We start from the raw sequence: 49,369 nt of genomic DNA, 5'->3' as shown, positions 1-49,369 counted from the left end.
TGAAACACCAAAGCAGCGCAGTCCCGTGTGAATCGTGGGATTGCGCTGCTTTTTTGAAATTCTATGAATAATCCAGGTTGATGGGTTTCGCTTGAGGGCGAGTCCCAGCAAGCAGAAAAGCTGCAGCGCCTAACGCAACTTTTCATCAAGACGATCACTGTCTGTCGATGGTGGTCGTTTTGTTTTGCCTAAAAATAGTGCGATTGCTTCGTTGACAAATGTAGACCAGGTGCTATACTGATTCTCGAGGTTTACAAACGTAAACGTAAGGAGAAACGATGATGGATACGAAAATCGACGAAATTACCCCAAGCGAATGGGATCTCATGCGCATTGTCTGGACCAAGGGCAGCGTGCAGACCGGCGAGCTGATTACCTTGCTCCAGCGCAAGCGCGACTGGTCCGATTCGACCATTAAGACGCTGCTGGGGCGGCTGGTCAAAAAGGGCCTGCTGGCCACTACGAAGGACGGTCGCAAGTTCGTCTATCACGCCACTGTTGAGGAAACAACGGCGATGGACGAAACCGTGTCCGAGTTGTTCAACCACCTTTGTGCGATGAAGAAGGGCACGACGCTGGCGCACCTGCTGGCGCAGACCCCGCTGACGAAAAGTGACATTGCGCAGCTGCAGACAATTCTGGCGGCCAAGGCGCAGGACGCCCCGGCAACCGTGCCGTGTGATTGCCTGCCCCCAGACCCGGCTGAAACTGAAGCCGACGCCGATTGCCAATGCTAGGAGGAACTTTATATGAGTGACGAAACGAACCACGAGATGTCCCAGGACCACCAGATGAAAAAACCGGTGGCTAGCCAGGCTAGCCATGAGACTATGCCTGGCATGAAAATGGTCAGCGGCAGCGATGCAATGAAAATGGTCAGCAACGATGACCCGAACATGGGCGGCATGGACATGGATGACATGGATATGGATATGCCAGGCATGGGCCACATGAATATGGGCGCCTTCAAGCAGAAATTCTGGCTGTCGCTGGTCGCAGCGATTCCAGTGTTCGTGCTGTCCCCATTCATGGGCTTGCACCTGCCGTTCCAGTTCACTTTTCCGGGCTCCGACTGGCTGGTGCTCGCGCTGTCGACGTTCCTGTTCTTCTACGGCGGGCAGCCGTTTCTGAGTGGCGCTAAGGGCGAGCTCAAGGACAAGGCGCCGGCGATGATGACCCTCATCGCAATGGGCATCAGCGTTGCTTACCTTTATAGTGTGTACGCCTTCGTGATGAACCACTTCGTGAGCCCAGGCGCGCACACGATGGACTTCTTCTGGGAGCTCGCCAGCCTGATCGTCATCATGCTGCTGGGTCACTGGATCGAAATGAACGCGGTGATGAACGCGGGCGACGTGATGTCGAAAATGGCGGCCCTGCTGCCAGGCTCAGCGCATATGCTGCAGGCGGACGGGACCACGGCTGACATCGCGCTGGCCAAGTTGCAAGAAGGCGCTTCGGTGCTCGTGCAGGCCGGGGAAAAGATTCCGGCTGACGGGATTGTTAAGGCCGGCACTAGCGCGGTCAACGAGGCGCTGGTCACTGGTGAGGCCAAGGCCATTGAAAAACACGTCGGTGATCAGGTCATCGGCGGCGCGGTCAATGGTAATGGGACGCTCACTGTCCAAGTCACAGGAACTGGCGAATCCGGCTACCTGGCGCAGGTCGCCAAGCTGGTGGCCGACGCACAGGCCGACAAGTCGCGCGCCGAAACCATGGCAGACGTCGTGTCGCGCTACCTGTTTTACGCGGCCCTACTGATTGGGCTGATTGCGTTCTTCGTTTGGACCGGGATCGCCGGCCTGGATACGGGGCTCAACCGGCTGGTAACAGTGCTGGTCATCGCCTGCCCGCACGCGCTGGGCTTGGCGATTCCGCTGGTCGTGGCGCGCTCGACGAGCCTGGCCGCTGGCCGGGGTCTGCTGGTTCGCAACCGCCAGGCGCTGGAAACTGCAGGCAAAATCGACACCATGCTGATGGACAAAACCGGCACGTTGACCGAAGGCACCTTCAAGGTCAACGCGGTGAAGTCCTTCACTGACAGCACAGACGAGAACACTGTACTGGGATTGTTCGCGGCCCTCGAAGCCGGCTCCAGCCACCCGCTGGCCACCGGCATTCTAGCTGAAGCCCAGGCACGGAAGGTCAAGACGCCGGCGGCCGAGAATGTGCAGACGCTGCAAGGCGTCGGGCTGCAAGGCACGGTCGACGGCACCGAATATGCCATCGTTACCGCCAACTACTTGAGCGAGCACAGTATCGGCTACGACCTGGACGCGTTTGACAAGCTTGCCTCAGCCGGCAACTCGATTTCATTTTTGCTGGCGGGTCAGACGGTACTTGGCCTGATCGCGCAAGGGGATGAGATCAAGCCGGATGCACAGGCACTGATCGACGGGCTGCGCGCGCAAGGCATTGAACCGGTGATGCTGACCGGGGACAACCAGGCGGCCGCCGCTGTCGTGGCACACCGGCTGGGCGATATTCAGGTTCACGCCGAGCTGAAGCCGGAGGACAAGGCCAAAATCGTGCGGCAGTATCAAAGCCAGGGTCACAGGGTCGCGATGGTCGGCGACGGCGTGAACGACGCGCCGGCCCTGGCCCGCGCGGAGATTGGCATTGCCATCGGTGCCGGCACGGATGTCGCCATTGATTCAGCGGATGTCGTGCTGGTTAAAAGCGACCCGCAGGACATCCTGACGTTCCTGCATCTGGGTCGCGTCACGACCCGCAAAATGATTCAGAACCTCTGGTGGGGCGCTGGTTACAACATCCTGGCGCTGCCGCTGGCGGCCGGGGTTCTGGCCGGAATCGGGATTATTTTGAGCCCGGCGGCCGGCGCGCTGGTCATGTCCGCGTCCACGGTGATTGTGGCGCTGAACGCGATGAGTTTGAAACTTTAATCAGGTAGTTTTGAAGATCCGGCACGGCCAAGCGGCCTGCCGGATTTTTTGAGTCTCGATGCGCTAAGATAAGCAAGTAAACGATTACAAAATTATCTTGATTTTTTCGGCCACTCAGGTAGACTGTAAGGCTACGAAAGGGGGCGGGGTATGCAACCGCTGAAAATCGGAATTCTGAATGTCATGCACGACAAAGCCGAAACTAACGCGCGTTTTACCAAGGTGCTGACGCATGCCGGCGTGCCGGTCGAGCTGCATTTCTACTACCCTAAGACGCACTACCCCGGCGGCGTGCCGGCTGACGTCGGCCGCATTCTAGCGCCGCTGGACATGACCGCGGCGGCTCGGATGGCCGGGTTCATCATCACCGGCGCCCCAATCGAGAAGTTCGCCTTCGATGACGTGACGTACATCGATGAGGCGCGGGCGCTGATGGACGTGCTGGCTGTGCATCGGGTGACTCAGCTGTACCTGTGCTGGGGCGGGATGGCCGCGCTGGATCATTTTTACGGCATTAAGAAACACATGTTGCCGCACAAGCTGTTCGGCGTGTACCCGCACCACCTGATCGCGCCATCGAGCTTGCTTGCTGGCCTGCCCGAAGGTTTTTACGCGGCACATGCGCGCTACGCCGAAATGGACCGTGACCAGATCGATGCGGATCCGCGGCTGCGACTGGAGGCCACGACAACGGATGGTGCGCTGTTTTTGGCTGGCAACCGGCAGGCGCAGCAGACGTTCATGTTCGCCCACCTGGAGTACGGGCAAAAGGGGCTGTTGCACGAGTACCAGCGTGAGGTCGCGGCACACCCCGACCGGTTCTACCGCAAGCCCGAGCATTACTTTGCGGATCCCGCGACTATGAGCGGACCGCAGTTTAAGTGGGAACAGACCCAGCACGTCTTTTTCGATCAATGGGTCGCCCGCGTGGCGAAGGAACAACAAGTAAAGGAGCGGATTTGATGATTGCGAACAACATTACGGAATTGATTGGCAAAACGCCAATGGTCAAGCTGAATCATGTGGTGCCAGCCGGGGCCGCGGACGTTTACGTCAAGCTGGAATTCTTTAACCCCGGCGGCTCGGTGAAGGACCGCATCGGGCTGTCCATGATTGAAGCCGCCGAGCAAAGCGGCGCGCTGAAGCCGGGTGGCACCCTCATCGAGGCCACGTCTGGCAACACGGGCATCGGTCTATCGATGGTCGCCGCCGCCAAGGGGTACCACATGATCATTGTGATGCCTGAGAGCATGAGTGTAGAGCGCCGCGCGCTGATTCAGGGCTACGGCACCGAGCTGATCCTGACGCCGGGCGTCGATGGCATGCCCGGCGCAATCAAGAAGGCCAAGGCGCTGGCGCAGGCACACGGCTACTTCATGCCAAGCCAGTTCGACAACCCAGCAAATCCAGACATTCACGAGAAAACGACCGGCGAGGAGATAATCGCGGACTTTGGCGGCAAGACCCCTGACGTGTTTGTTGCGGGCGTCGGCACCGGCGGCACACTGACCGGGGTCGGTCGTGCCCTGAAAAAGATCAACCCAGCCGTGCAGATTTACGCGCTGGAGGCGGCCGAAAGCCCGGTGCTCAAGGAAGGCCACGGCGGCAAGCACAAGATTCAAGGCATCTCTGCCGGCTTCGTGCCTGAGGTACTGGACACGGACTTGTACCAGGACGTCGTCGAGGTCACCTCTGATCAGGCTTTCGCGATGGCCAAGCAGGTCAGCCGCGAGGAAGGGTTCCTGCCAGGTATTTCCGCTGGGGCGAACATCTTTGGCGCAATCGAGCTGGCTCAGAAGCTGGGTGCCGGCAAGACCGTGGTCACCGTGGCGCCGGATAACGGTGAGCGGTACCTGTCGACCGACCTGTTCAAGTTTTAATCTTATTTGAGCCAAAAAATCAGGACTCTCCCGTGTCTTACTGGAGAATCCTGATTTTTTATTGGTTTGATGACAGTCTGTTGATCCAGTGAGCTATTCAGCACATCAATTAATGGTGATTAGTACTTGCGGAGAGTGCAATTGCTTGATAGCCCGGATTTTGCACAACAAACGCCAGCGCAGCTAATGCACACGCCCCTCGAGCGGCACGGGTGTTGTCATACTTAACGACCTCCACTGAAGTATTTTTCTTCGTTGGAATAAACCGGAGTTGATTATTGATGGTGGCGAGAACCTGGTCGCTAAAGGCGGGATCTTGGAGCAGTCGACTATTAAGGTAGATGGCGTCGGCGTCAGACATCATCAGTAAGTTGGCGACGGCGATTGCCAAGTAATGTAGGCCATCTTGCAGCATCTTGGTGATGTAGGAATCGCCCAGCCTGTATGCCGCGAGAATGGTGTCCAAATTGATTTTATCCGGTGATTTGACCAAAGAGCGGAGAACAGTGATTGAAGAAGATTGGTAGAGGTCCCTGGCACGCTTAACCAGCCAAGTTTCGGAGATATAGGTCTGGAGACAGCCACGCTTCCCACACTCACACTGAAAGCCTTCCGGATCGACGACTGTATGACCAATTTCACCAATATAGTAATTGCGCTTTGGATGTAAGCCCTTCGATTGAAGAAAAGCACAGTATAGACCAAACCCTGCATGCATGAACAGAAAGTTCTCGGGCGTGCTTTCGACGTCAAACAGGTATTGGGCCATGGCCATACACTCAACGTTGTTCTCTGCGACAATTGGCAGACTGATATCCGCCGCGATGATTTTAAGGTCAAAACCTTGCCACATCTGATTGTTTGAAATAAGCGTATGATTCTCCGAATCGTAATGTCCAGGAATCGAGAGGCCAACCCCAATAAAGTGTCGTTCTGGATGTGCGCTGACCAAGTTGTTGATTGCATTGGCCACGTTGCTGTTGAGCGATTGGCCTGCGATCTCCTCATACGGTTGATAAGAGTGATCGATATGATGCCCGGTCAGGTCGGTCGCGTAGGCGGCAAACCCAGCCAGAGTGAAATCGACCCCGATCAGACAGCCATAGTTCGGGTCTAGTGAAATGATTTTTTGCTTTCGTCCTGAACCAGTTGTCCGCGCAATTTCTTCTCCGGTTTCCACTACCAGATGAAGTGAAATGAGCTGAGCAATCACGGCTGAAACCGTAGCTGGTGTAATGTTGAGCATCTGTGTAATGTCGGTTCTGGTTGCCGCAGGGTGCCTGTACAGGTACTGAACAACGTTGATCTGGTTAGTATTAAACGATTCTGCCATTATGATGTCTCCCTTAGTTCAAGTTTATCTTTAGAAAATAAAAAAATCAAATGATTCAGTTAGCACTGCAACATTGGGCTTAAATTGACAAATGCAAGCCCTCACTTGCACTATTTAAATTTTAAAAAGTAAAAAAATGTCGTTGACTAATAAGCGTTTTCATTATAGTATAAGTTCGAATTTAAAAATAAAAGGGAGATGTCATTATGCACGCGTTTATGGCTTTTTTGCAAAACAAGCTAGCTCCTTTGGGCGAACGTATCAGTAAACAGCGTCATCTCAAGGCGTTACGTGAAGGTTTTATGCTGGCGATGCCACTGGTCTTGATTGGTTCGATTTTCCAAGTAATTGTCAGCTTTCCAGTGACCAGTTGGACCAACTGGCTCCACCAGGTAGGGATGGATGTTGTACTCAATAATTTGGTCAGCAATAGTTTTGGATTAATTGCCTTATTCACATGTTTCGGGGTGGCCTATCGGTTGGCCACTTCCTATAACACAGATGGCCTATCGGCGGGCGCCTTGGCGCTGGCAAGTATGTTGCTCACAACACCGTCACTCACAGATAAGACTGGGGCAGCAGGTATTCCTTACGCTGGCTTAGGCGGCCAGGGGTTGTTCACCGCAATTATTGTCGGTTTCATTACCGCAGAAATCTTTCGTTGGTTCATTCAAAAAAACATTACGATCAAGATGCCGGACAGTGTCCCGGATGTGGTCGGTAAGTCATTTATGGCACTGGTGCCAGGCACTGTCATTTTGATTTTCTTTGAAGCAGTGACCTGGATTATTCGTACTGTTGGGATTGGTAGCCTGAACAATCTGCTTGCCATCATTATCGGTAAACCACTCAGCTTGATTGGCGGCTCATTGGTCGGCACATTTGTTGCGATCCTGCTCAACTCTCTGTTCTGGTTCTGTGGCGTCAATGGTGGTCAAATTGTGAATACCGTGATGCAGCCAATCTGGTTGCAGTTCACTGACGCTAACCGGGTCGCGATGGCTCAAGGGGCTGCGCACTTGCCAAATATTATTACGCAACCATTCATTGATCTGTTTGTTTACATGGGCGGTGGCGGTGCGACCATCGGACTGGCTCTTTGCTTAATGTTCTTCAGCAAGAGTCATGAGTACAAGACACTGGGTCGAATTTCTGGGATTCCTGCCATTTTTAACATCAATACTGCGATCCTATTCAGTTTTCCGACAGTTTTGAACCCTATTATGTTGATTCCATTCCTGCTGGCACCACTGGCAAACGCAACAATTACCTATTTTGCCATGCTGTCAGGGCTGGTACCTTTAACCACTGGGGTCGTGTTGCCATGGACTATGCCGCCGATTATTGGTGGATTCCTTGCTTGCGGTGGCAGTGTTGCGGCGGCAATTCTGCAATTTATCTGTGTTGTGCTTTCCGTTGCCATTTACTACCCATTCTTCAAGGCTGCAGATAATGCGCGGCTCGAGGAAGAAGCCAAGGGCAAGACAGCGCCAGTAAAGGGGGCTGAGGTATGAGTATCACCATCTTTTCAGACCAGCAGAATCAAACAACCTTGTTTGCGAATCAAGAGGCACAGTATTACTTTAGCAAGATGACCGGGGAAACAACTAAAGCAGTCGAGAATTCTCAGGCCGCCGATATTGTTTTGCACGTCGTTCCGGATGATCAGGCCCTCGATCATGTGCGTTATGATCAGTTCCACGGCAAGGTGACCATTGTCGGTAACCGGCCTGTCGCCTTACTAATTGGACTTTATCAATATCTACATGATCAAGGTGCCCGCTTTCTGAGACCGGGACGTGCCAATGAGGTGGTTCCCAAGCTTGGCACGGCAATGCTTCAGACAGAGCAGCATTATGATCACACAGCCAGTTATAAACATCGTGGTGTTTGCATTGAAGGTGCGGATTCCCTTGAAAACATTGTCGATTTTATTGATTGGCTGCCAAAAAATGGCTTCAACAGCTTCTTTATCCAGTTTGCTAACCCGTACACGTTTCTGAAGCGGTGGTACGGGCATCAATTCAACCACTCATTAACAGGCAAGGACCTCTCGAATGATGAGATTCGTGAGATGAGTGCAAAAGTTGACGCTGAAATTGCCAAGCGAGATTTGCGACATCACCGGGTTGGCCATGGCTGGACCGGTGAGGTGCTAGGTTACTCTTCCGAGTTTGGATGGGAGGATGGCGAAAAGCTTCCCGAGTCCAAGAAGTCATTAGTGGCAGAAGTCAATGGTAAGCGCGACCTGATCCAAGGCACACCAATTTTTACTAATCTTGACATGTCTAATCCGACGGTTAACCAGAAGATGGCGCAGGTAATTGTTGACTATGCTAGACAGCACTCAGAAGTCGACTATCTACATGTTTGGCTTTCCGATGGCGATAACAACGTCTGCGAATGTGATAACTGTCAGAAGGTGTTACCGTCAGACCAATATGTTGAATTTTTGAACTACCTGGATGAACAGCTAACGGCTGCCGGGTTAAATACTAAGATTTGTTTTCTGCTTTACCACGAGCTGTTATTTGCCCCGGAAAGTGCGACAATTAAGCATCCGGAACGATTCGTGATGATGTTCGCGCCAATCAGCCGGACTTTTGAGAAGAGTTATGCGGATGTCGATTACGCGCATGGCATTCCCGAGCCCACTCCATACGTTCGTAATCACACGACCCTGCCGAACTCGTTGGAGGAAAACTTGTCCTTCTTGTTCGCCTGGCAAAAGATGTTCAAGGGTGATAGCTTTGTTTATGATTATCCCCTTGGTCGTGCGCACTACGGGGATTTGGGCTACATGAAAATTAGTCAGATCATCAGCCGCGATGTTCAATACTTGAGTAAGTTACACCTAAACGGCTATATCAGTTGTCAGGAGCTGCGGGCTGGTTTTCCAACGACGCTTCCAAACTATGTCATGGGTCGGACGTTGTGGGACAAGTCCTTGTCCTATCAGACGTTGCGAGATGAATATTTTAAGGCTGCATTTGGTTCTCGCGCACATCAAGTGGTTGACTATTTGGAACGAATTTCCGCTCTGTCGAGTAGTGATTACTTCAATGCAATCGGGCCTCGGGTGAACGCCAATCAAGCGGCTCACTTCACCGCCATTGTTGATAATATGACGAAATTTTTGCCTGAAATTCAGGCAGGACTTGCGGCCTCAACAGGGGTTCCTCACCAGAATTGGCGAATTCTGGACTATCATCGCCAAGTATTCTCTAGGCTCGCGCATGCGCTGGCATTGCAAGCTGGGGGACATCAGCAGGAAGCAGAACAAGAATGGATTGAGTTCGAGGACGCAATCAAACTTCATGAACCGGCCTTTCAGCAAGAACTCGATGTTTATCGAATCACCGAAGTGGCAACCAACTACGCCGGATTTAAGAACCGAGATGATTAATGAAAGTTAAGTCTCAAAATAGTTGAAGACACAGATGCAATAGCATAGGTCTGTGATTGACATGCCTGCCCCGATTTATCCCCGGGGCAGGTTTTTATTTAGACACATGGCCAACCAGGAATTATTGAGATAGCGAACAGAATTGTCATGTCACCCCGTTGCAATCGTTTTCGGGGTATACTACCGGCAAGAGGGGTGATGGGGATGAAAGGGGAACACTTACCGGCGCAGATCAAGACGGTTTGGCGCACGAAAGCACTGATTGACGGGGCCATCTGGCTGGCGATCACCATTTTTCTGCTGGTTGCCTGGCAACTGTGGCACTGGCCGTGGTGGCTGCCTGCCATCACAGGTGCGGCGGCGGTTCTGCACGCCGGCATCCACCTGGTGCTGATTCCGTACCGGTATCAGTTCTGGCGTTATCTGATCACACCAACCGCGGTGTATTTGCGCAGCGGCTACATTTTTCGCTCGGAAAAGGCGGTGCCGATCAGCCGGATCCAAAACGTGACGCTGGAGTCCGGGCCAATCATGCAGTGGCAGGGGCTGCAAGAGGTGCAGGTGCAGACGGCCTCGACGACCGATTCGATCGCTGGCGTGACGCAGGAGGTGGCTGCCGAGCTGCGGGACCGGATCATGCAGCTGGCCCAGGAGGCGCGCAATGAAGGATGAGCGTCTGCCGCTGGCCGCTCTGATTTTGATGCTCGGCCAGAGCCTCTATAATAGCGTGATTTATGTCATTGGCCTGGTCGTGATCGGGTTTCGGGACCGGGCCGATGGCGGCTGGATCGTCTGGCTCTTGGTCGGGGCTGGCTTCCTTCTGGTGGTCGCCAGTACCTTGGTGCGGTACCTGCGGTTTACCTATCGGCTTGCTGATTCTCAAGTCGTCATCAAGTCCGGCCTGTTTGTGCGCAAGACTCGCCACATTCCCTACGCCAAAATTCAGACGCTGCGCCACCAGCAGTGGTTCTTCCTCAAACCATTCAACTTGGAAAGTCTGGTGATCGAGACCTCCAGTAAGAATGGGAAGGAGGGCGAGGCGCAGCTGTATGCCGTGGTCCCGGCAGTGGGCGCGGAAATCGAGGCCCGACGGAAAATGCTGCGCGGCGAACAAGCTGCTGTGGCTCAGGCGGCTGCAGCCGAGGCGGACATCGCCGGAGCGGCGGATGCGCCAGTTGCAACTGTCAGTTCTGCTCCGGCTGAGGTCGAGTCGCCAACCGCGCGCTACACGATTTCCGCCCATGACCTGAACGTCTACGCCTTGACCTCCCTGGGATTTATCCCGATTCTGACTGGGGCGCTGTGGCTGTGGGACAAGTTCGATGACATTGTGCCCAAAGGCTGGGAGCGCAACATTGATCACTACATGGCCCAGCTGGCCGCCGCGGCCTTGCTGGCGCTGATCGTATTTGCGCTGATCGTCGGGATCCTGATTTCCTACCTGCGCTTGCTCCAAAAATACTACCAGTTCACGCTGATGCAGAATGGCGACACGCTGACCGCCGCGCGCGGTCTGCTGAAGCGGACGCAGGTCAGCACGCGGCTGCACCAGCTGCAGGCGGTGCGGTTTTCCCAAACGGTGCTGCGCCAATTGTTTCACCTGACCACGGTGCAGGGGTTGATTGCCTCGAATGCGTCCGATGACGAAACCTCTGACGCGACGGTCCTGATGCCAGTGGTCAAGGAGGACCAGGCGCTTTTGACCATGCGCCGCTTCATCACATGGCTGCCGGCCGCGGTGCCACCGCTGCAGCCGGTCCAGCGCCGCCGCTACTGGTACTACATCCGCAACTCGGTGCTGACTGGGTTGGGGCTGGCGGTCGGGCTCTCGCTCGCGATTTATTTTTGGCAGGCGAAGTGGCTGGCCATCGCGATTGGCCTTAGCCTGGTCTGGGTGGCCTTCACCGCCTTTCAAGGGACGTACGCCGCGCGCAACGCCGGGGTGAAGATTCTCTCGCCAGATCTGCTGGTCCTGCAAAAGGGCGGCTGGTGGCGCCGGCAGCGCTTCTTCGTGCGGCGTGCCAACATTCAGTCGCTGGAGGTCAACACCAGTTACTGGCTGGCCAAAAAGCAGGTGGCCCACCTGGTGGTCAACGTGCGCAAAGGCGACGGCAACGAGAACATCGAGGTCAGTTACTTGGAACAGTCGATTGCCGACGCAGTGCGCGCCTGGTATCGCCCGGCCGATTTTCAAGGCGGCGGCCTGCAGTAGGCAGAAAATGAAGGCAAGCAAATAGGCATCTCGGCGGTTCGGCCGGGATGCCTATTCGATTCTAGTGAAGCTTATTTTGCCAACTTGGCGGCGTCGATGATGGCCTTCAGGTAGCCCTGAGTGTCAGCAAAGGTCGCGCCGGACACAACATCTGTGATGTCGCTCTTCTTGGTCTTGCCGTCCAGCGTTGCGGTTGCGGCCTCAAGTTCGGCAATCGTCTTGCCCTTGGCGAAGTCGTTGATGGCGTCGGCGTTTTCCTGCCAGGTGTGGGTCGCCTTAGCTTCCTTTTTCATCAGGTCGGAGTACGCCGTGTCATTGGCGCGCTTGGAGCCGAGGACGGTGCCGGCCTTTGTGGTCTTGCCAAAGTCGCTGTCGGAATTCGGCACGCCGCCGAAGCTGCTGCTTGGCACGTACTGGAACTCGTCGACGAAGGTGTCGGCGATCTTGTCGCCTTGCATCGCGACGGTCACGATGGCGAAGGACTGCTTGCCATGAGGGGCGGCGAGGGTCTGGCCAGTCACGATATTGTTGTCTGTGGTTTCGATCCCGGTGGAGACCATGCCAGTGGTCGCCGCGTCGTAAATCGCCTGCAGGTAGCCCTTGGTGTCGACAAAGGTGGCGCCGGAAACTACATCGCTGATCTTCTTGGTCGCGGCCACGTCGCCGACTGCCGCCTTCACCTCGTCAATAGTCTTGCCTTTTACGAAATCCTCGATTGCCGTCGCGTTTTCCTGCCAGGTGTGAGTCGCCTTAGCTTCTTTTTTCATCAAAGCGGAGTACGGCTTGCTGTTTTGGTACTTGCCGATCAGGATCTGGCCCTTCGGAAAGCCCTTGCCGAAGTCCGAATCGCCGTTTGGCACGGCGGTCCAGTCGGCGCTTTTGGCCACGTACTGGAACTCGTCAATCTTGGCGTTGACGATGGTGTCCCCGTTGAGGGTGACCGTCACGGCGGCGAATGATTGCTTGCCGTGCGGTGCGGCGTACAGCTGGCGCATCACCAGGGTGCCTTGGCCCGGCACAGTCCCGTCCTTGACGGCGCCGGTGCTGATCTTCACTTTGGCCGCTTTGGGCGCGGTCTTGGAACTGCTGGTCTTGCTGCTGCTATCTGACGAGCTGGAGCTGTTGCCGCACGCGGCTAGGCTCAGTGTCATCAGCACGGTGGCCCCGATAATCGTGATCTTCTTCATAAAAAGTCCTCCCTATAAAAGCGTTTTCATGGCTTATGTGAAGTGTATCACAGTGAGCCGGGAGAGCACCAGCAAAATATTCAACGCGTGAATCAAATCAGTGGCGGGTCGTCTCAGTCTCTTCTACACGGTCTTACTAAATGACAGCGAGATCGGAAGGAACTCTATCTGACAAAAAGAATTAATTCAGGTGGTCAGATGAGATTCAGCCACAAAAGTATACACTTGTATATCTATGACATTCAGGATATACTTTGGTTATACGGAAGGGGACGATTAAGTTGGATACGAAAGATAGAGTAATTGGCGAATACAAGGCTCGAAAGGTCGGTAATGCGACGGTCATCACCATTCCGAGTAGTTTAGATGTTAAAGTGGGTGAAAAATTCCTGCTAAAAGTCAGTGCAACTGGAGATCAGATCATTTTAGAACGAGAAAAAAGTTCTAATCCATGGGAGAATGGTCAATTCGCCGATTTTGATTTCCGTCAAGACATCGCTGAGGTTGGAAACTATGCCAATGGTAAAGACATAGGTAAGGAGAATGTTGAATGGTAGTGAGCCAAGGAGATTTGATCTGGATCGATGCTGAGCCTCATGCTGGACATGAGCAAGGGGGTCACGATCCCGAGCATGGAAATATTCGCCGACCGATGATTGTGCTCTCGACCGCTGCCTATTATAAGCAGACAGGCTTGATCCTTGGGATGCCCATCACACATGCTAGTAGTCAGAGAGAAGATATCCGCCCAGCCATTGATGACAAGAAAAGTGGTATTCACGGTTCAGTAATCACGTATCAAATACAGAATTACGATTTTCAGGCGCGTCACGGCCAAGTCGTCGGCCACGTGTCGCACGGTTATATCATGCGGCTTTTACCTATTGCAGTCGGCGCTATGGGGGTCGAGTTATAACTCATTGTTACCTGGTCTGCTGAAAAAGAGACTAAAAAACCTCGCCCACAAGTCAGCGAGGCAACGCGTCTGTCAGCCATGACAGACGCTTTTTAAATCACTTTATTCAAGAATAGGTTCAGCTCATCAAAGACATCATCGAGGTAACCTTTAGCATGGCGGCTGCCGGTTACTGTCCGCAGCGTGAAGGGCACCTGAGCCTGGCTCAGGGCCTCTCCCATTTGAAACAGGCCGCTGGTCGGCACGAACTCGTTGAGCGAGTTGGCTAGGTACAGCGGGCCCGTTTTGGCGGTGATGCGCGGCGCCGGTGAGGCCTTTGCGTAGTCGGCTGGGGCGATATAGTTGGTCATGAACCACTTGTAAAACGGATCGTTGGGCCCGTCCTGATTAATGGTCGCGCTGGCCCGCTGGTTGAAGTCGCTGGTGTCGCCTTCCGCGGCGTCGACGTCCTGGTGTTTGCTTAGCCAGTCGCCGATGTCCAGAATGCCAGACAGCGAAACGGCGGGGATGCCGTACTTGATAGCCAACTCGACTGACATGTTGCCGCCGGCAGAGCTGCCGACCGCTGCCAGGTGACTTTTATCAAATGGCAGCTGCGCGGTTTTCACCCAGGTCATCAGCGTTTCCATGTCAGCTTGAGCGGCCGGATAGTGGAAGGCCGGTGCGATGCGGTAGTTCGGCACTAGGACCACATACTGGCGCGCCGCCCAGCGCTCGGCCCAGTCCTCGTCCTTGGCCTTGTCACCGCGGAACCAGCCGCCGCCGTGAATCTGAATGATTCCGCCGCGCGCCACGCCGTCCGGCCCGTAAAGGTCCAGGGTCAAGTGGTTGGCGGCGTCGTAAACGACATCGTGTTTGATTTGCATGGTACCACCTCCAGGGTCAGCTTAACCGCGATGGCGCGAAAATTCAAAAATTTTGGCTTGCGCTGAGGCAAGGCCGGCCGCTTGACAGCGGTGCGCCATTTCGTATGATTACCTCAAGGAGGCGGGGGCAGATGCAAGACGAAACGATTGCGGTAATGGCCGATGTGCACGGCAACCAGACGGCGCTAGAGGCGGTGTTGGCCGACGCCAAAAAGCACGCCGCCACGCAGTACTGGTTTTTGGGTGACCTGTTCCTGCCCGGGCCGGCCGACGTGGCGCTGATCAAGCTGCTCGAGGCGGTCCATCCCGAAGTGTGGCTCAATGGCAACTGGGAGCTGGACATGTATGCGATCATGGCGGGCCGGTTCCACCTGGATAACCCCGGGGATGTCTACGTCGCCCGCCTGGTGGAATACGTGTGTGAGCACGTGAGCGCCGCCCAGTGGCAGACACTGCAGGCGCATCCGATCAGTGGGGAGCGCACGGTCAACGGGCTGAAAATCGGCGTGGCGCACAATCAGCGCACTCGCCCCGGCGGCCGCGACCTGTACCCGGCCCAGCCGCAGGACCATTTTGACCAGTTCCTGACTGCGGACCAGGATCTCGCTGTATACGGGCACACGCACCAGCAGGTGATGCGCCCGACGTCGGCCGGCCAACTCGTGATCAATCCTGGCGCGGTCGGCCAGCCGTACTCACCGTGGCACAAGTTTTTCGCCGACCAGCGGGCGCATTACGCGCTGCTGCACGTCGACCGGCTGGGCCGTGTGGCCGTCGAGTTCCGCAAGGTCGACTACGACATTCAAAAGGAGATCCAGCGCGCCATTCAGCAAAACGTGCCGTATCCGGAGCTGTATCGCCACCTGCGTGAAACCGGCGAGACCTCAACCCATGATTTACCGCTGCTGCGCCGGGTCAACGCCGAGCACGGGTACGTTGAGCAGGTCGCCAAGTTTTTCCATAAATAATCGCAAACAGCGCCCGCCATCGCTTAGGGATGACGGGCGCTGCAGTGTCTAAACCTTGCTGTAGAAGCCAAAGAAATCGTAGCTCATGTCGACTTTCAGGCCGTGAAAGTCGGATGTGAACTGCCAAGTGCCCACGTTGTTCACGCCGGGCTGGTTGGCCTGGTAGCGGGCAATCCAGAGGTTGAGCTTCGGCAGCTTCGCCAGGTTCACGCGGTTGTACCAGATCCAGCTGGCACTGGTGTACAGGTCGACTTTTGGATAGCCGGCCTGCTTAAGTGCGGTGATGAACGCGGCCACGCGGGCGGTCGTATCGCCTTTGATACTGGCGTCCTCCAGATCCAGCGCCATCACGCTGGTGTGGTTGAGGCCGCGCAGCTTAGCCGTGGCGGCGAAGTAGCGCGCCTCGGCCTGCGCCTGGGCGACGGTTTGGAACTTGGCGTAGTGGTAGCCGTGAACATGCATGCCCGCGGCCCAGGCGTTTTTGATCTGGGCCGGCGCCTTGGGGTTGCGGTAGCTGGTCCCTTCAGACAGCTTGACGATCACGGCCTTGGTCCCGACTTTTTTCAGGGTTTGGAAGAAGGCGGCGGTGTCCGGGTTCCAGGAGGAGACATCAGCGACTAGTTCAGCCATTGAGTTCACTTCCCAACTTCCCGACGGCGGCGATTTCCTTGGTCAGCTTGGTGACCTCTTCAATCAGCACATCGAGGCGGTGCTCCACGCGGGTAATCAGCAGGTACGCGATCACCACGCCGCTGGCCTGATTGATGAGGTAATTGGTGAGTTGTGCATCCATTTTTTCTCCTTGGGTGGCACTGACTTAAAGTTAGTATCTCACCTTTGCAAAAAAATGCCAACCGTTTGGGCTGGCATTTACGAAATTGACATAAACCTTTTCGCACAAGGCTGCCGCTAAGGCTTTTGGGAAGAACTTCGAAGCGGCAGGCAGTGTCTAGTCCAGTTCGGATGCCGCCGCAGTCTGGTGCTGGCGGACAAAGTGAATGGTCAGGCCAATCGCCAGACCGATCAGGGCAGGGGCGACCCAGCCCAGGCCGAGACTGGCAAATGGCAGGTAGGCGTCGCGCAGGTGGGTGACTGTCAGCCCGAACGCACTTTTCGAAACGACGGCCGGGAACGAGGCGACCATGTCAAACAGCGCAGGCACCACGGTGAAGGCCACGACGAAGCCGTAGACGACCGGGTCGCGGTGGAACAGGTGCGAGGCAACGGACAGGCCAATCAGGACCATCGCCAGTGGGTACAGGAAGATCAGCATTGGCGTCGACCACTGGATGATGGTGTCCAGGCCGAAGTTGGCAGTCAAGAACGACGCGAAGCTCATCATCGCCAGCCAGGCGCGGTAGCTGACCTTGGGGAAATGCTTGTGGAAGTCCTGCGCGAACGCCGCGACTAGTCCGACTGCCGTGGTCAGGCAGGTCAGGGTCAGCATCGCGGCCAGCAGCGCGTGGCCGCCGGCGCCGAAGTAATAGGTGACGATCTGGTTGAACGCGGTGCCGCCTTCAGCGCTGACGGCGAAGCGGTTGACGGACATGGCGCCCAGCCCGATCAGCAGGAGGTACACCAGGCCGATGGCGGCAGTGGCCAGCACGCCGGCCTTGGCGGTGAATTTGGCGACCTCACCATCCTTTTTCAGGCCGAGGCCGTGCACCGCGGTGACCACCGTGACCCCGAAGGCGAGCCCGGCGAGCGCGTCCATCGTGTTGTAGCCCTGCAAAAAGCCGTTCAGAAAGCCGGCTGACTTGTAATCAGCCGTCACGGCCGCGGCCCCAACGCTGCCCATGCGGTTCAGGTAGCCGACGAAAAACAGGACGAACAGCAGCACCAGGAAGGTCGGGTTCAGCACTTTGCCGACGGCGCTGGTGATTTTATTTTCCTTGTAAGACAGCAGGAAGGCCGCCAGGAAAAACAGCGCGGAGAAGACCAGCAGGCCGCCTTGCGCTGCGGCTTTTGGCAGCATCGGCGCGACCCCGGTGGTGAAGGCGACCGTTGCCGTGCGCGGCGTGCCGAACAGCGGGCCAATGGTGGCGTGGATCAGGATCATGAAGGCCAGGGCGAACCATTTGCCCAGCGGCAGGCCGACGTCATAGACCCCCTTGGCGTGCGTGGCGGAAATGGCGAGCACCGACAGCAGCGGCAGGACCACCGCGGTCACTAGAAAGCCCAGGGCAGCCGGCAGCCAGTTAGCCCCGGCGAGCTGGCCGAGGTGCAGTGGGAAAATCAGGTTGCCGGCGCCGAAGAACAGGCCGAACAGCATTGAAGCGACCACCACGTAGTCACGCGTTTTTAGTTTTGGTTCCGTCAATGAGTCCATCAAACATTCCTCCTGCGCTAATGCGCTTGCCATGAGAAAAAGAAAAAGCACCCCGATCTCCACCTGGAGATCAAGGGTGCTTGTGCACGTTACCACCTTGAGTACGCGAAACTGTCGCCAGCCTCGCCTCGACATGTACGGCCCGCAGGCGATACACGGCCACTGTAATGGGTGGCAGCCATGACCCGTTACTCTTGGTTCGGGGCCCTGCTCGAAAGGGATATTCACCGGTTACTCCCATGCTTCCTTGCACCTGACGAAGCTCGCTGAATGGGGATGATCGATTACTGGTCTTTCTCATGGCAATTTGATTTGTTGAAAATGAGTATACGGTTAGATTAGAGAACAGTCAAGCGTTTTAGAAAAAATGACTGAATTTTGGGTGATAGTCCAGATGCAGTTTAGGTTAATGACAGTAGGATTAGCTATTCAGACGAGGTTTCTTTGCTAGTTCAATACTATCCGCGATATGGCCGCTCGAGTGATCTAGCAGTTTAAGCGCAACGTCGCGGGAAACGTCGCACATGATCATGACAATCGCGACCTTTGGCTGCTTTTCGGAGGCTAAATAGAACTTGTGTGCGCGCTCGGATGACACCCCAGTAGCTTCAGAAATTATGCGCTGTGCCCTGTCGTTCAATTTAGTGTTAGTCGGCTTTAGATCCACCATCAGGTTGCTGTATGTTTTTCCTAACCGAATCATCGCAGTAGTAGAAATCATATTAAGAAGTAGCTTCTGGGCAGTTCCGGCCTTCATTCGTGTAGAGCCGGTTAAAATTTCGGGGCCCACGACAGCCTCAATGGGAAAGTCAGCATACTGACTAATTTCGGAGTGGGGATTGCAACTGATTGACCCAGTTTTACTGCCTAATTTACGAGCATACTTTAAGGCGGCAATTACATATGGTGTTCTGCCACTAGCCGCAATCCCAACCAAGAAGTCTTTGGCACTGAATTGTCTTTCCTTCAAATCCAGAGGACCTTGAGTTGTTGAATCTTCGGCACCTTCAACAGGTTCAGTTACCGCTCGTTCGCCTCCCGCAATAACACCCTGTACCATGCTTGGCTCGACTCCAAATGTCGGCACGCACTCAGATGCGTCTAGGACGCCCAATCGTCCACTGGTGCCAGCACCGATGTAAAAGAGTCGTCCCTGGTTATGGAAAACATTGACGATGCTATCTACCATCTGGGCTAAAGTCGTTAGCAAATGCGGCTCTGCAAGGGCGTTGGGAACTTCTTGGTCCGCAGTATTGATCGTTTTGAGGATTTGCAAAGTTGACTGTTCATCGATATGCATAGTCTTAGAATTTCGTTGTTCAGTCACGTTCATAATTGTTTCCTCCCACACGGTCAATTTTTTTAAGCGGTAGCCACGACAGGATTGTAGATAGGTTTTGATCCCAGAATGTCCAATCGTGTTTTCCAGGCAGAACATGTTCATTGATGTCGATACCGAGTGAATCCCGCGCCGATTTTGCGAAGGCAACACTAGCATGCGTTAGCTGGTCATCTTTGCCTGCCAGCGTCAACCAATTCAGATGCTGAAGCTTAGACGCATTAGTTTCAAATTCATCTAAAAGAGTTGGAAGAGCAGCTGGTTTAGACCCTAGGCTAGATTCATAATCTGGCATAAAGCTTGGAACCGTCGATAAATCAGTCACAGGTGACAGGGTTGCGACGTACGAAAACTTCTCCGGCTGGTGCGCTGCCCAGTAAAAACTACCGTATCCGCCCATTGAGTTCCCAACTAAGAAATTTTCGCTTGCTTGCCTTGATAGGGGAAATAGACTTTGGAGATATTCTGGCAGCTCTTCAGAGAGGTAGATATAGTAGTGCAAGCCTCCAGGGAGGTTTCGGTAAAAAGACCTTCCCATATCAGGCATCACTACAGCAACGTTAACATCGGTTGTTAGTTGTTCGAGACGAGTCTTTCTGATCCAACAACTTCCGTCGTCTCCGAGTCCATGTAACAACCAGATGACCGGTATTTTCTGCCCTAATGGTTTGTCAGGCAGAATTAGATGAACTGTGTTTTGACCTTTCAAAATTGTGGACGAGAAAGTCAGTGCTAAGTTAGCCATTCTAAGATCTCCTGAAATATATAATCTTAAATATCGGTTCAAAGTTGAAATTTTATTTCTTATGCCTATAATGTAACCGTACTCTCAACGATAGTCAATAGACTGAGGAGGAAACAAATGTCGTTTTTGGTTGGGATCGACAGCGGCGGAACTCATATTGTTGCCCAGGTGCTTGACATGGATGGATCAGTTAGGAAGACCTTCACGGGTGGACAGGGGAATATTCTGATCAGCTTTTCCGATACTGCAGAAAACTTGACCAAGATTATCTCTAAAATAGGCAAAACGTTTTCACTGTCCGAGTGTACAGCAGTAGTGATTGGAGTTGCTGGCCTTGATACAGCGGGAACTGCACCGCAGTTGCGGGAGCAGTTAGCCCAGCATTTTAATGTTCCAATTATTTTAATGAGTGATGCGACGCTAGCAGTTTGGAATATTCTCTCGGGAAAATCGGGGGTTTTAGCCCTTGCAGGAACTGGTTCGGCAGTCTTTTCGAGATTTGGAAACCGGACCGATCGCGTAGGTGGTTGGGGTTATCTCATTGGAGACGAGGGCAGCGCCTTTGATATCGCACGCCGAACGCTAAGAATGTTGGCTGATTCATATGATCGTCAGGACGACACGTCATTTATGCACGCTTTTCTCCGTAAAAGTGGCTGTTCAGAGTTTCCTGAGCTGGCTGCTAGCATCTACAGAACAGATCGGAAAGGCATTGCTAAGCTCGCGATGATCACTGCTGAATTATCATCTTCATATTCAGAGGCTGAAAGGATTATTGAAGATGCCGCACAGTCATTGGGTAGGCAAGTAATCCTGATTCTCTCACGATACCCAGCGCAGACCAATCCGGTTGTCGGAGAGTCAGGAACCGTGCTTCAGCGCAATTTGACTTATCGGACTGCATTTGAAAGCTTTGTTTCGGACGTTTTCCCCAGCGCTGAGTTTACAACATCAGACCGAAACAATGCTTCCGGAGTATTTTACTGGTACCAATCAAACCAAGGAGGAAAAGAAATATGACGATGCGTCAACTGGGTTTGTCCATCTATCCTGATCACAGTAATCAGGATGCAGACAAACAGTACCTGTTGTTAGGTGAGAAGTACGGCTTCACTAGAATTTTTATGAGCATGCTAGAAGCAAAAGATGTTCAGGCAACAAAGAAAAAGTTTTCTGAGATAATTCAATTTGGTAATCGCCATGGTTTTGCAACAACTTTGGATATCTCTCCGCGTATCTTCGACCAACTTGGTATCTCATACACAGATCTATCTTTCTTCAAGGAAATCGGTGCAAAAGCCGTCCGACTTGATCAAGGGTTCAATGGCATCACTGAAGCTGATCTTTCATATAACCCAGAGGGATTGATCATTGAGCTTAATATGAGCAATGATACGGGTTATCTGGACAATATCTTAAGTTATCGCGCGAACGAGCCATTCTTATATGGCTGCCACAACTTCTACCCTCAGGTGGGGACAGGGCTGACCGACGCATTTTTTGAGAGTTGCAGTAAGCGATTTAAATCCCGTGGGATTCATACCGCTGCATTCGTCAGTTCACAGGTAGGCAATCAGGGGCCTTGGAATGTTAACGATGGTCTCCCTACTCGTGAGACAGACCGCTATTTGCCGGTTGACGTTCAAGCCAAGTCCATGTTTATGAGCGGTCTGATTGATGATGTGATCATTGGGAATGCATATGCGAGCGAGGAAGAACTCAGTAATCTTAGTCGGATGAATCGGTATATGCTTAGCTTTAAAGTCGATTTTGTTTCCGCTATTAGTGACGTAGAGCGAAAGATTGTCCTTAACGAAAAGCACTATCGTCGAGGGGATGCGAATGCCCTAGTTGCTCGCTCAACGATGTCTCGTGTAAAGTATCGCGAGGTAGCCAATCCACCTCACGATAATAAGGAAACCTTTAAGGTGGGAGACATTTTGATAGGGAATGACGGTTTTGGAATTTACAAGAATGAACTCCAGGTAGTTTTAACCGAACACAAAGACTCTAGGAAAAACAAGATTGGGTCGATTCGTAGCGAGGAATTGCCATTACTTAAGTATTTATATCCTTGGGCAAAATTTCAATTTGAAGCGTGAAGTCCTTCTCAGAAACAAAATTTCACTTTTTTCATAAAATCATTGAAATATTAAAACGAGATGCTATACTGAAGTTGCAAATTAAGCGTTTGCAGAAAGGAAGTTTGGACAATGAAAGGAATCTTGGATTGGGTCGAAGCTCATCTAATGCCTCCAATGGTCAAGCTGTCTCAGAATAGATATCTGGTAGCTATTCGTGATGGTATTATTGCCACAATGCCATTGGTCATGTTAGGTAGTTTCTTCGTTTTAATCGCTCAGTTTCCAATTGGCGCTTGGACTAAGTTTGTTGCCCCATACGTGGCGACAATCATGCTGCCATACCGAATCACTGTTGGGCTGATGGCTGTCTATGCTGCGTTTGGGATTGGCTACTCATTAGCTAAGCAAGAGAAGCTTGATGCACTGTCAAGCGGGTTTATCTCAATGGGTGCTTTCTTAATGACCACCATTCCCGTAAACGCTGTGGATGCGGTTCACACCAAGACTGCTCTTGGCATGGTAATGCCAATGACTTATCTTGGCGGGGCTGGTATGTTTTCAGCAATTATCGTCGCAATCTTTGCGACCGAGGTAATTCATTTTTGCGCCACCCATAACATTACGATCAAGATGCCAGATCAAGTTCCAGAGTCGGTATCTCGCTCATTCGCGGCTATTATCCCATCTGCGGTCGTTATTATTGTTGTTTGGGTGATCACTGGCTGGCTGCACTTCAATATCAACGAAGTTCTCATGACATTGTTTAAGCCAATTGTCAACGTTGGTATGAATACGTACTTTGGTTTGATTATCCCACCGCTGTTAATCACACTATTGTGGTCGACTGGTATTCATGGGGACTCGATTATCGGCAACTTGGTTCGCCCATTCTGGCTGATTCTTTGGCAGCAGAATGCAGATGCCGTCGCTGCCGGCCATGCCGCTGCTAACATTGCGACAGAAGGTTTCTACACATTTGTATGGATTGGCGGTTCAGGTGGTACGCTGGCACTGTGCTTGATTGCAGCGTTTTTTGCGAAATCTGCATATCTCAAGCAGGTTGGCCGTCTCGCATTGGTTCCTGGCATTTTCAACATCAATGAGCCGATTATCTTTGGGGCACCAGTTGTCTTGAATCCGCTCTTGGCGGTTCCATTTATCGTTGGGCCTTTTATCACGACGACTCTGACGTACTTAGCAATGACTTTTGACCTTGTCAATAAGACTTCAATGCTCGCACCGTTTACTGTACCATTTCCAATAATGGGGTATATGATCACTCAAGCTGATTGGCGCGCTATTGTACTCATGGTTATTAACTTCGCAATCTACTTGGTCATCTACTATCCATTCACGATGATGTATGATAAACAGTTGTTGAAGCAGGAACGTGAGGAGAAAGCGGAAGAGGACGAAGAAGCTGCTGAAGCTAAGACGTCCGGCACAGTCTCCACACAGGCATAGTTTTTGAGTTTTTGATAGAAAGGGACTAGATCGATATGCGGAAAAAATTGACGTTTCATGGCAAACTATCTGAAGGTGGGGTTAAGTATGTCGCCCAACGGTACGCAATGCAACTTCATCTGACAGGAGTTTCCTCTAAAGCGCCTGATGGTACGGTTGTTGTTGAGGTGCAGGGGTCGCCTGATGCTATCGATCAATTTAAGCAAAAAATGTCGGCTGGTAACCAATTCTATTCCGTCGATAGTGTTGATGAGGAAGAAATTCCAGAAGCCACGGAAAAGATGTTTAGGATAGGCTAATGACATTACTAGGAATTGAAAACGAACGCGTCTATCGGAGCATTATCACTGATAGGCGCGTTGCGCTTATTACGAACTTTACAGGAATGGATCAACGGTTTCGTTCATCGGTTGACTTGATCCGTAAGGACGCAACTCTTGTTAGAATCTTCACTCCGGAGCATGGCCTTTACGGAATTGCAGGTGCAGGAGAGGCTGTTGGAAGCTTCTACGATAAGCGACTGAAAGTTGACGTTGTGAGCCTTTATGGGGACAAGCGTGCGCCAAAGTCGAGTGAACTCGAGGATATTGATGCTTTGGTATTTGACATTCAGGATATTGGGGTCAGGTACTACACCTATATTTATACGTTGCTTGAGGCGATGAAAGTTGCAGCACGGGTCGGTACTCCATTAATTGTGATGGATCGGCCGTTGCCTTTGGGACGCCAAACTCCGGTGGGTGTTAAGCTGCAACCTGATTATTTTTCCTTTGTTGGCCAGTTGCCCTTACCGAATCGCTATGGACTGACCATTGGTGAGCTTGCGACATGGATGCGTGAACAGTTCGTGCCAGAGGCTGACCTGAACGTGGTGCCAATGGTAGAGTGGAATCCTGATTTGACTATCACTCAAAACGGACTGCCTTGGGTTCCGCCATCTCCTAATCTGCCGACGCTGAGCGCCTTGAAATTGTACACGGGCCTGTGTCTCATAGAAGGAACTAATGTCTCTGAAGGCCGCGGGACGGTCAGGCCATTCGAACAAATTGGTGCACCATGGATCAATGCTGATCAATTTGCTCATTATCTGACCCAAATTTTTCCGTCGAGTGGTGTGAGGTTTCAGCCTGTGTGGTTTAAACCACTTTCCTCTAAGCATGAAGGCGAGGTTTGCCAGGGAACTTCATTTCACATAATGACTTCCGACTGGTCGCCATTAATGTTAGGATATATAGTACTGAAAGCGCTTGTTCACATGTATCCAAATGAATTTAACGATAGTTTGGTTTCGCCACAGATTGGGACTGCTCATCATTTTATTGAGTACCTTGCCGGCGCTTCCCTGCAAACCGAGGAAGATCTAGATTCTTTGATTGCTTCACCGTTGACTGACTCGTTTTCTGAAGAAACAAGACGCTTCTGGCGTTATTGAGAGGAGGCTAAGCATGGTTTATCTATATACATTAGGTTTAATAGCGATCTTTGGACTCTTGTTCTGGGTAGCTTTCAAACTAGTTGATTCGGTATATAGCTCGGGTGGCAGAATCAATGGCATCTTAGTCGGCTTTATTTCTTTTGCCTTGTTAATTGGTGCTGTTATTCTCACACATAACAGAGTCATATTAGCGGCGGCTCAGGTAGTTTTCCTATTTGGTGGGATAGTGTTTTTCATGGCTTCTACTCGGAACTACAAGATGATTATGGCCGGAGAAGGCAGCGGCTGGCTCGCAAGGCGGGTTCGCCGGCTTCAAAGAGCATCTAAAGGCCACTCTAGATAGCTTTCGTATACTATTAGAGGAAGTCTCTGATACTTAGTATCGGGACTTCTTTCTTTCTAGGGAGGAAAAAGAGACTATGAGCTTTAAAGATCGTGTTGAAGCAAGTAAGAATCATTTAACAACCGCTGAAACCAAAGTTGCTGATTATGTGGTTAAGCATCCTGAACATGTCGTTCAGCTGACTGTTGATCAGTTGGCAAGGGCAGCTGGATCAAGCGCAGCGACTGTTGTCAGAATGGTAAAAAAACTGGACATCGATTCTTACGTTGGTTTGCGAATAATGCTTACTAAGGACTTATCTGAGGAATCGACCAAGAAAGCCCCCAAGCTGGATATTCAGGCAAACGAATCATTTAGATCAATACGGGACAAACTTGCCGAAAACGATATTACCAACATTCAGCAAACTAAGGATCTGCTGGACGCCAAGGAATGCGAGACAGCTGTCTCTAGGCTTCGCAAGACCAGAAATTTGTTTGTATTCGGTATTGGTGCTTCTTCTTTAGCAGCGGAGAACATTTATCAGAAGTGGTCTAGAATTGGTGTTCATGTTGTCAAGGATAACGATATGAACGTTTTCCTCACCGAGCTGAGTGCGGCGACAACTCATGATACGCTCTGGCTGATTTCTAACTCTGGCGAAACTCCGGAACTAATCTATTTAGCCGAATATGCCAAACGGCGTGGAATCTTTTTGATTACCCTCACACGCTTTGGGCGCAACCAGCTTTCGATACTTGCTGACGCAGCTCTTAAGACAATGAATCCGATGGAACCAGATATTCGAGTGGGTGCTACAAATTCGATTACAGGCCAATTTTATGTTATTGACGTCGTCCTGTATGTATATTTCAGTAGAACATTTAAACAGAGCTTTAGCAGAGTTGAGGCCTCCCGCAAACTAGTTAAAGATTATCAGGCAAAATTCAAAAAATAAGGGGGATGTGAGCTTGATTCGACATTTCACTCAGAACGATATCTCAGCGTCGGAAGATCTGCGTAGATACGTGTTTCACTCAGCGTATACGCCTGAAAAACGTACAGACTATCATTGCTTGTTAGATATGGGGGACGGCATTGGTGCATTCGACGATGGCAATCTTGTCGGACAGTTGATAAATCTTCCGCTGCAGATTTCCTTTTATGGAGACCAGATTAAGGCAACGGGAGTCAACCATGTCGGAGTTTATCCAGAGGCAAGAGGTCGCGGGATTGCGTCAAGTTTAATCAGAGAAAGCCTGTTAAGTGGGAAGAAATCTGGGTCTGTGCTATCGATTCTACAGCCATTTTCTCCCGCTTTCTATCGAAAATTCGGATATGATATTTTTACAAAAAGGATAAGATACCACTTAACCTCGGAAAAATTTCCTCATTTTGATACAAATAATCAAATTTTGATTCATCGCTTTGCTCCTTCAAACAAAGATAAAATGGACCGCTCCCAAATAAGAGCACTGTATCTTGAAGTCGCACTTCAAACACATGGAATGCACGTTAGAGACGAAAAATGGTGGCGGAGGCAAGAAACCCAGCATCCAGATTTAAATTATGCAGTTGCAGTGCATAGTGGAGACTATGTTGGCTATGTGAGTTATTCTCTGGATGGAACAAGGATGGAGATTATCGATTTCATTTATGAGTCGAATGAAGTGCGCAGGCAACTTTGGAATTTCTTAAGTGCCCATGCAGCTAATGTATTCGAAATTGGCTATACTTCCACTGCTGCTCACCAGATGAGTTATGATTTCTCGGATCCTAGAATAGAGCAATCAGTTTGGTTGGATACAATGGTCAGAATAATCGATATCAAAGCATTGCTTGAGATGTGGGTCGACAAAAATGGGTGCGTTCAGGAGTTGCGATTCCGGGTGATTGATGATGTGGCACCTTGGAATAGCGGTGTGTACACAATGAGCAAAAGTGGTGTTCAGCTCACTCAAGCGGGTTCTGGCGAGCAGGTCACTGCGCAGGAGCTGGCAGCAATATTTTTAGGCCCATTATCGAGCAGTTCATTAGCGTTGTATCTGGGTGCGTCCGATCGTCCGATAATAAACGCCTTAATCAAGATGGCGAGTAAGAAGCTGTTGGCTGACTTCATCAGCGAGTTTTAGATGGACCGTAATCGTTTTTTTAGTGTACTCTTGTTATATGTGGCAAATGTTTGACCTTTTAAGGTAGTAGACCAAGCCTGGCTTTGAATGGTGCAACAAATAGGAGGCAATCATGGCAACTCAGGATGAACTGAAAAAGCAAGCGGCCGCGCAGGCGGTCGCGATGGTGCAGCCGCACACCGTGCTCGGCGTCGGCACCGGCTCAACGGTGGCGTTTTTTATTGATCTGCTGGGCGCGCGCAACAAGCAGACACCGCTGAATCTGAAGGCAATCGTCACGACGTCGAATCGCTCCAAGGAGCAGCTCGAGCAAAACGGCTTCACGGTCAGCGAGTTGGCCGACATTGACCAGGTGGACCTGTGCATTGACGGTGCCGACCGCGTCGATCACCACCTCGACGGCATCAAAGGCGGCGGCGGGGCGCTGACGCTGGAGAAAAACGTCGCGATCAACGCCAAGCACAACGTCTGGATCGTCGATCAAAGCAAGGTGGTCGACCGGCTTGGTGGCTTTCCGCTGCCGGTCGAGGTCCTGCCGGTATCGTGTGAGCAGAACTTCCGCCGCTTTGAGGCGCAGGGCCTGCAGCCCGCGTTTCGCCAAAAGGCCGATGGCAGCCGCTACGTGACGCATTACGGCAACTACATCATCGACCTGCACGTCGATCCGCTGCCGATTCCGGCCGGGCTGGCGGCCATGCTGGACAGCACGGTCGGTGTCGTCGAGCACGGCCTGTTTTTGGGCATGACCGACGAGGTGCTGATTGCCACGAATGATAAAATAGAACACTGGACCCGCCGGTAAATCAGCGGCCGGGCCAATTGAATGATGAGGAGCAGCAAAATGGAAACCAAGATCGAACCTTTAGCACAAAAGGACTCAAAGATTGACGGCCTCAAGGTCATCAGCGCCAAAATGGTGACGGATGACCGCGGCACGGTGCGCGAATTATACCGCGGCAGCAGTTATGCCGATATCCTGCCGGAAACGATTGGCGCCTGGCGGCAGATCAACTTGACCCGCTCCAAGCGCGGCGCCGTACGCGGCCTGCACGGTGAGGCGATGGACAAGCTGGTCACGGTGGCTTACGGGTCAGCGCTGGGCGTTTACGTGGACACGCGGCCAAACAGCAAGACGCTGGGCGCAGTGGCCACCGTGCCGCTTAAGCCGGGCGTTCAGGTCTTCGTGCCCCAAGGGGTTTGCAACGGGTTCCAGGCGCTGGAAGACGGCACCGAGTACCTGTACTTCTTCGACAACGAATGGGTCAAGGGAATGGCCGGCACTGCGCTGACCCCGCTGGACCCCGCGCTGGGTGTGGATTGGCCGATCGCCATCGACCCTTCAGACCGCGAGCAGTTGTCTGAAAAAGATTCAAAGGCGCCGACACTGAAAGAATTGCTGGGCCAAAATTAATTTTTCGGCCACACAAAAGGCGAGGGATCAGCTGATTCCTCGCCTTTTTGATTGCCCAAGCGTTAGTCGAAGTAGTGCCGCGCGATGGCCTCGTACTCCTTGATGACCGTGTGGAAGCGGTCCAGGGAGACGTACTCGTTGACCTGGTGGCTGAGCATCTTATCTTCGTTGCCGGGACCATAAATGATGGTCTCAAACTTGTTCTTGGACTTGGTGAAGTCAGAGGCGTCCGTGGCGCCATGGGAAACAGTTAGCGGCAATTTGCTGCCGCTGACGGATTCGATGGCCTCGTTGGCGCGGGTGACCAGCTTGCTGTCGGTGGGCGTGAGCACCGGGTAGAAGGTGTGGGTCAGCTCAAACTTCAGCGAACCATCACCCTTGGCATCGATTTTGGCCACGGCGTCTTGGAGCCGCGCGGTGACTTTTTCGTTGATGAAGCTCGGGGTCGGCCGGATATTGCCGGCCAGTTCTGCGTAGTCGGGGATGGTGTTGACCTGGTCGCCGGCCTTCAGCACCGTGACGCTGTGAACCAGCGGCCCGATGACTGGATCGACCGGGACGTCGTCAAACAGGTGACGCTCAGCCACGATGAAGTCGGTCAGCTTGACGATGGCGTTGGTGCCCAGCGCCGGCAGGGACGAGTGAGCGGATTTGCCGTAGCTCTTGACCTTGTAGTTGTACGAGCCCGCATGGCCGTACTCAATTTTTCCGGCAGTCGGCTCGCCGACCAGCAGCGCGTCAATGTCGTCGGCGTAACCGGCGTCGGTCAGCTGCTGGGCACCCATCGCGCCGTACTCCTCGCCGATGGTGAGAATCAGGCGGACATGGTGATTAAAGCCGCTTTGCTTGAGCGCGATGAAGGCCAGCACTTCGGCGGCCAGCCCGGACTTCATGTCCGAAGCGCCGCGCCCGAACAGCTTGCCGTCTTCGATATGGGCCTCAAACGGCGGGTAAGTCCACTTGCTGAGGTCGCCGACGTTGACGACGTCCTGGTGCCCGGTGAAGGCAAAAATCGGCTTGCCGGTCCCAAACTCGGCGACCAGGTTGTCGCGGTTTTTGGCGTAAGGAATCAACTTGCTGTCGATCCCGGCCGCCGCCAGTTTTTGTTGAATCACATGCGCGACCTGTGATTCGTTGGTCGTGGCCGTGCTGGTATCAATTTGTACTAATTGCTGCAAAAATGCTGTTGCTTCGTTCATGTTGTGATCACTCCTTCGCATCAAAACATAGGCGTAAACTTTTTAAAATGCAATGGTTGACATTAAAATTTGCTGTGCTATTCTGGCCTTAAGTTAAAAATTAATGAAACGACGTTGAGTGAGTAGCGCAGCTGGGACTGACCAGAAAACCCGAGTTGATGAGAGCGGGGTAGTGAGGCAGCGCGAAGATGGCTCGACATAATAGGCACACCGAGCAAAAGCAAGGCTGTGATGGACGGCGACCATTATCTCGCACACAGATGTTTGTCTGTTGCTGAGGGCTGGTTCGCCAGCCGAATTAGAATGGTACCGTGGGTCCGCTCACTTCTAACTAACCATGTTAGAAGTGGGCGGACCTTTTTTGAGCAGGCTGTTAACGGCTTGAGCTGATTGTTGGCAGCTCTGCTGCCTTACAATCAGCCATGCGTAGCTTGCCGTTTACAGCCTGCCACTCGACGGCGCTCGTGCTTGCACGAGCGACTAGAGAAGCACGGGGACCATCACCCATTCAATATCGTTTCACCCACAAGGGAAAATACGAGGAGGAATCATCATGAAATTACGTTTTAAGGTTTTGGCTGTTGCAGCCGTTGCGTTGGGCACGTTGTTGGCCGGATGCGGCAAGAGTGCTTCCGCGGCACCGAAGACGCAGAACGTCTCAGTCGGCATTGTCGGCGCGGATAAGACTGTTTGGGCGGCCGTGCAGAAGCAACTGGACAAGGAAAATGCGCACATTAACCTGAAGATCAAGGAATTCGGCGATTACAACCAGCCAAACTCATCCTTGCAGGCTGGCGACATCGACCTGAACGCCTTCCAGCACCAGTTCTTCCTGGATAACTGGAACAAATCCAACAAGGGCAGTTTGGTCAGCATCGGCAAGACTATTTTGGCGCCGCTAGCCGTTTACTCCAAGAAAATCTCCAGCCTGAAGGATCTGAAAAAAGGCGACACGGTTTCGATCCCGAACGATCCGACCAACGAAGGCCGCGCGCTTGAGCTGCTCGAAACCGCTGGGTTCATCACGCTGAAGAACACCGAGCTGCCGACCCCGGCCGACATCAAGACCAACAAGCTGGACCTGAACGTCAAGCCGCTGGACGCCGCTCAGCTGCCGCGCACGCTGTCTGACGTTGACGCGTCGGTCATCAATTCCGGCATTGCCGTCGATGCAAAGCTGAACCCGGAAAAGGCGATTTACCGCGAGAAGATCACCAAGAAGTCGCAGCCATGGATCAACATCATCGTGGCCCGCAAGCAGGACAAGAACAACAAGACGTACAAGAAAATCGTGAAGGCATACCAGACCAAGGCCGTGGCCAACGTGATCAAGAAGACTTACAAGAGTACCGAAGTGCCGGCCTGGAACTACAAGTTCTAAGACCGTTCCCAAAAGCCTGAAGTAGCGGATTGGTTACGCCGGTCCGCTGTTTTTATGTGATAAAATAGAAGGCAACGAATACGGGGAGGCGGCCATTTGAATCTATTATTCTGCTGTGCAGGCGGCGGTTCTTCCAGCCTGTTCTGCGCCCGGATGGTCAAGGGCATCAACACGATCGAGCCCAGCCTGACCGCCCGCATGGATGACATTCGCAGTTTTCTTCAGGATGAGCGGGTTTCGACCACGGACTTAGTGTTCACTTACGGCAGCGTGGACGCGGTCCGGCCCGACACGGCCTACGACATCGGCACCCACATCGACGCGGTGCTGGTGGCGCCGCAGGTCCGCTACCGCACGCCTTACCTGAAGCGGTATTTGGCCAATTACCCGACCATTGTGCAGGATATTCCCAGTCGCCTGTTTGGCATGATGGATCCGGTGAAAGGCGGCAGAATGCTCACCGGGATCTTGATCACGCTGGACCTGATGCGCGGGTCGACCGCCGGGGCGTTTGCGACCAAGGCAGCCGACAAGGACCTGGAGATTTTGGTGTACGGCGCCTCCCGGACGGATAAGGGCTGGCAGGCCGCGGCCGCCAGCCTGGAAAAAATGGGCATTCGCTGCCTGCAGGACAAGTACTCGCTGGCCGGGCTCTACGATTTTGAGCCGGAAAAAGACTTTGAGGTGCGCTGGCTGTTCGGCCCGCAGGTCAGAAAAATGGACATTGCCAAGGTCGCGCGCCAGATCGACGGGGTGTTGCGGTTTGACGAGGAACCGGCCGACGGGGTGCGCCGCTGGTATGACGATTACCGGATCCCGAGTGCATGGCTGGACGCGCGGCTGGTGCAGTCGCTAGGGCACACCGACGAACTCACGTCCCAGCTGGTGGACTTTCTGCTGGCAGTCGACGCCCGGGCTGAGGCTACGTCCGGCATTGTGGTCAAGCGGTTTGAGACGCTCAAGCCGCCGAAGACGACTAAGCGCTGGGGCATTTTTACCTGGTCGAACTAAAAACCGGTCAGACTGACGAGAAAGGCGTCGGTCTGGCCGATTTTTGCGTGCGGCCGGTTACTTGGCCGCGGCGGATTGTTTGCTGCAACTCAGCGCGTAAATCGCGGAGACGGCGGCTGCGGCCTTGGCCGTTGGCACCGTCAGCATCAGCCCGATTTTCGAGGCGCCTTGGTTGATGACTGATGGCTCGATGCCGGCGTCGGCCAGCGCGACCATGATGCGGGCGACCAGGTCCGGCCGCGCGTACAGGCCCTCGCCGACGACCATGACGATGGCAAAATCCGGCAGCCATTCCAGCTCGTCGGGGTGGATCTGGGCGCGGACTTCCGCAGCGATTTGGTCCTTGATCTGCGGCGTCAGCTGATTTTCGTCGATGATCAGGGTCAAATCGTCGATCCCTGATGGCATGTGCTCGTACGAGACACCGTACTTGGCGAGAATCTGCAGGAGCTTCAGGGTGAAGCCGACTTCCTGGTTGATCAGGTAGTGGTGCAGGTACAAGGCGGTGAAGCCTTTTTTCGCTGCAACACCGGTGATGTGGTGATGGTGCTGGACGTTTTTGGTCGGGGCGATAATGGTGCCTGGGTCGTCCGGCGCGTTGGTGTTCTTGATGTTGACGCGGATGCCCGCCTCGATCACGGGGATCAGTGCCTCATCGTTGAACACAGAAAATCCGGCGTAGGCGAGCTCCCGCATTTCCCGGTAAGTCAGGGTGCTGATAGCCCGCGGGTGGTCAACGATTTTAGGGTCGGCGGCGTAGACCCAGGACACGTCGGTGAAGTTTTCGTACAGGTCAGCGGAAAGCCCCTTGGCCAGGATCGAGCCAGTGATGTCCGAGCCGCCGCGGGCAAAGGTCAGTACGTTGCCGGCCGCGTCGTAAGCGTAAAAGCCGGGTACGACAATGACTTCGCCTGGCTGCAGCGTGAACTGCGCGAGGCGGGCATAACTGTCGTCTGCCACCAGGGCGGCGCCGGGCTTGCCGGTGAGGGTGATGCCGAGCGCCTTGGGGCTGACGAACCGGGCGTTCATGCCTAGGTGCGCCATCACGGCAGCCACCAGCTGGGCGTTCATGTGCTCGCCTTGCGCCATGAAGGCTGAACGCAGGTAGTCCACGCCGGGGTATGTGGCCTTAGCGAGCTGCTGCAGGTGCTGACGCAGGCGCGCCACCACGTCATCGGTCAGGCCAAAATGCTGCTGAATCTCAGTGTAGCGTGCCAGAATGGTTTCAATCAGTGCCGCCGGGTCCTTGCCCGCGAGGACTTGGTCGGCCAGCTGGCCCAGCAGGTCGGTGACCTTCACGTCGGTTTTGTCGCGCTTGCCCGGCGCCGAAACGACCACGACCTGGCGCGTTGGGTCGGCCTGCACAATTTTAATGACCTTAGCCAGCTGCGCCCCAGTGGCCAGCGATGAGCCCCCAAATTTGATGACCTTCATTTTTGTCTCCCCGTTCTCTAATCAATTGGCTCCAACATACCCAAAGCGGTTGGTCCATGTCAAGGGTTGACGGCTAGGTATTTTAATCGTAAGCTAATGTCAATCACATACGAAAAAGATAGAGGTTGCGGTCGCCATCAGTAACCTGCCCGAGCAAAGCACATGCGTTGAAGGCAGGCAAAAGGGAACACCGCCGAAATCCTCACCGGCGTGTTAACGGTGAGCGGTTGGGCTGCTGGAGAAGATCCGGCGGACTGTCGCAGCAATGCGGGGCGCTATCGTCAATTAATTGGACTATTTGCTGTCCATCTGGCGAGCGTTGCCGGATGGACTTTTTCATTTCTAGGAGGAAAAAACATGGCTGAATTCAACGCGGAACAAATTATCGATTACATCGCCAGCGCCCCGAAAACCACGCCGATGCACGTGACGTTGGCAGGGGACATTGAAAAGCTGACGGCGGTGCCGGCCGGCGTCCAGGCTTTTCTCGACGTCAAAACCGGCCAGCTGTACGGGGATGCCGCCAAGCTCTCGCCGTGGCTGGATGAAAACCGCGGCGCCATCTCGCAGCTGCGCGTTGAAACCACGGGCCGCAACACCGGCGTGCCAATGCTGGACATCAGCAAAATCAACGCCCGCATTGAACCCGGCGCCATCATCCGCGAGCATGTCACCATCGATGACAACGCCGTAATCATGATGGGGGCCATCATCAACATCGGCGCCAAGATTGGGGCCGGGTCGATGATCGACATGGGCGCCGTGCTGGGCGGCCGCGCGACGGTTGGCAAGCACTGCCACATCGGCGCCGGCGCGGTTCTGGCCGGGGTCGTGGAGCCCGCCAGCGCCACCCCTGTGATCATTGAAGACGACGTGCTGGTCGGAGCCAATGCCGTGGTGATCGAAGGCGTGCACGTCGGCAAAGGGGCGGTCGTGGCAGCCGGCGCGATCGTCATCGACGACGTGCCAGAGGGTGCGGTCGTCGCCGGCGTCCCGGCCAAGGTAATCAAGATGAAGGACGCGAAAACTGAAGGCGAAACCGGCTTGATCGACGCGCTGCGCAACTTATAGGAAGGCAAATCCATGGCTACTTTAACTGAAGCCGAGCTGATTGCAGTGCGGCGCGCGCTGCATCGCATTCCGGAACTGGCGCTGCACGAGGTCCAAACTCAGGCGTACATCGAAGAATTTGTGCAGCACCTGGACTGCCCGTGGCTGACCGTCAAACACGTCGAGGAGGTGCCGACCGCGCTGCTGGTGCACCTGGCAGGCACCGCGCCGCGCCGCACGCTGGGCTACCGCACCGACATCGACGCGCTGCCGGTCGAGGAAAAAACGGGCCTGCCGTTCGCCTCAAACCACCCCGGCGTGATGCACGCCTGCGGCCACGATGTGCACATGACGGTCGCGATGGGCATTCTGGCGTATTTCGCCACTCATCAGCCCAAAGACAACCTGGTGTTCTTTTTCCAGCCAGCGGAAGAGGCGGAGTACGGCGGCAAGCGCGTGTTTGACGCCGGCGCCTTCACGGGCCAGTGGCGGCCCGACGAATTTTACGGGCTGCACGACAATCCTGCGCTGCCAGCCGGCCAAATCGCGACCCGAATGGGCACGTTGTTTGCCGGCACCACGGAGATTCACCTGACGTTCACTGGCAAAAGCGGTCACGCCGCTTTTCCCCAAAAGGCCAATGACGCCATCGTGGCGGCCGCCGCGTTCGTGATGCAGGTGCAAACCATCGTCTCGCGCAACGTCGATCCGGTCCGCGGCGGGGTGGTCACCCTGGGCACCTTCCACGCCGGCACCATCGGCAACGTGATCGCCGGATCGGCACGGCTGGACGGTACGATTCGCGCCTTTCGCCAAGCCGACATCGAAATGATGCAAGCCCGCGTGCGGCAGATTGCAGAAGGCGTCGCTGCCACATACGGCGTCAAGGCCGACCTGAAGCTGATCCAAGGCGGCTACATGCCGGTGGAAAACGCCCCGGCGCAAACCGCCGACTTGATCAGTTACATGAAGCAGGCGCCAGCCGTTGATTTTGCCGACATTGCCCCGGCCATGACCGGTGAGGACTTTGGGTTCTTACTGCAGCAGTTTCCCGGCACCATGGTGTGGCTGGGCGTGAACGACCCGGCGCACAGCTTGCATTCGGCTGAGCTCAGCCCCGACGAGGCGGCCCTGAAACCGGGCGTGGACGCGTTCGTTGGCTTTTTAAAGCATCGCATGGAGGAAGCATAATATGTTAGAAAATCATCCGATCCTGACAGCGCTGATCACGCCGTTTAATGAACACGACGAGATTGACTACCCGGCGCTCGACAAATTGATCGAGCGGCTGCTCGCCGAGCACACCACGGGGCTGGTGGTCGGCGCGACCACCGGCGAATCGCCAACGCTGTCGCACGTGGAAAAGGTCAGCCTGTTCGAACATGTCGGCCAGGTCCTCAAAGGCCGCGCGGCGCTGATCGCCAACATCGGCACCAACTCCACACGTGAGTCTGTCGCGTTTGCCAAGGAGGTTTCATCGATTTCCGCCATCACCGCAGTGCTTGCCGTGGTGCCGTACTACAACAAGCCCGGCCAGGCGGGGATGATCGCCCACTTCACGGCGATTGCCGACGCCAGTGCCAAACCCGTCATCATCTACAACATTCCGGGCCGCTCGGTGGTCCAGCTGTCCAACGTTTCGCTTGCGCAGCTGGCCAAGCACCCGAACATCCAAGGCGTCAAGCAGTGCACCACGGTCGAGGACCTCGCCTGGCTGGTGCAGCACCTGCCAAAGGATTTTGCCGTGTACACTGGCGACGACGATCAGTTCGAAGACGCGCTGAAGGTCGGCGCGCGCGGCGTGATTTCCGTCGCGTCGCACCTGTACGGCAACCAGATGCAGCAAGTGATCGACGAACTGGACGCCGGTGCGATCACGGCTGCCGATCAGCAGATGGCCTGGCTGACGCCGCGGATGCACGCGCTGTTTGCCTATCCGTCCCCGGAACCAGTCAAAATGGCGCTGAGCCGGCGCGGTGAGATTCAAAACCGCCTGCGCCTGCCGATGGTGCCGCTGAACGAAACGGAAACCCAGGTCGTCCTTGACTCACTGGGAGAATTGGAGGTCACACAATGACAACCGTCTTTCTAGCCGGGGTTTTCGGCAAAATGGGCCGGCAGGTCGCAGCCATGATGGCCGGTGAACAGGATCTGACCATTGTTGGCGGCCTGGCGCCGGAGGCCAAAGAGCAGGCCGCGTTTCCGTTTTTCACCAGCTTGGCTGACATCAACGTTCAGGCCGATGTCTGGGTGGACTTCACCTTGCCGCAGGCCGCACGCGCAAACGCCGAGTATGCGTTGAGCCACGGCATGAATGCCGTGATCGGCACCAGTGGGCTGAGCCAAGCCGACCAAGAGGCGCTGGGCGCGATTGCCCAAGGTAACGAGCAAAGCCTGTTGATCGTGCCGAACTTTGCCATTTCGGCGGTGTTGATGATGCAATTTGCCGCCAAGGCCGCCAAGTACTTCCCGGACGCCGAGGTCGTTGAGGCGCACCATTCCGACAAGCTGGACGCGCCGTCCGGCACCGCCAAGGCGACGGCCAAACTGATCTCAGAAGCCCGGACCAAAAAGCCGGTCGCGCCGCACCAGGATGCGCCGGCGCGCGGCGAGTGGCTGGACGACGTGCCAGTGCACGCGCTGCGCCTGCCGGGCTATGTGGCCCAGGAGGAAGTTGTGTTCGGTGCCGCCGGGGAAAGCCTGTCGATCAAGCAGGTTTCGTTTGACCGCTCGAGCTTCATGGCGGGCGTGGCCTTGGCCGCGCGCCAGGTCAAGACGCTGCCGGTCGGTTTGACCGTGGGTCTGGATGCACTGCTGTAAATTCATTAGATAGAAGGAAAACTGATTATGCCTGAATTGAAAAAAAGTCTGGCCGGCCTCGGCAATCGCCAGGTCGCGGCCGTGCCGCCCAGCGCCATCCGCGAGGTCGACAACAAAATTTCCCCGATTCCTGGGATCATCAAGCTCACCCTGGGCGAGCCGGACTTTGCGGTGCCTGAGCACATTAAACAGGCAACAGACGCCGCCGTTGATGCCGACTGGTCGCATTACGCGCCGTCGTTTGGCTACGCAAAGCTGCGCCAGGAGATCGCCGATTACCTGGCGACCACGTTTGACGCGCATTACGACGCGCAAAGCGAAGTGGTCGTGACCGTTGGCGCCACCGAAGGCATTCACGCGGCTATCGCGGGGCTGTTTAATCCCGGCGACACCATTATCATTCCCACCCCGACGTTCCCGTTGTACGAGGCGGTCGCGACCGTGGCGGGTCTGAACGTGGTGCAGGTCAACACCGCGCCGGATTACTTGCTGACGCCGCAACTGCTGCAAAACACGCTGGCGGCGCACCCAGACGCCAAGGGACTGGTCCTGAATTACCCGAGCAACCCGACCGGCGCGACGTACACGCACGCGCAGCTGCGCGCGCTGGCGGCGGTGATCGCCGATACCGACCTGCTGGTGCTGTCTGACGAGATTTACGCCGAACTCAGCTACGAGGAAAAGCACCTCAGCTTGGCGCACCTGCTGCCGAACCAGACCCTGCTGATTTCCGGACTGTCCAAGTCCCACGCGATGACCGGCTACCGCATCGGCTATCTGGCCGGCCCGGCACCTTTGATCAAGCTGGCCGGCAAAATGCACCAGTTCATGGTGACGACGGCGGCCAGCCCGATGATGAAGGCGGCCGAAGAGGCGATGAGCCCGGCCGGCGATGGGGATGCCGAAGCGATGAAAAAAGTCTACCAACAGCGGCGCGACCTCATGATGGCGGCCCTGACGCAGGTCGGCTTTTCGGCGCCAAAGCCGGCCGGGGCGTTTTACATTTTCGCCAAGCTGCCGGCCCAATTTGGCACTGATGACGTGCAGTTTGTGTACGACCTGGCCGAGCACGCCAAGGTCGGGCTGGTGCCCGGCTCGGTGTTCGGCCCAGGCGGGGAGGGGCACGTGCGTTTGTCGTACGCGGCGTCGACCGAGAATTTGACTGAGGCGGCAAGGCGCATTCAGCGCTTCGTGGCCCAAAAGGAGTAGCACAATGGCAAAAGCATATGTGGTGGCAATTTTAGGCGCGACCGGCGCGGTCGGCACGCGCATGATCGAACAACTCGAACAGTCGACGATTCCCGTCAAGGAAGTCCACCTGTTGGCGTCGTCGCGCTCTGCCGGCAAAACGCTGACCTTCAAGGGCCAGCCGGTGACGGTCGAGGAGGCGACACCCGATTCCTTTAACGGGGTCGATCTCGTTTTGGCCTCGGCCGGCGGTTCGGTATCCGCCAGGCTTTTGCCCGAGGCGGTCAAACGCGGTGCGGTCTGCGTGGACAACACGTCACATTTTCGCATGGATGATAACGTGCCGCTGGTCGTGCCTGAGGTCAACCCCGACGCGCTCAATCACCACAACGGTATCATCGCCGACCCCAACTGCTCGACCATTCAGATGATGATGGCCCTTGAGCCCGTGCGCCGCGCGTTCGGTCTGCGCCGCATCATCGTGTCGACCTACCAGGCGGCCAGTGGCGCCGGGCAAAGTGCCATCAATGAGCTCGAAGACGAGGCCCGCGATTACCTAGCAGGCAAGCCGATGGACGCCGCGGTGCTGCCGGTCAAAGGGGCCGAGCACCACTACCCGTTGGCGTTCAACCTGCTGCCGCAGATCGACGTGTTCGAGGAAGACGGCTACACGCATGAAGAGTGGAAAATGATCCACGAAACCAAGAAAATCATGCTGGGTGACAAGAACTCGCCGGCCATCAAGGTCACCGCGACCTGCGTCCGCGTGCCGGTGCCGATCGCGCACGGTGAGTCCGTGTGGTTTGAAGTCGGCGAAGGCCAGACGCCGAGCGCCGATGAGCTGCGTGCAGCCATGAGCGGCTTTCCGGGGCTGGTCGTCCAGGACGACCCGGCCAACCAGGTATACCCGCAGCCGATTAACGCGGCGGGGTCGCGCGACACCTTTGTCGGCCGCATCCGGCCGGACCAGGAGACATCAGGGGCCTACAACCTCTGGGTCGTGTCGGACAACCTGCTGAAGGGCGCAGCCTGGAACGCGGTGCAAATCGCCGAAGAGCTGGTCGCCCGCGACTTGGTGCGCGTGCCGGCCGGAAGTGCAGAAAAGTTTATGTGAAGGTTTGGGGGTTCGGCGCTGGCAGCAGCACTGGCCCCTTTTTGACTTGCTAGTTATTAAAAATTCGGGTAAGCTGGTCAAACTGAGATTTTAAGGAGAAACAAGATGAAAGTGCTGTTACCGTACCTGAAAAAATACCGAAAGGACGCCCTTATTTCGACGCTGGCTGTGCTGGTGCTGGTCTTTGCGACCCTGTGGCAGCCGCGGCTGCTGCAAACGGTGATGACCGCCATCATGGCGCATGACCGCACGGCGGTGTGGCAAAACGGCATCTGGCTGATCGTGCTGGCAGTGGTCGGCATTGCCGGCGGGATCGTCAACACTGTGTACTCGGCGCGCCTGGCGCTGGGGGTGGCCACCGATCTGCGGGCCGACATCTATCGGCATGTTCAGTCGTTTGCGTACGCCGACATCGAGACTTTCTCGGCGTCCAATTTGGTGGTGCGGATGACCAACGACGTGCAGCAGATCCAAGGCGCGGTGATGGCGGCCTTCCAGCAGGTGACGCGCATTCCGCTGCTTTTTTTTGGCGCGCTGGCCCTGGCGCTGACAACGATGCCGCAGCAGTGGTGGGTGATCCTCGCCATGCTGGTGATTATCGTCCTGGTCGCCGTGGTCGCCTTTAAACAGATGAGCAGCCTGTTTGGCCGCACTCAGCAGCTGATTGAAAACGTCAACACCGTCGCCCGGGAAAATCTGATGGGCATTCGCGTGGTCAAGTCCTTCGTGCAGGAGGATAACCAGATCAAGACCTTCGCCAAGCCGTCTGATGAGCTGCGCGATGTCACCACGCGTATCGGCGAGCTGTTCGCGGTGCTGATGCCGGCCTTTTTCCTGACCGCCAACATCGCGATCGCGGGGTCGGTCTACCTGGTCGGCACGCAGGTCCTGGCGCACCCGGCGTACATCGCCGCGGTGTCCAGCTTCACCTCGTACCTCGGGCAGATTCTCTTTGCCGTGATCAACGGCTCGTTCATCATGACCTTCGCGTCCCGCGCCTTCATTTCGATGGGGCGCGTGCGCGAGGTGTTCGACCACCAGCCGAGTATGCATTTTGTGGACGGCCCGGAGAAAAAGGTCGCTGGTGACATCACGTTCGACCACGTGACCTTCACGTATCCCGGCGATGAGACGCCGACCTTGAAGGACGTCTCGTTCACCGTGCCGGCTGGCCAGATGCTTGGCATCGTCGGCGCGACCGGGTCGGGCAAAACGACCCTGGCCCAGCTGATTGCCCGCCTGTTTGATCCGGATTCCGGGCGCGTGCTGATTGGCGGCGTCGACGTGCGCGAGCTGCCGGAAGCGACCCTGCGCGACGCCGTGGCCTTTGTACTGCAGCGCTCGACGCTGTTTTCCGGCACCATCGCCCAGAACCTGCGCCAGGTCAAAAAAGAGGCGACGGCCGCCAGCATGCACCGCGCGGCGGAAATCGCCCAGGCCGCTGAATTTATCGAGCGCCTGCCAGAGACGTACGACGCGCCGGTCGAGGAGCGCTCCGCCAATTTTTCCGGCGGGCAAAAGCAGCGCCTAGCCATCACGCGAGGCGTGATCGCGAACCCGGAGATCTTGATTCTGGACGACGCAACCTCGGCGCTGGACGCCAAGTCGGAGAAACTGGTGCAGGAAGCCCTGGACCGCGACCTGAAGCACACGACGACCGTGGTCATCGCCGAGAAAATCTCGTCCATCATCCGTGCCGATTCGATCCTGGTGCTTGATGGCGGCCGGGTCGTCGGCAAAGGCACGCACCAGGAGCTCGTCCGTGACAACACTATTTATCAGGAAATTTATCAAACCCAAAAGGCCAAGGAAGGGAGGCTGCCAGCATAATGAAAGACATCAAACTTGCCGGGCGTTACTACTGGCATTACCTCAAACCTTACGGCTGGCCGTTCTTCTGGAGTGCGGTGCTCATTGGCATCAGCACGGCCTGCGTCGTGATCGCCCCGACCTACCTGGGCCGTGCCATCAGCGAGCTGACCACCTATGTGCAGGCCTGGACGAACCCCGCCACGCGGGCCGGCGCCAGCCTGACCACGTTCCACCACACGCTGCTGTTTTACGTGCTGTTTTACTTCGGCGACGCGTCGTCTTTGCTGATCGCGTCCTGGCTGCTGGCCAAGGTCACCGCGTACTCGACCGGGACCATGCGCATCGGGCTGTTTCGCAAGATGCAGCGGATGAAGGTCGAATACTTCGACCAGCACTCCGATGGTGACATTCTGGCGCGCTACACCAGTGACTTGGATAACATTTTCAACGCGCTGAACCAGGCGCTGATCGATTTTCTCCTGGCCATTGCCCAGATGATCGGCATTCTCATTATGATGTTCAACCAGAGCACCACCATGGCCTGGGTGACGATGAGTACGACACCAGTGGCCCTGCTAATCGCGGCCCTGGTGATGAAAAAAGCCGCTGTCGCCGTGGATCAGCAGCAAACCGACATTGGCGCCTTGAACGGCTACATCAACGAGCAGGTCACCGGCCAGAAGGTGATCATCACCAACGGTCTGCAGCACGACTCGGTTGAAGGCTTCAACACTTACAACCAGCGCGTGCGCAAAACCGCAACCCAGGGCCAGATTTGGTCCGGGATTCTCAGCCCGCTGCTGTCGGGGATGTCGCTGCTCAACACCGCCATTGTGATTTTTGCCGGCTCCTGGCTGGCCCTTGGCGGCAGCCTGAGCACCGGCGCCGCACTGGCACTGGTCGTGGTGTTCGTCAACTATGCCCAGCAGTATTACCAGCCGATCATCACGCTGACCAGCTTGTACGGCATGATCCAGCTGGCCATCACTGGCGCGCGGCGGGTCGACGAGGTCCGCAGCCAGCCCGACGAGGTCCGGCGGGCCAATGGAAAACCGATCGACCACATCGACCATGCCTTGAAAATCGACGATGTGCGCTTTTCCTACCTGCCGGGCAAGGAGATTCTCCACGGCGTGACCATCGACGTCCAAAAAGGCCAGATGGTCGCACTGGTGGGGCCGACCGGGTCCGGGAAAACGACGGTGATGAACCTGCTGAATCACTTCTACGATTTGGATTCCGGCAGCATCACTATCGACGGTACCGACCTGCGGGAGTTCGACCTGGCGCAGCTGCGCCACACAGTCGGCATCGTGCTTCAGGACCCACAGTTGTTCACCGGCACCATTGCCGACAACATCCGCTTCGGTGACCCGGAGGCGGGGATGGACCGGGTGATCGACGCGGCCAAGCAGGCCAACATTCACGACTTCATTGAAAGCCTGCCCGAAGGCTACGAGACCAAGGTGTCTGACGAGCAGAACATTTTCTCCGCTGGTCAAAAACAGCTGATGAGCATCGCCCGCACGATCTTGACCGATCCGCGGCTGCTGATTCTCGACGAGGCCACGTCGAACGTCGATACCGTCACCGAGGCCAAGATTCCGGCCGCGATGGACAACGTGATCCAGGGCCGCACGAGCTTTGTCATCGCCCACCGGCTGAAGACCATCCTGAACGCGGACCGCATTGTGGTGCTGCAGCACGGCCGCATTATCGAGCAGGGCAGTCATCAGGAGCTGCTGGCCCAGCACGGCTTTTACGCCGAGTTGTACCGAAATCAAATGGTGTTTGAATAGTCATACGAAGGCGGCTGCGGTCGCCTTTTTGAGTGGCGTATACCATTTCATTGGGGTTGCTCAGTAGGAACAAAAAATTGCGCGATGGTTTTCACCACCGCGCAATCGAAAATGGGTTTAAGCCGTTGCCCACTGATAACGTTTGAGATACTCCGGATTTTTTGGGCACTGCCGGCCGCCGGTTTCTCCGCGTGCTTAAGATGATAGTTTGTGTCCAAGCGCAGCAACAGTTTAGCAGGAATACCAGTGACTTTCTCAATAGACAGAGCAACGGTTGCAGAGATAAAGGCCTTATGATTGAGCACTTGAGAGAGATGCTTTTGGGAAACGCCAATTCGCCTGGCAAAGTCTCTTTGAGTGATTTCATACATCTCTAGCGTCTCGGCGATTAGATCTGCAGCAGATGTCTCGCCCGCGTCAGTCAGCTGAATCTGATTTTCTCGCTTTAGCATGGACCATATCTCCTTTCTCAATGGTAATCTTCGATACCGACGATTTGCACGGTGACGATTTCTTTAGAAAACGAGCGACTCACTGGCAATTTCACAGTGAGTCGCTCGTTTTTAGCTATTTCAACGCGTCGGCGGCTAGGAAGAACCCGCCCATCACGCCGGCTTCGTCGTTCAGGCCGATGCGAACGATGTAATCGTCCAAGTCAGGGGTCGCGACATAGCCGTTGTTGTGCTCGGCAAACTTGGCGCGGATCTTTGGCAGCAGCTGCTTTTGGTGCATGATGCCGCCGCCGAAGACGATGATGTCAGGTGACAGGATCATTGCCGCGTTGACGCACGCGATTGCCAGGTAGTCGGCTTCCAGGTCCCAGGCCGGGTCGTCAGGCGCCAGCTCGGGGCCTTTTTTGCCGGCGCGTTCCTCAACCGCGGGACCGGCAGCCAGCCCTTCCAGGCAGTGGTTGGCGTGGTACGGGCAGCGGCCCTTGTAGGTGTCACCAGGCAGCTGGGGCATCATGATGTGGCCCATTTCCGGATTGGAGAAGCCTTGCAGCAGCTTGCCATCGTGGATGTAGCCGGCGCCAATGCCGGTGCCGACGGTCCAGTACAACATATTCTTGTGGCCTTGCCCCGCGCCGGCGCGCCACTCCGCGTAACCGGCCTCGTTGACGTCGGTGGTGAAGGCGTAAGGCACGTCGATCGCGGCTTTCATCGCACCGAGAAAATTGTAGTCGCGCCAGCCGGGCTTAGGGGTCGACGTGATATAGCCGTATGTGGGGCTGGCCGGGTCGATGTCGGCTGGGCCGAATGTCCCAATCCCAATGGCGTCCACCGGGTTGTCCTGGAAAAACTTGATCACTGCCGGAATAGTTTCTTCGGGCGTACCCGTGGGGATGCGGACCTGCTTTTCCACCTTGCCGTCTGCCGTGCCTGTCGCGCAGACGAACTTGGTGCCGCCTGCTTCGATCGAACCTAAAATCATACTTGTCCCGCCTTTCAAAAATGTTTCCCCTTTAGAATAGCGCTCCTGGTGAGAAACCGCTACCTATGCTGTAGAATCAGCGATTAAGACGTCTGAGACCCGGTATAAATCCCTGAATTAATCACTTTATGTGCTCAATTACTGGACAGTCGTTTATGATACGAGTACAATACAGTTTATTACTTCTGATAGGGGCGAGGCTTATGTATGCCAAGTACAAATCTGTGTCGTTGATCGTTCGCATCATTATTGGGCTGGCCGTGGGGTCACTGCTGGCCTGGCTAGTCCCTTCATGGACAGCAATCGGCATTTTGGGCCAACTCTTTGTCGGCGCGTTGAAGGGTATCGCGCCGGTCATGGTTTTCTTCCTAATCATGTCGGCAGTCTCGGGGTATAAGTCCGGCGCCACGAATCACTTCGGCACTGTGATCATCTTGTACCTGAGCGCGACCTTGCTCTCGGCATTTGCCGCAGTCGGCGCCTCCTACCTGTTTCCAGTTCACCTGGTTTTGCCTAAAGCAGCGCACGTCGCGGCGGCCGCTGCCCCCAAAAGTTTGGGCAAAGTCCTGTCTGATCTGCTGACAAACGCGGTGGGGAACCCCTTGGCCGCGATTGTCAACGCCAACTACCTGTCGATTTTGTTTTGGGCGCTAATGATCGGCTTTGCGCTGCGGCTGACCTCCAAGCAGACGCGCTCGGTGATCAAGGAGATTTCCGGCGCCATCACCGGCGTGGCGCAAACGGTCATCCAGTTCGCGCCGTTCGGGATCGCCGGCCTGATTTACACTACCATCAGCGAAACCGGGTTTGCCGGCGTCGCGCGTTATGGCCAGCTGGTGCTGCTTTTGGTCGGAACGATGACGTTTGTCTACCTGGTCGTGTATCCCTTGATGGTGTTTGGCCTGACGCATCAGAATCCTTACCCGCTGACGCTGTGGACCTTGAAGCGCTCGGGCATTCCCGCGTTCTTCACCCGAAGCTCGGCCGTCAACATTCCAATCAACCTGCAGGCCTGCGAGGATCTCGGGCTAAACAAGTCGTCTTACTCGGTCTCGATTCCGCTCGGCGGCTCCGCCAACAGCGGCGGCGCAGCCATCACGGTTTCGGTGATGACCCTGGCCGCCTGCACCACGTTGGGCATTCACGTGTCCTTCCCACTCGCGTTTCTGCTGTGCCTGCTGACCGCGCTGGCCGCCACCGGCGCCTCCGGCATTGCCGGCGGGTCGCTGTTGATCATTCCCATGGCGGCTTCGCTGTTTGGCATCAACAATGATATTGCGATGCAGGTGGTCGGCATCGGCTTCATCATTGGGGTCATCCAGGACTCCGTGGAAACAGCGGTCAACTCCGCTTCAGACCTGCTGTTCACCGCAACGGCCGAATACGCCGACGCCCGTAAAAATGGCCACCCGGTCGACATGAAGGCGGCCGTGCGCGCAGCTGAACACCAGCCTGAACCGGATGACGCGCTGCGCGACGCCGCCCCTCAAGAAAACTAATTGCACAAACCGGCCGCTGCACCCAGAGTGCAGCGACTTTTTTTGGCTCAAATAGGAAACGGCCCTGATTTTTTTCGGTAAGCGCCGTCATTACCAGCCTGATTATGGTAAACTTTGAGCAATCTAACGAAAGATAGGTGATACGATGAGTCAAGCAACGGCATATATTGAGGCAGTGAAGCAGACGATTCAGCGGCGCGACCCAAATCAGCCCGAGTTTCAAGAGGCAGTGTTCAATTTTCTTGATGCGGTGACCCCGGTGTTCGACAAGCACCCCGAGTACATCGCGGCAAGCATTCTGGAACGCCTGACCGAGCCCGAGCGCGCGGTTCAGTTCCAAGTCGCCTGGCAGGATGATCAGGGCCACATGCAGGTCAATCGCGGGTTTCGCGTGCAGTTCAACTCTGCCATCGGCCCGTACAAGGGTGGTTTGCGCTTGCACCCGTCGGTCAACCTGTCCATCGTCAAGTTTTTGGGCTTTGAGCAGATTTTCAAAAATTCGCTGACTGGCCTGCCAATCGGTGGTGCCAAGGGCGGCTCGGATTTTGACCCCAAGGGCAAGTCCGACGCCGAGATTATGCGCTTTTGCCAGAGCTTTATGATCGAGCTGCAAAAATACATCGGTCCTGACCTCGATGTGCCGGCCGGTGACATTGGCGTTGGCGGTCGCGAGATCGGTTACCTGTACGGCATGTACAAGCGGCTGCGCGAGTCCGACCGCGGCGTGCTGACCGGCAAGGGCCTCAGCTACGGCGGGTCCTTGGCCCGCACTGAAGCAACCGGGTTTGGCCTGCTGTATTACCTCGACGAGATGCTGAAGCACAATGACCAGACGCTGGCGGGCAAGCGCGTCGTGGTTTCTGGCGCTGGCAATGTCGCCATTTATGCGATTCAAAAGGCCCAAGAGCTGGGCGCAACGGTAATTTCCGCGTCCGACTCCACCGGCTATGTGATCCAAGAAGCCGGCATCGATTTGCCGACGCTGAAAAAGGTCAAGGAGGTCAAGCGCGGCCGCATGAGCGACTATGCCAACGCCGTGTCCGGCGCGACGTACCATACCGGGTCGCTGTGGGATGCGGAAGGCCTGACGTACGACATCGCGCTGCCGTGTGCGACCCAAAATGAAATTAACGGCGAGCAGGCGGCACGCATTGCCAAGGCAGGCGCAATCGCCGTGGCCGAAGGGGCCAACATGCCGAGCACCCCTGAAGCCATCGCCGAGTATCAAAAAGCCGGGTTGCTGTTCGGCCCGGCCAAGGCTGCCAATGCCGGCGGCGTTGCGGTGTCCGAGCTGGAAATGAGTCAGAATTCGCGGCGCCAGGCCGACAGCTTTGCGACCGTCGACGGCGAGCTGAAAGACATTATGGTCAACATTTTCCAAAAGTCCGTGGCCGCGGCCAAGGAATACGACTTGGGTGAGGATTACGATGCCGGCGCGAACATTGCCGGCTTCACCAAGGTCGCCGACGCGATGATGGCCCAGGGCTGGTAAGCTGATGGAATGAGTTTTAGGCGCTTGCCGCGAAGCAAGCGCCTTTTTGCTGGCGGAAAAAGAAAACCGTCTGCGAAGTTGCAGACGGTCAGGCGTTCATTTAGTCATTTTCACCGAGGTGCTGCCAGACACCAGTTTTTTGATCGAGTTGGTTGGCGATGGTCTTGATGGCTTCCAGGTCCGCTTCGGCAATCAGGTTGATGTCAATTGTGTAATTGGCGTCAAACTCGCGGCTGAGCTGCTTCATCAAGGCGTTGCGGCGCTGGCGCGGGGGATTTTTCACTTTGAGGATCAACGTCGAGTGAATCACCGCCATGCCGGACACTTTTTCCCAGGGCAGGAAATTGCCGCGCCAGGCGAACACCGCCGTGTTGTCGGTGATGCCCGCGTGGTCAAAAATCAGGCTCGGGTGGCTGAGGCCGGAAAGCAGCTGGACGATGAAGTAGGCAATGGCGACGGCCAGAATCGCCCAGCCGGCGATCATGATCGTGCGGCCGACCCCGCCGCCGATGACGGCGCCTTGGCGGGTCACAATGACGCCGGCCGCGAACACCAGCGCGAAACCGACCAGCAGCTGGAAGAACAGGTGAAAGAGATTGGGCTTGATCGTAAGAGGTTTAATGTCGTTCAAAAAAAGACCTGCTTTCTGCTATGTAATAGCGCTGCTTTTGATTGTAACGCGAATCTTTTCGTTTGCGTGGACATTTGATTAGTTTTTCTTGGTGGTCCGTGTTATACTAGGTTCAAGTAATTGATGAACTGAAACAGTTGTGCTAGCATAATGGATTTCTTTCAGCGATTACCAAGTTGTTTTGTCACTTTAGTATTAATGAAGGAGATTCACACATTATGCAACAGGGTACTGTTAAATGGTTCAACGCTGATAAGGGTTACGGCTTCATCACTGGTGAAGACGGCAAGGACGTATTTGTTCACTTCTCCGCCATCCAAGGCGACGGCTACAAGACGCTTGACGAAGGCCAAGCTGTTAGCTTCGAAGTAGAACAAAGCGACCGCGGCCCACAAGCTGCTAACGTTACAAAGCTGTAATTCACAGCGTTGGGAAACACCCATCCGACTTTTGTCGGGTGGGTGTTTTTTTGGTGCGCCCGGCATGGGCGCCAACTTGGTGGTGAAAGTCCACTGCGGGCCGTAGTAGTCGGAACCGCTAGCCAAGGGCAAGGGTGTCCATCGCGAGGTGGAATCT

General features: G+C 55.1%; 47 protein-coding genes and 1 riboswitch. Of the genes, 34 read left to right on the top strand and 13 right to left on the bottom strand.

Features of this window, described 5'->3' with window-relative positions; translation table 11 throughout:
* The first annotated feature begins 278 nt into the window (after positions 1-278).
* From EKM86_RS07590 to cysK, 4 genes are all read left to right on the top strand, one after another.
* Complete coding sequence (locus EKM86_RS07590; protein WP_379909625.1) at positions 279-737, top strand: CopY/TcrY family copper transport repressor; 459 nt, start codon at positions 279-281, stop codon at positions 735-737.
* 12 nt (positions 738-749) lie between these two features.
* Positions 750-2,903 (top strand): heavy metal translocating P-type ATPase, encoded by a 2,154-nt coding sequence (locus tag EKM86_RS07585; RefSeq protein ID WP_379909623.1) that lies wholly within the window; start codon positions 750-752, stop codon positions 2,901-2,903.
* A gap of 150 nt (positions 2,904-3,053) precedes the next feature.
* Positions 3,054-3,866: a homoserine O-acetyltransferase/O-succinyltransferase family protein gene (locus tag EKM86_RS07580; protein ID WP_125756677.1), complete on the top strand. Its 813-nt coding sequence runs from the start codon at positions 3,054-3,056 to the stop codon at positions 3,864-3,866.
* Positions 3,866-4,783, top strand: a complete 918-nt coding sequence (gene cysK, locus EKM86_RS07575; protein WP_125756675.1) for a cysteine synthase A — start codon at positions 3,866-3,868, stop codon at positions 4,781-4,783. The genes EKM86_RS07580 and cysK overlap by 1 nt, the downstream gene beginning before the upstream one ends.
* Positions 4,784-4,892: 109 nt before the next feature.
* Here cysK and EKM86_RS07570 read toward each other — a convergent pair whose 3' ends face one another.
* A complete protein-coding gene (locus EKM86_RS07570; protein WP_125756673.1) occupies positions 4,893-6,116 on the bottom strand; it encodes an ROK family transcriptional regulator in 1,224 nt (407 codons plus the stop codon).
* Between the two features lie 206 nt (positions 6,117-6,322).
* Between EKM86_RS07570 and EKM86_RS07565 the strand changes: the two genes are divergently transcribed.
* The 4 genes from EKM86_RS07565 to EKM86_RS07550 all read left to right on the top strand — a co-directional run bounded on the left by EKM86_RS07565 (position 6,323) and on the right by EKM86_RS07550 (position 11,734).
* Positions 6,323-7,630, top strand: coding sequence for a PTS sugar transporter subunit IIC (locus EKM86_RS07565; RefSeq protein WP_125756671.1), 1,308 nt, complete (start codon positions 6,323-6,325; stop codon positions 7,628-7,630).
* Positions 7,627-9,522 (top strand): DUF4838 domain-containing protein, encoded by a 1,896-nt coding sequence (locus EKM86_RS07560; protein WP_125756669.1) that lies wholly within the window; start codon positions 7,627-7,629, stop codon positions 9,520-9,522. The genes EKM86_RS07565 and EKM86_RS07560 overlap by 4 nt, the downstream gene beginning before the upstream one ends.
* A gap of 204 nt (positions 9,523-9,726) precedes the next feature.
* Positions 9,727-10,194 (top strand): PH domain-containing protein, encoded by a 468-nt coding sequence (locus EKM86_RS07555; protein ID WP_225419380.1) that lies wholly within the window; start codon positions 9,727-9,729, stop codon positions 10,192-10,194.
* Positions 10,184-11,734 carry a PH domain-containing protein gene (locus EKM86_RS07550; protein ID WP_125756665.1) on the top strand — a complete coding sequence of 517 codons (1,551 nt, stop codon included), beginning with the start codon at positions 10,184-10,186 and terminating at the stop codon, positions 11,732-11,734. Before EKM86_RS07555 ends, EKM86_RS07550 begins: the two co-directional genes overlap by 11 nt.
* Before the next feature lie 71 nt (positions 11,735-11,805).
* Here the strand turns inward: EKM86_RS07550 and EKM86_RS07545 are convergent, their stop codons facing one another.
* Entirely contained in the window at positions 11,806-12,921 is a 1,116-nt protein-coding gene (locus tag EKM86_RS07545) for a peptidoglycan-binding protein (protein ID WP_125756663.1), read from the bottom strand.
* A 281-nt stretch (positions 12,922-13,202) separates the two neighbouring features.
* Here EKM86_RS07545 and EKM86_RS07540 point away from each other — a divergent pair, with 281 nt between their 5' ends.
* A complete protein-coding gene (locus EKM86_RS07540; protein ID WP_125756661.1) occupies positions 13,203-13,478 on the top strand; it encodes a hypothetical protein in 276 nt (91 codons plus the stop codon).
* The gene (locus EKM86_RS07535; protein ID WP_125756659.1) at positions 13,472-13,837 is read left to right on the top strand and encodes a type II toxin-antitoxin system PemK/MazF family toxin; all 366 of its coding nucleotides are present in this window, start codon (positions 13,472-13,474) and stop codon (positions 13,835-13,837) included. Before EKM86_RS07540 ends, EKM86_RS07535 begins: the two co-directional genes overlap by 7 nt.
* Before the next feature lie 92 nt (positions 13,838-13,929).
* Here the strand turns inward: EKM86_RS07535 and EKM86_RS07530 are convergent, their stop codons facing one another.
* On the bottom strand, positions 13,930-14,703 hold the full coding sequence (locus tag EKM86_RS07530) for an alpha/beta hydrolase fold domain-containing protein (RefSeq protein WP_125756657.1): 774 nt from the start codon (positions 14,701-14,703) through the stop codon (positions 13,930-13,932).
* Positions 14,704-14,834: 131 nt separating this feature from the next.
* On the opposite strand from EKM86_RS07530, the gene EKM86_RS07525 reads away from it, so the two are divergent.
* Positions 14,835-15,671, top strand: coding sequence for a metallophosphoesterase family protein (locus tag EKM86_RS07525; RefSeq protein WP_125756655.1), 837 nt, complete (start codon positions 14,835-14,837; stop codon positions 15,669-15,671).
* 48 nt (positions 15,672-15,719) lie between these two features.
* Here the strand turns inward: EKM86_RS07525 and EKM86_RS07520 are convergent, their stop codons facing one another.
* From EKM86_RS07520 to EKM86_RS07500, 5 genes are all read right to left on the bottom strand, one after another.
* Positions 15,720-16,301: a GH25 family lysozyme gene (locus EKM86_RS07520; RefSeq protein WP_125756653.1), complete on the bottom strand. Its 582-nt coding sequence runs from the start codon at positions 16,299-16,301 to the stop codon at positions 15,720-15,722.
* Positions 16,294-16,464 carry a YvrJ family protein gene (locus EKM86_RS12505; RefSeq protein ID WP_225350801.1) on the bottom strand — a complete coding sequence of 57 codons (171 nt, stop codon included), beginning with the start codon at positions 16,462-16,464 and terminating at the stop codon, positions 16,294-16,296. The genes EKM86_RS07520 and EKM86_RS12505 overlap by 8 nt, the downstream gene beginning before the upstream one ends.
* A gap of 156 nt (positions 16,465-16,620) precedes the next feature.
* On the bottom strand, positions 16,621-18,000 hold the full coding sequence (gene brnQ / locus EKM86_RS07510; RefSeq protein ID WP_125756651.1) for a branched-chain amino acid transport system II carrier protein: 1,380 nt from the start codon (positions 17,998-18,000) through the stop codon (positions 16,621-16,623).
* A gap of 421 nt (positions 18,001-18,421) precedes the next feature.
* Positions 18,422-19,333, bottom strand: coding sequence for an N-acetylmuramic acid 6-phosphate etherase (gene murQ, locus EKM86_RS07505; RefSeq protein WP_125756649.1), 912 nt, complete (start codon positions 19,331-19,333; stop codon positions 18,422-18,424).
* Positions 19,320-20,084, bottom strand: coding sequence for an alpha/beta hydrolase (locus EKM86_RS07500; protein WP_125756647.1), 765 nt, complete (start codon positions 20,082-20,084; stop codon positions 19,320-19,322). Before EKM86_RS07500 ends, murQ begins: the two co-directional genes overlap by 14 nt.
* 117 nt (positions 20,085-20,201) lie before the next feature.
* On the opposite strand from EKM86_RS07500, the gene EKM86_RS07495 reads away from it, so the two are divergent.
* From EKM86_RS07495 to EKM86_RS07450, 10 genes are all read left to right on the top strand, one after another.
* Positions 20,202-21,104 carry a BadF/BadG/BcrA/BcrD ATPase family protein gene (locus tag EKM86_RS07495; RefSeq protein ID WP_125756645.1) on the top strand — a complete coding sequence of 301 codons (903 nt, stop codon included), beginning with the start codon at positions 20,202-20,204 and terminating at the stop codon, positions 21,102-21,104.
* Entirely contained in the window at positions 21,101-22,186 is a 1,086-nt protein-coding gene (locus EKM86_RS07490) for a DUF871 domain-containing protein (RefSeq protein ID WP_125756643.1), read from the top strand. The genes EKM86_RS07495 and EKM86_RS07490 overlap by 4 nt, the downstream gene beginning before the upstream one ends.
* 111 nt (positions 22,187-22,297) lie before the next feature.
* Positions 22,298-23,632, top strand: a complete 1,335-nt coding sequence (locus tag EKM86_RS07485; RefSeq protein ID WP_125756641.1) for a PTS sugar transporter subunit IIC — start codon at positions 22,298-22,300, stop codon at positions 23,630-23,632.
* Between the two features lie 35 nt (positions 23,633-23,667).
* Positions 23,668-23,931 carry an acylphosphatase gene (locus EKM86_RS07480; RefSeq protein WP_125756639.1) on the top strand — a complete coding sequence of 88 codons (264 nt, stop codon included), beginning with the start codon at positions 23,668-23,670 and terminating at the stop codon, positions 23,929-23,931.
* Entirely contained in the window at positions 23,931-25,064 is a 1,134-nt protein-coding gene (locus EKM86_RS07475) for an exo-beta-N-acetylmuramidase NamZ family protein (protein WP_125756637.1), read from the top strand. The genes EKM86_RS07480 and EKM86_RS07475 overlap by 1 nt, the downstream gene beginning before the upstream one ends.
* Before the next feature lie 13 nt (positions 25,065-25,077).
* A complete protein-coding gene (locus EKM86_RS07470) occupies positions 25,078-25,410 on the top strand; it encodes a hypothetical protein (RefSeq protein ID WP_125756635.1) in 333 nt (110 codons plus the stop codon).
* A gap of 76 nt (positions 25,411-25,486) precedes the next feature.
* Positions 25,487-26,347 (top strand): MurR/RpiR family transcriptional regulator, encoded by an 861-nt coding sequence (locus EKM86_RS07465; protein ID WP_125756633.1) that lies wholly within the window; start codon positions 25,487-25,489, stop codon positions 26,345-26,347.
* Between the two features lie 13 nt (positions 26,348-26,360).
* Positions 26,361-27,521 carry a GNAT family N-acetyltransferase gene (locus EKM86_RS07460; RefSeq protein ID WP_125756631.1) on the top strand — a complete coding sequence of 387 codons (1,161 nt, stop codon included), beginning with the start codon at positions 26,361-26,363 and terminating at the stop codon, positions 27,519-27,521.
* A 112-nt stretch (positions 27,522-27,633) separates the two neighbouring features.
* Positions 27,634-28,323, top strand: coding sequence for a ribose-5-phosphate isomerase RpiA (rpiA, locus tag EKM86_RS07455; protein WP_125756629.1), 690 nt, complete (start codon positions 27,634-27,636; stop codon positions 28,321-28,323).
* A 39-nt stretch (positions 28,324-28,362) separates the two neighbouring features.
* Positions 28,363-28,932: a dTDP-4-dehydrorhamnose 3,5-epimerase family protein gene (locus EKM86_RS07450; protein WP_125756627.1), complete on the top strand. Its 570-nt coding sequence runs from the start codon at positions 28,363-28,365 to the stop codon at positions 28,930-28,932.
* A gap of 62 nt (positions 28,933-28,994) precedes the next feature.
* On the opposite strand, the gene EKM86_RS07445 is transcribed toward EKM86_RS07450, so the two are convergent.
* Positions 28,995-30,131, bottom strand: a complete 1,137-nt coding sequence (locus tag EKM86_RS07445) for an ArgE/DapE family deacylase (protein WP_125756625.1) — start codon at positions 30,129-30,131, stop codon at positions 28,995-28,997.
* A gap of 553 nt (positions 30,132-30,684) precedes the next feature.
* Between EKM86_RS07445 and EKM86_RS07440 the strand changes: the two genes are divergently transcribed.
* Together EKM86_RS07440 and EKM86_RS07435 are read left to right on the top strand one after the other, a co-directional pair.
* Positions 30,685-31,512 (top strand): MetQ/NlpA family ABC transporter substrate-binding protein, encoded by an 828-nt coding sequence (locus EKM86_RS07440; protein WP_125756623.1) that lies wholly within the window; start codon positions 30,685-30,687, stop codon positions 31,510-31,512.
* A gap of 96 nt (positions 31,513-31,608) precedes the next feature.
* A complete protein-coding gene (locus tag EKM86_RS07435; RefSeq protein ID WP_125756621.1) occupies positions 31,609-32,523 on the top strand; it encodes a PTS sugar transporter subunit IIB in 915 nt (304 codons plus the stop codon).
* Between the two features lie 57 nt (positions 32,524-32,580).
* On the opposite strand, the gene EKM86_RS07430 is transcribed toward EKM86_RS07435, so the two are convergent.
* Positions 32,581-33,957: an aspartate kinase gene (locus EKM86_RS07430; protein ID WP_125756619.1), complete on the bottom strand. Its 1,377-nt coding sequence runs from the start codon at positions 33,955-33,957 to the stop codon at positions 32,581-32,583.
* 111 nt (positions 33,958-34,068) lie between these two features.
* Positions 34,069-34,243: riboswitch (Lysine riboswitch) on the top strand.
* A 71-nt stretch (positions 34,244-34,314) separates the two neighbouring features.
* Here EKM86_RS07430 and dapD point away from each other — a divergent pair.
* From dapD to EKM86_RS07390, 8 genes are all read left to right on the top strand, one after another.
* Positions 34,315-35,028, top strand: coding sequence for a 2,3,4,5-tetrahydropyridine-2,6-dicarboxylate N-acetyltransferase (gene dapD / locus EKM86_RS07425; protein ID WP_125756617.1), 714 nt, complete (start codon positions 34,315-34,317; stop codon positions 35,026-35,028).
* A gap of 12 nt (positions 35,029-35,040) precedes the next feature.
* Positions 35,041-36,198, top strand: coding sequence for an N-acetyldiaminopimelate deacetylase (locus EKM86_RS07420; RefSeq protein WP_125756615.1), 1,158 nt, complete (start codon positions 35,041-35,043; stop codon positions 36,196-36,198).
* Position 36,199: 1 nt separating this feature from the next.
* Entirely contained in the window at positions 36,200-37,084 is an 885-nt protein-coding gene (gene dapA / locus EKM86_RS07415) for a 4-hydroxy-tetrahydrodipicolinate synthase (RefSeq protein WP_125756613.1), read from the top strand.
* Complete coding sequence (dapB, locus tag EKM86_RS07410; RefSeq protein WP_125756611.1) at positions 37,081-37,827, top strand: 4-hydroxy-tetrahydrodipicolinate reductase; 747 nt, start codon at positions 37,081-37,083, stop codon at positions 37,825-37,827. The genes dapA and dapB overlap by 4 nt, the downstream gene beginning before the upstream one ends.
* A 27-nt stretch (positions 37,828-37,854) precedes the next feature.
* Positions 37,855-39,036, top strand: a complete 1,182-nt coding sequence (locus tag EKM86_RS07405) for an aminotransferase class I/II-fold pyridoxal phosphate-dependent enzyme (protein WP_125756609.1) — start codon at positions 37,855-37,857, stop codon at positions 39,034-39,036.
* Positions 39,037-39,040: 4 nt separating this feature from the next.
* Positions 39,041-40,129: an aspartate-semialdehyde dehydrogenase gene (locus EKM86_RS07400; RefSeq protein ID WP_125756607.1), complete on the top strand. Its 1,089-nt coding sequence runs from the start codon at positions 39,041-39,043 to the stop codon at positions 40,127-40,129.
* Positions 40,130-40,234: 105 nt separating this feature from the next.
* Entirely contained in the window at positions 40,235-41,959 is a 1,725-nt protein-coding gene (locus EKM86_RS07395) for an ABC transporter ATP-binding protein (RefSeq protein WP_125756605.1), read from the top strand.
* Positions 41,959-43,740, top strand: coding sequence for an ABC transporter ATP-binding protein (locus EKM86_RS07390; RefSeq protein ID WP_125756603.1), 1,782 nt, complete (start codon positions 41,959-41,961; stop codon positions 43,738-43,740). Before EKM86_RS07395 ends, EKM86_RS07390 begins: the two co-directional genes overlap by 1 nt.
* Before the next feature lie 47 nt (positions 43,741-43,787).
* Here the strand turns inward: EKM86_RS07390 and EKM86_RS07385 are convergent, their stop codons facing one another.
* Positions 43,788-44,192 (bottom strand): HigA family addiction module antitoxin, encoded by a 405-nt coding sequence (locus tag EKM86_RS07385; protein ID WP_225419379.1) that lies wholly within the window; start codon positions 44,190-44,192, stop codon positions 43,788-43,790.
* Positions 44,193-44,307: 115 nt separating this feature from the next.
* On the bottom strand, positions 44,308-45,171 hold the full coding sequence (locus tag EKM86_RS07380; RefSeq protein WP_125756601.1) for an ROK family protein: 864 nt from the start codon (positions 45,169-45,171) through the stop codon (positions 44,308-44,310).
* A gap of 203 nt (positions 45,172-45,374) precedes the next feature.
* Between EKM86_RS07380 and sstT the strand changes: the two genes are divergently transcribed.
* Together sstT and gdhA are read left to right on the top strand one after the other, a co-directional pair.
* Positions 45,375-46,670, top strand: coding sequence for a serine/threonine transporter SstT (gene sstT / locus EKM86_RS07375; RefSeq protein ID WP_125756599.1), 1,296 nt, complete (start codon positions 45,375-45,377; stop codon positions 46,668-46,670).
* Between the two features lie 145 nt (positions 46,671-46,815).
* On the top strand, positions 46,816-48,162 hold the full coding sequence (gdhA, locus tag EKM86_RS07370; protein WP_125756597.1) for an NADP-specific glutamate dehydrogenase: 1,347 nt from the start codon (positions 46,816-46,818) through the stop codon (positions 48,160-48,162).
* Positions 48,163-48,262: 100 nt separating this feature from the next.
* Here the strand turns inward: gdhA and EKM86_RS07365 are convergent, their stop codons facing one another.
* Positions 48,263-48,793: a hypothetical protein gene (locus EKM86_RS07365; protein ID WP_125756595.1), complete on the bottom strand. Its 531-nt coding sequence runs from the start codon at positions 48,791-48,793 to the stop codon at positions 48,263-48,265.
* Between the two features lie 218 nt (positions 48,794-49,011).
* Between EKM86_RS07365 and EKM86_RS07360 the strand changes: the two genes are divergently transcribed.
* On the top strand, positions 49,012-49,212 hold the full coding sequence (locus EKM86_RS07360) for a cold-shock protein (protein ID WP_054662248.1): 201 nt from the start codon (positions 49,012-49,014) through the stop codon (positions 49,210-49,212).
* Positions 49,213-49,369 lie beyond the last annotated feature (157 nt).

This window comes from Lacticaseibacillus hegangensis (assembly GCF_003946465.1).
GTDB classification, from domain to species: Bacteria; Bacillota; Bacilli; order Lactobacillales; family Lactobacillaceae; genus Lacticaseibacillus; species Lacticaseibacillus hegangensis.
Note: the sequence above shows the minus strand (reverse complement) of the source record. Positions and strands in the feature narration are given on the sequence as shown.

What these genes read in the sequence shown, in the direction of transcription:
- EKM86_RS07590 (WP_379909625.1), top strand. Translation starts at nt 279, where the DNA reads ATGATGGATACGAAAATCGACGAAATTACCCCAAGCGAATGGGATCTC.
- EKM86_RS07585 (WP_379909623.1), top strand. Translation starts at nt 750, where the DNA reads ATGAGTGACGAAACGAACCACGAGATGTCCCAGGACCACCAGATGAAA.
- EKM86_RS07580 (WP_125756677.1), top strand. Translation starts at nt 3,054, where the DNA reads ATGCAACCGCTGAAAATCGGAATTCTGAATGTCATGCACGACAAAGCC.
- cysK (WP_125756675.1), top strand. Translation starts at nt 3,866, where the DNA reads ATGATTGCGAACAACATTACGGAATTGATTGGCAAAACGCCAATGGTC.
- EKM86_RS07570 (WP_125756673.1), bottom strand. Translation starts at nt 6,116, where the DNA reads ATGGCAGAATCGTTTAATACTAACCAGATCAACGTTGTTCAGTACCTG.
- EKM86_RS07565 (WP_125756671.1), top strand. Translation starts at nt 6,323, where the DNA reads ATGCACGCGTTTATGGCTTTTTTGCAAAACAAGCTAGCTCCTTTGGGC.
- EKM86_RS07560 (WP_125756669.1), top strand. Translation starts at nt 7,627, where the DNA reads ATGAGTATCACCATCTTTTCAGACCAGCAGAATCAAACAACCTTGTTT.
- EKM86_RS07555 (WP_225419380.1), top strand. Translation starts at nt 9,727, where the DNA reads ATGAAAGGGGAACACTTACCGGCGCAGATCAAGACGGTTTGGCGCACG.
- EKM86_RS07550 (WP_125756665.1), top strand. Translation starts at nt 10,184, where the DNA reads ATGAAGGATGAGCGTCTGCCGCTGGCCGCTCTGATTTTGATGCTCGGC.
- EKM86_RS07545 (WP_125756663.1), bottom strand. Translation starts at nt 12,921, where the DNA reads ATGAAGAAGATCACGATTATCGGGGCCACCGTGCTGATGACACTGAGC.
- EKM86_RS07535 (WP_125756659.1), top strand. Translation starts at nt 13,472, where the DNA reads ATGGTAGTGAGCCAAGGAGATTTGATCTGGATCGATGCTGAGCCTCAT.
- EKM86_RS07530 (WP_125756657.1), bottom strand. Translation starts at nt 14,703, where the DNA reads ATGCAAATCAAACACGATGTCGTTTACGACGCCGCCAACCACTTGACC.
- EKM86_RS07525 (WP_125756655.1), top strand. Translation starts at nt 14,835, where the DNA reads ATGCAAGACGAAACGATTGCGGTAATGGCCGATGTGCACGGCAACCAG.
- EKM86_RS07520 (WP_125756653.1), bottom strand. Translation starts at nt 16,301, where the DNA reads ATGGCTGAACTAGTCGCTGATGTCTCCTCCTGGAACCCGGACACCGCC.
- EKM86_RS12505 (WP_225350801.1), bottom strand. Translation starts at nt 16,464, where the DNA reads ATGGATGCACAACTCACCAATTACCTCATCAATCAGGCCAGCGGCGTG.
- brnQ (WP_125756651.1), bottom strand. Translation starts at nt 18,000, where the DNA reads ATGGACTCATTGACGGAACCAAAACTAAAAACGCGTGACTACGTGGTG.
- murQ (WP_125756649.1), bottom strand. Translation starts at nt 19,333, where the DNA reads ATGAACGTGACTGAACAACGAAATTCTAAGACTATGCATATCGATGAA.
- EKM86_RS07500 (WP_125756647.1), bottom strand. Translation starts at nt 20,084, where the DNA reads ATGGCTAACTTAGCACTGACTTTCTCGTCCACAATTTTGAAAGGTCAA.
- EKM86_RS07495 (WP_125756645.1), top strand. Translation starts at nt 20,202, where the DNA reads ATGTCGTTTTTGGTTGGGATCGACAGCGGCGGAACTCATATTGTTGCC.
- EKM86_RS07490 (WP_125756643.1), top strand. Translation starts at nt 21,101, where the DNA reads ATGACGATGCGTCAACTGGGTTTGTCCATCTATCCTGATCACAGTAAT.
- EKM86_RS07485 (WP_125756641.1), top strand. Translation starts at nt 22,298, where the DNA reads ATGAAAGGAATCTTGGATTGGGTCGAAGCTCATCTAATGCCTCCAATG.
- EKM86_RS07480 (WP_125756639.1), top strand. Translation starts at nt 23,668, where the DNA reads ATGCGGAAAAAATTGACGTTTCATGGCAAACTATCTGAAGGTGGGGTT.
- EKM86_RS07475 (WP_125756637.1), top strand. Translation starts at nt 23,931, where the DNA reads ATGACATTACTAGGAATTGAAAACGAACGCGTCTATCGGAGCATTATC.
- EKM86_RS07470 (WP_125756635.1), top strand. Translation starts at nt 25,078, where the DNA reads ATGGTTTATCTATATACATTAGGTTTAATAGCGATCTTTGGACTCTTG.
- EKM86_RS07465 (WP_125756633.1), top strand. Translation starts at nt 25,487, where the DNA reads ATGAGCTTTAAAGATCGTGTTGAAGCAAGTAAGAATCATTTAACAACC.
- rpiA (WP_125756629.1), top strand. Translation starts at nt 27,634, where the DNA reads ATGGCAACTCAGGATGAACTGAAAAAGCAAGCGGCCGCGCAGGCGGTC.
- EKM86_RS07450 (WP_125756627.1), top strand. Translation starts at nt 28,363, where the DNA reads ATGGAAACCAAGATCGAACCTTTAGCACAAAAGGACTCAAAGATTGAC.
- EKM86_RS07445 (WP_125756625.1), bottom strand. Translation starts at nt 30,131, where the DNA reads ATGAACGAAGCAACAGCATTTTTGCAGCAATTAGTACAAATTGATACC.
- EKM86_RS07440 (WP_125756623.1), top strand. Translation starts at nt 30,685, where the DNA reads ATGAAATTACGTTTTAAGGTTTTGGCTGTTGCAGCCGTTGCGTTGGGC.
- EKM86_RS07430 (WP_125756619.1), bottom strand. Translation starts at nt 33,957, where the DNA reads ATGAAGGTCATCAAATTTGGGGGCTCATCGCTGGCCACTGGGGCGCAG.
- dapD (WP_125756617.1), top strand. Translation starts at nt 34,315, where the DNA reads ATGGCTGAATTCAACGCGGAACAAATTATCGATTACATCGCCAGCGCC.
- EKM86_RS07420 (WP_125756615.1), top strand. Translation starts at nt 35,041, where the DNA reads ATGGCTACTTTAACTGAAGCCGAGCTGATTGCAGTGCGGCGCGCGCTG.
- dapA (WP_125756613.1), top strand. Translation starts at nt 36,200, where the DNA reads ATGTTAGAAAATCATCCGATCCTGACAGCGCTGATCACGCCGTTTAAT.
- dapB (WP_125756611.1), top strand. Translation starts at nt 37,081, where the DNA reads ATGACAACCGTCTTTCTAGCCGGGGTTTTCGGCAAAATGGGCCGGCAG.
- EKM86_RS07405 (WP_125756609.1), top strand. Translation starts at nt 37,855, where the DNA reads ATGCCTGAATTGAAAAAAAGTCTGGCCGGCCTCGGCAATCGCCAGGTC.
- EKM86_RS07400 (WP_125756607.1), top strand. Translation starts at nt 39,041, where the DNA reads ATGGCAAAAGCATATGTGGTGGCAATTTTAGGCGCGACCGGCGCGGTC.
- EKM86_RS07395 (WP_125756605.1), top strand. Translation starts at nt 40,235, where the DNA reads ATGAAAGTGCTGTTACCGTACCTGAAAAAATACCGAAAGGACGCCCTT.
- EKM86_RS07390 (WP_125756603.1), top strand. Translation starts at nt 41,959, where the DNA reads ATGAAAGACATCAAACTTGCCGGGCGTTACTACTGGCATTACCTCAAA.
- EKM86_RS07385 (WP_225419379.1), bottom strand. Translation starts at nt 44,192, where the DNA reads ATGCTAAAGCGAGAAAATCAGATTCAGCTGACTGACGCGGGCGAGACA.
- EKM86_RS07380 (WP_125756601.1), bottom strand. Translation starts at nt 45,171, where the DNA reads ATGATTTTAGGTTCGATCGAAGCAGGCGGCACCAAGTTCGTCTGCGCG.
- sstT (WP_125756599.1), top strand. Translation starts at nt 45,375, where the DNA reads ATGTATGCCAAGTACAAATCTGTGTCGTTGATCGTTCGCATCATTATT.
- gdhA (WP_125756597.1), top strand. Translation starts at nt 46,816, where the DNA reads ATGAGTCAAGCAACGGCATATATTGAGGCAGTGAAGCAGACGATTCAG.
- EKM86_RS07360 (WP_054662248.1), top strand. Translation starts at nt 49,012, where the DNA reads ATGCAACAGGGTACTGTTAAATGGTTCAACGCTGATAAGGGTTACGGC.